This is a genomic window from Microvirga pakistanensis, assembly GCF_004458765.1.
Classification (GTDB): domain Bacteria; phylum Pseudomonadota; class Alphaproteobacteria; order Rhizobiales; family Beijerinckiaceae; genus Microvirga; species Microvirga pakistanensis.
Genome location: NZ_SPJX01000167.1, coordinates 56038 through 111853 on the forward strand (window position 1 = coordinate 56038; position 55816 = coordinate 111853).

The following is a 55816-nucleotide window of genomic DNA, read 5'->3' on the forward strand; positions in this document are numbered from 1 at the left end:
GCCTCGGGGGGCGCCCTCGTAGCGGCCGTCCGGGTGCGTGACGCCAAGCACGAGAACGCCCTCCTCGGGCAGGCGAAGGTCCTGCAAGGGGCGCTTGGCCAACCAGCTTCCCTCCTGCACCTTCAAATCCATCACCGCGTACTCGCCCGCCAAGTGCAGCAGGCCCGCATAGTCGCGTGTGTCCAGGTCCGTGTACCGCTTGAGCGCCCGCGCGATCACGCGCGACATCCAGGTGCCGATCCAGCGGCTGCGGGCAATGAACCATACCGCTGCCAGGCCGCCTATCAGCACCAGAAGCCGCAACGCGCCCTCTCCGCGCTCCTCGACGCTGACGAACGACAGCATCAACGAGGAGGCGGCCGTCACGAGGCCGGCGCTGCGTAGGAACATCAGGTTGCTGATGATCTGCCGCCGCACGGGATGGTTCACCACCTGCTCGGCCTCCGCCGTGGTGAACCCCGTGCCGGTCCAGGCCGAACGGGCCTGGAAACGCGCGGCCTGGCGCGACATGCCGGTGAGGATCAGGGCCTCGGCGGCGATCCTCACCACGATCAGCGACAGCAGCAGGACCAGGATGAGCGATCCGATGGCAATCACGCGGGACCCGTGCCTCCCAAGAACGATCGGACGGGAAAGGCAGTCGGCTGCGGTTCGGTTCCCTCCCGAGGCAAGCCGATCCAGGCCGATGACCATTACCGCAGGCCGCTCCACTGACAGAGCCGTGATGGACCCCGCCTGCGCGACCGGGGTTGTCAGGTCATGGAGCGCATCCGGAACATCATTGTCCTCCTGCGCGGGCAGCTCTGGATCCTCCCCTTGGTCCTGAGCGTCTTGGCGCTGGGGCTGGCCTACTGGGTTCTCGCATTCGGTCCCTCCCTCTTTGAGGATTGGGACGACGGCGAGTTCTGGTGGCTCTACGGCGGCGACGCCAGCAGCGCCCGCGGCCTGCTATCCAGCCTACTCTCGGGCCTGATGACCATGTTCTCGCTCGTGGTTTCCGTCACTTTCGTCATCCTGACGCTGGCAGCCAATCAGCTCGGGCCGCGCCTGATCCCCACCTTCATGGGCGACCGGCAGATCCAGACCGTGCTCGGGCTGTTCCTCGGCACCATCCTCTACGTGCTGGTGGTGCTGCGCAGCCTCGATGAGACCCTCGGCGCCGAGGGCGTGCCCCATGCCGCTGTGACCATTGGCAGTGTCCTGACCATCCTGTGCCTGTTCGCCCTTCTGTTCTACGTGCACAAGGTTGCCCGTGCCATTGTGGCCGACAGCATCGTGGCGCGGGTGGCGGACGACCTGCACAACAATGTCCATGACATGCTCCCGGACGCGGGCAAGAGCGACGACGCCGTGCCGGAAGACATCCCGCCAACAGCCGGCGCCGTGTCGTTGGGCCGAAGTGGTTACATCCAGGTGATCGACTACGACAGGCTCGTGTCGGTGGCCTGCCGGGAGAACGCCCTCCTCCAGGTGAAGGTGCGGGCCGGGCACTTCGTCCTGAAAGGCGGGGAGCATGTGACCGTCCACCGCACAGCTCCGCTCGTGGATGATGCAGCGGAGGCCATCAGGGATGCTTTCGTGGTCGGCGAGGAACGCAGCCCGGCGCAGGACCTGGAATACGGGTTGCGTCAGCTCGTGGAAATCGCCCTGCGGGCGCTGTCGCCCGGAATCAACGACCCGTACACGGCCATTGCCGTGGTGGACCGCCTTGGCGCGGCACTGGAGGAGATCTTCCAGCGCTCCCTCCTGCCAATCACCTTACGCGACAAGGACGGGGTGGTGCGGGTGATCGCCGAGCGCTCGGATGTGCAGGGGCTGGCCGATGCCGCTTTCGATCCGGTCCGGCAGGCGGGACAGGAGATCCCGGCCGTCCTGATCCGGATGGCGGACGTCCTGGGGCAGCTTGCGTCCGTTCTCCGCCCCGGAGAAGCGCGGGACGCGGTGGCCCGGCATCTCGGCAGACTGGCCGAGACCGCCGAGGAGGCGCGGCTTGCCGCTTGTGACCGCCAGGCGGTGCTGGTCCGGATCGAACGGGCGAGGATCGCCACCGCGGCTCGTCCAAAGGAGGGTAACATTTATGTTCTTTGACTCGTGGGCCGGTCTGGGGCGGGTTCTGGTCGTCGGGACTTTGGCCTATGTCGCTCTCGTGACAATCCTGCGCATCTCCGGCAAGCGCACGCTCACCAAGCTGAACGCCTTCGATCTCGTGGTCACGGTGGCGCTCGGCTCCACCCTGGCCACCGTGCTGCTGAGCAAGTCGGTGGCTCTCGCCGAAGGGATCCTTGCCATGGCCCTTCTGGTGTTCCTCCAGTTCGTGATCACTTGGCTCTCCGTGCGCTCACCTGGCTTCCAGAACATGGTGAAAAGCGAGCCCACCCTGATCATGCATCAGGGTCGGTTCCTCGACGGTGCGATGCGGTCGCAGCGGATCACGCGCGAGGAAGTCATGGCGGCGCTGCGCTCCAACGGGGTCTCGGACGCGGCCCAGGTCGCGGCTGTGATCCTGGAAACGGACGGCACGATTGCCCTAATCAAGGGAACGGATGACGAGGCGGACAAGCCTACCTTGGAGAACGTTCGTAAGCCGTAGGCCCAACCAGGCAAGTGTCGGCTGGGGATCACGACCCGGTCGCAGGCAATGCCGGAACGGGTGCGGCCCAGGCACGTTCCGCCTGAACCGTGAAAAACCAGCCGGAGCGAGATCGTGGAAACGGACGCCAGCATCACCTTGGAGCGGATCGAGGGTTTCATCACGGGCTTCTGGTGGATCCTGCCCAACCTCGGCATTGCCCTTGTGGTCTTCCTGATCTTCCTGGCCGTGGCCTGGGGCGTGCGTGCGGGTGTGTCCCGGTTCTTCCATCATCGGGGCCGTCCCGATCTCGCAGCCCTTCTGGCTGGCTTTGCACGGTGGTCGATCATTGCGCTCGGCCTGCTTGTTGTCGCCACCATCGTGTTTCCCTCGGTCAAGCCTGCCGATGTGCTGGCAACCCTGGGCATTGGCTCGATTGCCATTGGCTTCGCCTTCAAGGACATCTTGCAGAATTGGCTGGCGGGACTTCTGATCCTCCTGCGCCAGCCGTTCCGCCAAGGCGACCAGATCGTGGTCGGCAAGCACGAGGGAACGGTCGAGCGGATCGAGGCGCGCGCCACGCTGATCCGAACCTATGACGGCAAGCGGGTGATCATCCCCAACAGCAGCGTCTACACCGAGTCCGTGACCGTCAACACCGCGTTCGAGCGGCGCCGGAGCGAGTACGATGTGGGGATCGGATACGGAGACGATGTCAGGAAAGCCTGCGAGGTGATCCGCAACGTGCTCAAGGACGTGCCGGGCGTGGCGCCTGACCCAGCCCCTGAAGCCATCCCATGGGAACTTGCTGGCTCGAGCATCAACATCCGGGTGCGCTGGTGGACCGAGCCGCACCAAGCCGACGTCGTGCATGCCCGTGGGGAAGTGATCTATGCGGTCAGGGAGGCCCTGAGCAAGGCTGGGATCGACCTGCCGTTCCCCACGAATGTGGTGCTTCTGCATGACCAGACCGAGGAGGCCGACGGGGACCGCACGCGCCAGCGCGAGGGCTGGCCTGCCGGCGACAACGCTCCAGCCCCGCGCCACCTGAATGAGGTGGTCATCGATGGCGGAGGCGAGCTTAAGGACGCCGGCAACGCTCCTCGATCTAGCCGCCGCCGCCATTGAGGCGCGCATTCGCGGATCGATCCTTGTCTAACACCGGAACCGGGATCAGGGCGGCACATTGGTACGTTCATCGGCTGAGCCAGTTACCGGTCCGGCCGGGTTCGTGCGGGCACGGGCCCCTGGCCCCGGCTCCAACCGGCCCATGCCATCGGAACTCCGGCTCAACCGATGCGGACTTCCTTGATCATCTACAATCGCTCCACCTGCTACAAAGCCAGTCCCTGTGGTGAATACAAGCTTTGCTCTCCGCAACGGTGTCGGGTGCCCACGTGACAAGCGCGAACACGCTGACAACTTACATCGGCTAAGAATTTCGCTCGTGCGTTCGATCCCCGGCGTCCACCTGACGCTCGACCATTGCGCTTAGGCGCTGATATGCGCCAAGGCCGATGACCAGCAGCGTTGCGGCAATCAGCAGGAAGGTTGGATAGAGCAGTTCCGTGACGCGCGTTGCGCTGACCCGAAAGACTGTCACCAGCGCTTCGAGGAAAATCGCGATGGCGATTGTGGAGATGAACTTGGTGAGGCTCCTGCGGGCCTCCGAGGCTATTCGACGCTCACGACCATTCAACACCTCTTCCTCGATGAGGAACTTGGCGACATCGAAGACCGCAATTGAGATGATAACATACCCGACTGCCCCAAGAAGCGGCTCCGCAAGATGCTCTCCGGAGAGGGTGAAGGCTGCCACAAGCCGCCAGCATCCGAAGATGATCAGTCCGAGAGCAAGTAGCATCAGAACGGAACCTGCAAGGCCGAACATCAGGCGCGATAGAAGTTGCATGCTCTCACCTCTCGTCGAAGTACTTGCGTACGCATTGAATCCGATTGGCGAGAAGAGGTGGGATCACAGGCTCATCGCGCCAGTACTCCTACAATGCCGCTCGATGACGGTGTCGGGCAATAATCCAGACGGCATGCACAATTCCCGGAATATAGCCTAGGATCGTCAGCAGGATGTTGAGCCAGAACTGACCTCCGAGGCCGACCGTGAAAAATACGCCGACGGGCGGAAGAAGGATGGCAAGGATAACGCGCAGAACATTGCCCATAACTTGCTCCAATCTGCGGAACAAAGCTCGTGAGAGCGGGAATAATCAGTCCGAGACGCTCTCGACTGCGTAACCAGCGCTGTCGATCGCAAATACGACGATCTGCGGATCGGCGGATTCCGAAACCCGCACCTCGCCCTTGCCTGCATCGGCCTCAACGGAAGCATCCTCGCCAAGCCGCTGCCTGATTGCACGAGAGACGGCCGCCTCGCAGCCGCCGCAGGTCATTCCGGTCACCTTATAGGTCCTCATGTCCTTGTCTCCTGTTCAGTCTGTTACGTTCGAGGAGATCCCGAGACCGCAAGCCGCGCGAGTTCCGTAGCGGTATTGCGGATATCGCCATCAGCGTAATCCCCAGCATTCGTTTGGGCCGGCGACACGGTTGGCTCAGAAAGCTTGCCACCATCCGTTACCGCAAAGGTGTAGGTCTGCCCTGTGGGTGTAAAGACGACAGCCAAGCCATCGTCTCTTCGCTCCAGCCGAAAGTCGTCCGTCTTCGGGGTGTTCATGGGCTGCCTCCAGTTCATCTGCGAAAACTGCTTGGCAGGGAACTCATCATGGACAGCGGTGTTCCATTGGCCCCAGCGTACAGGCGGGCTGCGCACGTTGCAGCCTTCCTTTATGGCAGAACCCTCTTTGCATCCGCAGTTCGGGCGAATTCCGGGGGCGAGTGCGTCGGCTCCAGGAAACGGGCGGCGAGAGCAAGGCATGCCAGGAGATAGACCATGCCCATCGGAACGCCCATGAGCAGGCCGGCGAGTTGCTGATCCTCCAGAGCCCCCATTCCCCACGTCGCCGTCCGATTAAGGTACCACTCATAAAGAGGATCGGGCGCGAAGGTAATCAGCGCACTGAGGAAGCCGCTATGAATCAGCGTCAGGAATCCGGCCGCGATACCGAACGCAACACCTGCGGTGCTTCGGGACGAGAGGGCCAGACTCTGCCAGAAGAGTAGACCTGTGCCGAAGAACGAGATGTGCTCAAGTGTATGGAGCAATGAGCTCTCGAGCGCTGCATCGAACAGCACCGGGGCATGCCAGACCCACAGAGCGACGCCGTGCATGATAGCGGCAGGCAAGGGCCGCAGAGACCAGGATAACGCTCTCGCGACCCACCTCGCGCCGCGGGTTTGCACTGCCGTCGTGAGAAAGCCTCGTGGAAGCGCCCAGGGATAAGCAGCGCCCGGCAACCCGGCGAGAAGAAGCGGCGGCGCGACCGCAACAAGGAGCGTGTGCTGTGCCATGTGCGCCGAGAACAGGGTCTCGCCAAGAGAATCCAGGGGCGAAATAAGGGAGAACACGAGGATGAGCTCACCACCTATGAAAGCGCCGACACGAGGCATCGAGATGCCTCTGCCCCAACCGGCCTTGTTCCATAGGCGCAGTACACCACGTCCATAAAGCCAATGCACGATGATGAGCGGCACCCATATCCAGGGGTCGAAGGTCCAGTGGTGCCATAGATCATCGGGTCCGATGGGCATGCCATCACCGTGGGCGGCCGCAGGACCGGCGGCAATGACAATCAGCAGGGGAAGAGCCAGGCAGCTCAACCGCATGGCGGCACCAGCAGGGCCGGGATGCCATTCCAGACGATGGCAACAAACGAAAGCCCGGCAATGGTCATGGTGGTATAGCGCATGAAGTCGTTGACGGGCTTGTCATCCCGCGAGTCATAGGCTGGACCTCTTCGCCGCAGCGCGAGAAAGAACACCAAGGCTGTCGCGAGAAGTGCGGCCAGCGTTATGCCTGTCACGACGAACGGGACGATGCCGATTCCCATGAGCTCCATCCCGGCGAACCGGCGGGCGCAGGCCAAGGAATTGAACACATAAACCAGCGTGAACTGGACCGCCCACACGAGAAGCCCGCCCGTCATGAACAGCGATTTGCGGATGAAATCGTTGTCGCCCATCGCGCCTACCCCAGCAGTCGAGGAAAGGCATGGACGACAATCAGGCCGATGAGGCCCTGGACTGTCGCGTACTGCCACAGAAGTTGGGTGTTGTCGTAGGTGGCCCGTCGCACACCATTCAGTCGGCCGGACAGAGAGCGCGCGATGGTATAGAGCACCATGATGACGAGCACGGCAGCAAAGAAGCCCTGCCAGGCCGATATGGTGTAAACCACCGCGCCATAGCCACTCTCTGACGGTCGAAGGCCCGTGGAGAGCTGTCCGAAGATCTCGAGGGTCACGGCTCCCACGAAGGTCGGGATTGCCAGGAGGGCGAGCAGGCGCATCGGCCATGCGCTCCGCTCGGGCACACGGGCAAGGGAGCGCCCGCCGATGAACATCGCGGCGCTTCCGACAATGTAGAGCACGGCTGACGCGGCAGGCCAGCCGAGCGACGGCAGCCCGCCTGCCTGCGGCCACATCTCGGGGTTTACAGTCCAGAGAAAGAAGTAGGAGAACAGGAGACAGGCGAAGGTGGTCCCGGCCACCAGCTCGAGCACGATCATCGCCCAATAGGAATGGCTCATCGGGCCCGTAACATAGGTCGGCAAATGAAGGCCGCCGCCGATATCGACGGACGGAGAGCTTGGTCCCGGATCCGTGTCCCACATCCACCAGATCACCATGACAACGGCGAAAACGCCGCAGGTGAAGGCTGGAATATAGAGCTTGACTGTCACGCCCAGGAAGAATGCCGCCGTGAACACCGCCGCCAGGACGGTCGGCCAGCTCGGACCCGGCATCTGCAGCACATATTGCGGCCGGGCATCAATGGGGCTCGTAATGATAGTCTCACGGCCACCCGTCGGAGCATTCGGCAGATAGTAGCGGCCCGCCTCCACGTCCCGCGCCAGGTTGGGCTGATCCCAAAGAGGCTCGCGGCTGGTAACAATGGGGATCGAGCGGGTCTGATAGTTGCCGCTCGGGAGCCACTCTAAGGTTCCGGCATTCCACACGTTGCCAGCATCGCCCTGGAAGGGCCGGAAGTTCTTGGCGAGATCGATCAGGAAGATCAGTACGCCGATCGCGATCATGTAGGCGCCGATGGTCGCGATCAGGTTGATGGGCCCCCACCCCATCTCGGCAAGGTACGTATAGTTGCGCCGGGGCATGCCCATCAGGCCTACGATATGCAAGGGGAAGAAGGTCACATTCACGCCAATGAACATGAACCAGAACGACCACTTGCCGAGCCGCTCGGACAAAGGCCGCGTCGAGGCAGTGGGAGCCCAATAATAGAAGGCAGCGAAGATCGGAAACACCATGCCGCCGATGAGCACGTAATGCAGATGGGCGACGATGAAGTGCGTATCATGCGCCTGCCAATCAAAGGGCACCATGGCGACCATGACGCCCGTGAGCCCGCCGAGCGTAAAGATGAACAGGAAGCCAAGGAGAAAGTAAGTCGGCGTTCGCATCTGCAGCTTGCCGGACGCGATGGTGGAGATCCACGCAAAGACCTGGATGCCGCTTGGAATGGCGACCGCCATGCTGGCTGCCGAGAAGAAACCGAGCGAGACTTGCGGAAGCCCTGTGGTGAACATGTGGTGCACCCACAGGCCGAAGCTCAAGAAGCCCGTTCCGATGATCGCCAGCACCACGAGCCTGTACCCGGCAAGCGGCGTCTGCGCCATTGTCGGCACCATCATTGACACCATGCCGGCTGCGGGCAGGAAGATGACGTAGACCTCCGGATGGCCAAAAAACCAGAACAGGTGCTGCCACAGGAGCGGATCCCCGCCTCTTTCCGCGATGAAGAAGGGCCAGTGGAAGGCCCGCTCCAGCTCGAGCAGAAGGGTTGCGAGGATAACCGCCGGAAACGCGAAAACGATCATCAGGGCGAAGATAAGCATGGCCCAGGAATAGACCGGCAGCTTGTCGAGGCTCTGCCCCGGTGCGCGCGTCTTCAGGACACCCACGATGATCTCGATGGCGCCGGCAATGGCCGAAATCTCGATAAAGCCGATGCCGAGAAGCCAGAAATCGGCGTTGATGCCGGGTGAAAACTCATAACTCGTGAGCGGCGGATACATGAACCAGCCGCCATTTGGTGCAAGGCCGAAGAACAGGCTGGTGAAAAACGCTGTTCCGCCGATGAAATAGGCCCAAAACGCATAAGCTGATAGGCGTGGGAAAGGCAGATCCCGCGCGGCCTGCATATTGGGCAGGAGAAAGACCCCGAAGGCCTCCACCATGGGCACGGCGAAGAGGAACATCATGATGGTGCCGTGCATGGTGAAGAGCTGGTTGTACAGCTCGTGCCCGACCAGCCGCATCTCCGGCTGTGCCAGCTGGGTGCGCATGATGGTGGCAAGAATCCCGGCCAGCACGAAGAACATCAGGGCAGCACCAACGTACCAAAGACCCACATAGGTGTTGTTGACCGCCGACAGGATGTGGATTCCCCTTGGGGCCCGCCAGATCCGCTTGAGCTCGTCGAGCTCACCTTCGGGCCGCGGCACCGGGCTGGGAAACTGAACCGGAGCAGCCTCCTTCTGCTCGCGGGTATCCGCCATTCCGCCTTGCCAAGTCGTATCGCTCACTTGAGGCTCTCCAGATAGGCCGCGATGGCGCGAAGCTCCTCGCCCTGCAGGTTGCCGAACGAGGGCATGAGGTTGCCGGGCTTCAGGTGCTGCGATGACGAGATCCAGCCGGCGAGAGTGCCTACATTGGTTGGATACGTTCCTGCGGCGATGGACAGGCGGCTGCCGACATGGGTCAGATCAGGGCCCAATATTCCGTTCGCACGCGTGCCGCGCACCACATGACAGGCCCCGCAGCCGTTTTGCAGAAACAGTTCCTTGCCCTGGATGAGCTGCGTAACCACCGGCTCGGCGGCAGGCTGGGCCTGAGCAGCGTACCATGCCTCAAAGTCGTTCGGCTCCATGGCCACGACGTAGAAGGCCATGAGCGCATGCTGGTCGCCGCAGTATTCGGCACATTGCCCACGGTAGATGCCAGGGCGATCTGCCGCGAAGCGATAGACGTTCGTGCGCCCAGGGATCATATCGAGCTTGCCCGCCAAGCTCGGCACCCAGAAGCTGTGGATCACATCCTCGGCTTTCAGCACGAACTCGATCGGCCTGCCGGTTGGGATCCTGATTTCGTTGGCGCTCACCAAGCGCTGCGTGCCTTGTGCGTCCAAGTAATGAACCCGCCACCACCACATCTCGCCGACCACCTCGATGCGGAGCGCAGGCGATCCAGGCGTTACGAGATGCCGGGCAACCGTGAAGCCATAAACGAGAAGTGCTGTGAGAGTGACGACCGGAAAGACGATCCCGAGCCAGATGATGAAGCGCCTGTTCGTCATCCATTGTCGCCGTTCGGGCGCAACAAACATCGCGATGGCCGTCAGCACAATCACCAGGAGGAAGATGAGCCCTCCTCCGATGAACATGACCCAGCTCAGCGTTTCGACCCTATCGGCGTGGGGACCACCGGGATGAAAAGCTGATTGCTGCGTGTTGCATCCACTCAGCATCACGAACGCGATAAGTCCGAGGACTGCCCGATGCACCATCACGCGTTCAGCGTAATGTATAGAGATAAGCCGCCACATGGCGTGCCTCATCTTCGGTGAGCGGCAGGGAGGGCATGCCGGTATTGGGCGCTATCTCGGGTGCATCCTTGACCCAGCGCGTGAGAATGGCGGGATGGTTTGGCGCGACCCCGCCGACAAGCTGGCGGTGACCGAACTTCTCGAGAGACGGGCCAACGATTCCGTGGGCTCCAGCAACGCCCGGAATGATGTGGCAGACCCCGCATTCGACGGTGTCTATGATGGTCCTGCCCCTCTCTGGATCGCCTCCGACCACACGCTGCTCGGCCGGAACTTCGCTTTCATTACACGCACCGACAGCAAACAAGAATAGTGCGGCAGCGCACTTCCGAATGCCCATTCCGCCGATGCTCAGTGAGAGGTGCTGCATCTCCATACTTCGCTGCAGTCCCTATCGTAAGCGGTTGATCTGGTCATCGGTAGAGGCGTTCCCCATACCTGGACCGGCTTGTCCCTCCGGCAAGTATGGCGGTTTGACATTTTGCAGCCCTGGGGTCGGCGAAGTTGCCTTCGGAGGCGGAGGAGTGGGCTGTCCCTGCCAAACCTGCGGATTCTGGCTGGGACCGGCAGGCCGCTGCTCTCCTTGCGGGTTAAATCCAGGCTCGATTGAGGCGAAGTAGAGCGACACGGCGCGGATCTGCTCGTCCGTCATCGCCTTGGAAATCAATTCCATGACGTTCATGGGATCGCCATCACGTCGCCCCTCCTTCCAGAGACGAAGCTGGAGCTCGGTATAGGGCGCATATTGGCCTGCAAGCGATGGATAGATCATCTGTCCGCCGCGCCCGTTCGCGCCATGGCATCCGGCGCATGGCGGGACGCCCTGCTCGGGGATGCCGACTGCCGAGATCGCCCCGCCGGTCTGCAAGGTTCGCACATCCACCTCCGCTTGAGGTAGGGCGGGCGCATTCCTGATGGAGGCGTAATAGGCGGCCACAGCCTGCATGTTCTGGTCCGACAGGCTCCTGGCAATAGGGCTCATAATCTCGTTAGGGCGCAGACCTGAGGCATAATCTTGGAGTGTCTTGTAGAGATACCAGCCGCTCTGCGGGGCCAGACGCGGAAAGACGCCGCTCGAATTGCCGACGCCCTCCAGTCCATGACATTGGATGCACGGGACGTTCTGCCGGTCGCGCACGCCACCTATTGCGATTTCTCGACCGCGGATGATGTCGGGCGCTCCCGCAGGTCCTGCCGGAGGATTCTGGCTCTGTGAAAGGACCGGCGCGACGGCAAGGGCCGCAATGCCGAGCGCGAGAGGAATTGCCCGGGTCATGCCTGCACCAGTGGTCTTGGGTTGTTCAGGTACTGCTTGATCATGGCGTCGGCCGCCCAGTACGTGAGCGCTGCGACCGTAGCTGTCGGATTGTAGCCCGCGTTCTGCGGGAACACGCTTGCGCCCATGACCCATAGATTGTGGGCGTCCCATGTCTGGAGATAGCGGTTCACGACGCTGGTTTTCGGGTCACCCCCCATGATGGTGCCGCCCGAGTTGTGGGTGGTCTGGTAGGGCACGATGGAATAGTGGTCATCGAGCCATCCGACGGAGATCTGCTTTCCGCCCATCGCTTTTGCGATCTCGACCACCTTTCCGGTGATGTGCCGGGCCATCAGACGGTCGTTGTGCGGGAAGTCGAAAGTGAGCATGCCGAGCGGCTGCCCGAAGGCGTCTGTGTAGGTGCGGTCGAGGCCGATGTAGTTGTTCGGGTGCGGAACCGAGGAGCCGTGAAAGCTGATGCTGACGGTGCTGTTGTAGTGCCGGGCCACGGCCCGCTTCCATTCGAGTCCCCAGCGGGGTGTGCCCTCGGGAAGGGGATGATGGTAGATCGGCCGCCCTGAGGTTTGATAGGCCGCTACATAGCCGCCGCCGATAAAGCCGAGCCCCGAATGATCGAAGCTGCCGTTGTTGAACTCATCGATGGCCGTACCCAAGGCGCCCGCACCCATGAATGGGTTGATGCGTTTCCCGCCGTCATAGAACACGTTAATGCCGGTCATCGTTTGGTAGGTGTAGTTGCGACCGACCACCCCTGTTTGGGTCTCTGGGTTGTAGGGCTCGCCAATCCCTGATTGCAGCATGAGGACTGCATTGTGGTGCGCGAAAGCACAGAGCACGACCATGTTCGCGGGCTGGAAGACCTCGCGCCCCTGTGCATCGATATAGGTGACCCCCGTCGCCACCTTCGCCTGCCGGTCGTATTCGATGCGGGTGACATAAGACCGCGTGCGCATCTCGAAGTTCTTGTTCGCGAGTGCTGAGGGCAGGATGCAAACCTGCGGGCTTGCCTTGGCGAAGTGCTCGCAGCCGAACCTTTCGCAGAAGCCGCAATACATGCACGGCTTCAACTCCGCCCCATACGGGTTTGTGTAGGGCCGGGTCACGTTGGCCGACGGAACTGGGAACGGCTTGTAGCCGAGTGAGGCCGCTGCCTGCCCGAAAAGATGGCCCGAATGGCTCTTCTTCATGGGCGGATTCGGATAGGGTTCGCTGCGCGGTCCCTCGAAGGGATTGCCGCCCTCCTGGATCTGCCCCTTGAGATTTCCCGCAGCTCCGCCGATGCCGAGAACCTTGTCGGCGAAGGTGTAGAAGGGCTCGAGTTCGTCGTAGGTAACGCCCCAATCCTGAATGGTAACCTCGGGCCCGAGGTGATTTTGCCCGTACTTCTCATTCACCCAGCTTCTCAGCCGGAACCATTCCGGCTGGAAGCGCCAATACTGACCGTTCCAGTGGACGGCCCCGCCACCGACCCCTTCGCCCGGCAGGAATGAGCCGAGCTGGCGCATCGGCAGCGCCTGCTGGCCCACGAAGTTGCGGAACGTGAGGGTCTGCACGCTCGGGTCTTGCATGAGCGCGTAGCGGACATCGTACTTCAGCTCATCGTGCATGGTGGGCGACTGGAAGTCCGGCACGGTATCGCGCATCTGCCCGCGTTCGAGGGCAACGGCCGTATATCCGGCTTCAGCAAGCTCCCTGCCGAGGATTGCGGCGGTCAGGCCTCCTCCGACGAGGGCGACATCGACCGGGTTCATGCGCACCGCCATCGACACTTCCCCTTATTTGTTGTGATCGTGATCGTGGCCCGCGATGTGAGCCTGACGCGCAGCCGAGTTCGCAAAGCTGATCGGTGGGCGGGTGTAGGGCAGATCGTAGAACTCCACGAGATCGACGTACTGTGCGTAAGCACCCGGGAAGCCGATCATGCGCCAGCTCACCATGTCCCGGTTGCCGCCATAGGCGGGATCCGCCAGGAAGCCCTCGACTGTGTTGGCGAGGAGTGTCTCAAAGAACACTGGTGCTGGCAGCGAGGGAAGCTGGATCTGGCCGTTCTCAAGACTTCTGAGCACCTCATCCATGACAGTCTCGCCGAGATCCCAGAACTCGCGGCCATTATAGGCCTGCCGGCAATGCTGGCGGGTCTCTTCGATGCCGATGCGGTAGAGTTCGGCAGGCGTGTGCCTAAGCTGATAACCCTGCTGTGGAGGTGCATCGGGCACCCAGGGACCCTTCAGGTACATCTTGGCCCCAGAGCCATAGGCACCTGCAAGCTGACGGTCGATAAAGTACAGCACGCCCGCCCACGCTGCGCCGGGCCATTCCGGGTCTGCAGGGATCAGCCGTTCGACCGCAGCCTCGACGAACCGTGCCTCTTGATCATTGAAGAAGAATAGTGCCTCCGTCTGCGGCTGGGCGGAAACGGGCGGAGCCGTTTCCTGCACCGGCTGGGCCGGCGCAGGCGCGGGCGCCTGAGCGATATGCTGAGGTGCAGCAACAGTCGCGCTCGGGACGGCGGCAGCTGCCCCGGCAGCGCCGACCACCTTCAGGAGATTACGGCGGGATATAGCATCGTTCATTGGGGTTTCTGCTCTTGCCGGAGGACAACCTGGAGGCAGCCCTGGTGAGCCGGGGTGTCCTTGTAGGAATCGCATAAGGACGCATTGGGCAGTGGGGGCACCGTGATCTCGCCGGGCGGGCCTGACGATTGTTGTGTTGGTCCACTATGACCGGTGGTAGAGGTTTCCGTCGTGCCTGCGCCCACGTGCGCAACCTGCCCCTTCTGCCGAGCCTCTCCCTCTTGGACTTGGGATCGGCTATCCGATTGAGCGGGATTGGTGCTTGAGTCAGTGCCTTGAGCGAAGGCCATTGGAGCCATGGCCCCATTGGTCAGCAGCAGGACTAGGCTCAGGGCGCGGATAGTATGATATGCATACATCTCACTCACCTCGCGTTTGGGCGCTGGACTGCACCCGGTGGGGAGGAAACCAGAGGGCTCGCAGCCTGAAGCCGTTCGGAGGTGACCGTCTGTGGGCGGATCGAAGCGTAATAGAGCGAAACAGCACGGATATCCTCATCCGTCATGCGCTTGGCGATGTCCTCCATGGAGACAGCACTGAGGCGGTCACTTTTGCGCGCTCCGCCTTTCCAGGCATTAAGCTGCGCCTCCATGTACATCGCGTATTGGCCTGCAAGGTACGGATAGGTCGGCGGCAAACCTGCTCCCGCAGGCCCATGGCAGTTGATGCAGCCCTGGATGCCACGCTCGGAGCTCCCAATGGCCGCGAGAGCTCCGCCATGCTGCAGGAGCCTTGGGTCAGCCGCTTCCGGCGAGACGAAAGGCGCCTGCTCCTGCGCTGCGTAAAAAGCGGAGACATCTCGGATCTGTTGGTCGGAGAGACTCTGCGCGATGGGCGTCATGATCGGGTTCTGCCGAGCGCCGGAGGCATAATCCTTCATGGAATCGTAGAGGTACTTGTAGACCTGTCCGCTCAGGCGCGGGAAGGCTGCCGCAGCATCGCCTTTGCCGTCCACACCATGGCACTGGAAGCATGCGCCGCCCGGCCAAACGCCGGCTGCGGCCACCACAACTGCCCGGCCGCGCTCGACATCGGTTCCGCTCGGATGGACGACGGCAGGATCTGGCACCTGCCCATTTTGGGCATGCCCAACTGCAAGCAGAAGCATCCCTGTTGCGGGCGCAAGAGCAAAGGGAATGAGGAAGCGGGGCATGAGCATGCCGCTCCTGGATGTTAGGTTGTTTCTTGGCCTTGCAGACAAACGTTGCCACGGCCAAGTTGTTCCGTCGCTTCGCCCTTGGATAGATGCTAGCTCCTGACGTCAGATCTTACATTTAAAGAAGGTAGAGCAGAACGATGCCGCCCACGAAGATGAGGATCGCTGCCACAGCGTCGTACCCCATGCGCAGGAAGGTCTTATTCTTGCGTTCCAGAAGCCCTATCACGAAAGCGGCGGCAAGGATCAAGCCAAGGAGCGCCGCGACTGCCTCAAATCGTCCGGCGGTGTTGAGGACAGGCTCTCCTGCGTAGAACACATCTGCGAGCAGAAGCAGGCCGACCGTGAAGGTTTGTGCCAAACACATCGCCTAAGGCCACCTCGTAGCGTTTCATACGAACGGCAGCCGCGATCGAGCTAGACTTCCGGCAGGAACGTCGCGAAACCGACAAGCACGAGTCCGACGAGGCCTGCGCCGAGGCCCGTGAGTTGCGAGATGGCATCGCCAGCCTGGGCAAGGGCAAAGCCTGCTACCAGTATGACCAAGGCGGCCAGAGACGTTCGCCCTACAAGGCCGGTAAGCGTCACTTGCTTGAGCGGAGACCGAAATTTGCGAGCGCCTTGGCTGCTGTTGACCGCCGTTCCCTCGTCTCTGACGGTGTGCCAGGGAGTACGCAGCCCGTAAGCGGCAGCAAGCCAGAAAGCAAAGACACAGTAGCAAAATAAGGCGAACACCAAGCACCTACACCTGCCACAGGGACGTCCCCGGACACGATAGCCATAGCAGCGAAAGCAAGGGCAGTGATGCTGAGCACACCCTGCATGAGCGTTGGCGACTTGCCTATCGCCGATGTGATTGCGTCTCGCCCAAGAACCGCATCGGCAAGGGCAATCAGCAGGACGTTAATGGCAACGCTTCCAAGGAGATTGTTGACGGCAAGTGATGCATTTCCGGTCCAGGAGGAGGTACTTACGGCAGCCACCTCCGACAGGGAGGTGATACCTCCAAGAAGCAGCATGCCTGCGAAGGCATGTTCAATTCGTGCTCGATCTGCAATGGCATCCAAATACCCCGTCAGGCGAGTTCCGGCCCACCAAACGCAAGCTGCAGCCATGGCGAAGATCGGAACGTTAGCCCAGAGGCCGAAGGTGCCGAACTTAAGCAAGGACATCGGTCTACCTCGACCCGTTTCCACCGGTCACGATAGCCAACCCAGCAGTAGCACTCAGCGGCTTGCCACGGGCAAAGGCCGCATTATCCCATGATCAGCAGACCCACGATGGCAGCCAGCACGAGCCCAAGAGCCCCGCTGGGCCACAATCCCCAACTCCGGCTGTAGGGCCAGACCGGAACTGTGGCGACAATGAAGAGGATCACGAGAGCTATCAGGATTCCGCTCAGGGACATCGTGTCATTCGCCTGTCATGGTGCCGATGTGGAACGCCAATATAAACGTGACCGTTGCAAGAAGGCTCGCTCTGTCCAGGGCAATTGCCGCTTCAGAGCTTCGATCCAGTCACTGTGATCGGCTCGGATCTAATACTCCAATCACTGTTCTCTGCAGCCACGACGACTGCCACCTGCCTCATGTCTGCTGCCCAATCGGGAACACGCACGTTCATGCGCAGGGTACCGTCAGACGCTGTACGCGCCCGTTCAATGATCTCATAGGCTGCTTGGCGTCGACCCGCACCGATGACGACTGGCACATTGGGCGGCAGGCCCTGTGCCGTCATTGTTAGCGTCTCACCCGAGGCAATCTCCGTCGGAGTGACCGACACTGAGCCTTTGACCGAACCAGTCCCGGAGCTCTGGATCTGGCGCTCAACGCTCTCCATGCGCTGGCGAAGATCCGGGTTTCTGTCGAGAAGATCCTGGGCTGAGGAGCCGAGATTGCGGGCAAAGTCCGATAAAGTACCGACGGCCTGTCCCGCAAGGGAACCAAGGCGCCCGAGCCCCTCGCCGACATCTCCTCGTACATCGAGCTGCATACCCACTCGGAGATCACGGGATCCTTCTATGCGCGGGTTAAGCCGCATCAAGCTCCGCTCTGTGACGTCGCAGCGCTCTGCGATGCTGCTGAGGGTATCGCCTCTTTGCACCGTAACCGCATCACCACACCCCGAGGTCTGTGGCTGCGACAAGGCCACGCTCGGCAACAGGGCGCAAGCAAGGAGCGAGAACATCAAGCTGAGCTGCTTTGTCATGCTACGGCCCTCCAGTGAGCAGGTCACTGTTCAGAACAACAGGAACAGAAGGATAATGATCGGAATCGGAATACCGATCAGCCAGAGCAGAAGACCTTTGAACATTGCAATCTCCCCTCGTGGCGAGACAAAAATCTGACGAGGCAACTCAGCGCGGCGCTGATGGTTCACTCCATGAGAGCAGAGAGAATGCCATCACGGCAGGTGAGTTTCCAGATCAGCATATTGCCGGAAAAACTAGCATCGGCTCCGCCGATCCCGATGCTCTGGATGGAGAAGGATCCGCCAGCCCTTCTATCCGAAGTTATCAGAACAAGAGAGCGAGGAGAATGATGATGTGGATCGTAGCGGAATGCTGGGCGGCCTCATCACTCTGGCGCCTGAGCCGCTCTACAACTGGTATGCTGACCGAACCGAGGTCTGGAACTTCACCTTGATGGAAGATCAGCAGTCTGCAGGGTTGGTGATGTGGGTGCTGGCGAGTTTCGACTATCTACCTGCAGGCTTGGCCGTCATAGGTTTTTGGCTCAATCGCCTGAGATCCAATCCGCAGAGCGGTCTGCATTTGACGCTTCCGAACGGAGCGAAATATTAATTCAATTTCTGAACACAGGTGTTTCGGCCAGCAAAGCGAAGCAGCTTGTATCAACCGGACCTGCCTAAGCATTGGCGAACAGCGTCGTACCTGATGCATTGGACAATATTTGGCAATGCGTTGTTACCATGATCGTTGACGTGACGCATTCAGTTATACCTGGCACTTTGCCAGTGTGCTGAAGGCAGATTACCGAACTGTGAAAGGTAATTGGTATGCCCCATTCTGGGATTATCAAACATTGTTTTATGGTGATGTTGATCATCATTCTAACCCCTGGCACGTCATTCAGCGCCGACACGGGCAACCTGGAGCAACTCCGGCAGCGAGCCCTCGTACTCGTCAACAAAGAACGACGTGAACGCGGGGTGGAGACCCCTTCTGAAGGAAACATGCTCAACACAGCGGCACAGACCCATGCCGCTGACATGCTGAAGCGAAGTTACTATTCCCACGTGTCGCCGGAAGGCAACACAGTCATGGACCGTTACATCGAGGCAGGAGGGGATCGATGGCAACTCACGGCAGAGAATATTGCGCAGTGTCGTGGATGCCCAATCCCACCTACAGTCGAGAGGGTCGAAAGCCTTCATCAGGGGCGGATGAATAGGCCTCCTCATCGTGAAAACATTCTGTGGCAAGGGCTAGACCGCTTTGGGTTCGGGATCATAGCCGGCTCTGATCAGACCCTATATGCAGTCCAGACATTTGCCGGTCCCGGCAGGCCGAGAAACTTGCAACCTGACGAGCAGGCTCATGCAATCGAAGCGGAACAGCAGACCACAGTGGCTCTGCAAAGAGTCAACAAGGAGCGGCAGACCAATAATCGAGAACCGCTCAAGGCATACCCTGCTCTGATCCAAGCCGCATCAAATCTAGTTCAGGGAAGTGGTACAGATGGGAGTGCTCTCAATATTCGAGGTAATTTGTCGGACGCATTGCCAGATGATGCAAGCCGCAACTGGCAAACTCTCGCCGGCATAACAGGGCGGTGCGGCGGGTGTGGAGAGCAGCCGACAGCCGCTGATGTCAGGTTTTTCGTTCAGCAGCAAGAACAAAACCCGACTTGTGCCCCCTGGATGCCGATCCCATGAGGAATTCACCAATGCTACCGTTCGGGCTAAGTGCCCGGTCAGGCCTGCTGTTCCAGCAGATAGGAGCAATCAAAGAGTTGAGGCTCATAGTGAACTCATCGACGCTGGCCTAAGTTTCTTCTCATCGGCTTCAAGCGAAACATCCTTGAGATGACGTCATCTTTCCCCCTGATCAGGGCAAGGCTCTAAGGTGAAGGTATGGCAGAACCAACGGGCAAGCGTTCCATGTCACAATCCCGGCAGGTCTCCTGGCGAGACCGGCTTGGCAGCCCTGGCCTGGAGCGGGATTGGGATTATCTCAAGCGGCTCCTGCTCACGCTGGTGGTGCTCGGGTTGGCCTACTTCCTTTGGCGCATCTCAGGCATTCTGCTACTCCTGTTTGCCGCGGTTCTGCTGGCCGTTCTCTTCCGGGCGTTCGCGGACCTGATCTCGCGGCACACCCCGGTTCCGCAGCGTTGGGCCCTCACCGCTGCCATCATCACAGTCACTGCGCTTGTGGTGGCCTTTCTGGTCCTGTTCGGATCCCAGATCGGGGGTCAAATCTCCCAGGTGTTCGAGAGGCTGCCGGACGCCATTGATGCCGTGGGCAATCGGATCGGAATCAACAATGCCAGAGACGAGCTTGAGAACGCCATCTCGTCAAACTCTGGTCCAAATGTCCTGTCCCGGGCTGCCGGGCTCGGCTACACCGTCCTTGGAGCATTGGCGGATCTGGCGCTGGTGGTCATCGCATCGATCTACCTTGCCGCCGATCCGCGCCTATACCGACGTGGGGTCGCCAAGCTCCTGCCTCCGAGCCAGCACGCACGCGTCTTTGACGCCATGGACGTGACCGGCAATGCACTGCGGTTCTGGTTTGCCGGTCAACTCGTTACGATGCTGCTGGTTGGTGTGGCCTCGGGGCTGGCGTACTGGTGGATCGGCCTGCCGTCTCCCCTTGCGCTCGCCATCATTGCGGCCGCGACAAACTTTGTTCCTTTTCTCGGCCCGATCCTGGGCGCCATTCCGGCGCTCGTCTTCGCATTCACCATGGACCTGCAAACCGTGCTGTGGACCCTCGGGGTTGTTGTGGCCATCCAGCAGATCGAAGGGAACGTCATCACGCCATTCATCCAGAAGCGAGCCGTGGCGATGCCACCTGTCGTGGTGTTGTTCGCCATAGGCGTGTTTGGGTTGCTCTTCGGGCTGCCCGGCATCTTTCTCGCGGTGCCGCTGGCAGTCACCATCACCGTTCTTGTCAAGAAGCTTTGGGTGCGGCAGACACTGGGGGAGGACACCACCGTCCCCGGTGAAGAGGCATCAAGTGATGACACCGTGCCAAAAGAGAAATGAGCCTGCGCGAGCGACAGATGTGAGCCAAGAGCATAGCAATCGGCAGCAGGCCGCCGCTTGAAAGCGGTTAGGACCCGTCGCCGGGTGTCAGGCGCACGAGCCTTCCGCTATCGGCATCTGTCAAGGCATAGACTGCACCGTCAGGTCCTTGGCGCACATCCCGCACCCGAGCATTCAGATTGATGCGGTCCTCGCCCGTGACCTTCTCGCCATCAAGAGCGACACGCACGATGCTTGAGGCGCTCAACCCCCCGATCAGCAGCGATCCGCGCCAGTCTGGGAAGACCTCACCGGTGTAGACCGTCATGCCGGAGGGTGAGATCACTGGCGTCCACTGATGCACCGAGCCCGCGAAGTTCGGTCGGGATGGCGGATCCGGGATGTCGCGTCCGTCGTAATGCCGGCCCCAACTCACCTCGGGCCAGCCGTAGTTCTTGCCAGCCTCCGGCCGGTTGAGTTCATCCCCGCCTCTTGGACCCATCTCGGCGACCCACAGCGCACCTGTTTGCGGGTGCAGGGTTGCAGCCTGGATGTTGCGGTGCCCGTAGGACCAGATCTCGGGCCGGGCGCCCTGCCGGCCGACGAAGGGATTCTCGTTCGGCACCGTCCCATCGAGATTGATCCGCACGATAGAGCCAAGATGGCCGGAAAGATCCTGGGCCGGATCGAACTTGAAGCGCTCGGCCAGCGTGACGAAGAGCTTGCCGTCAGGCGTAAAGACGAGCCGCGAGCCGAAGTGGTTGGGGCCTTCCACCTTCGGCTGCTGCCGGAAGATCACCTGAAGGTTGTCGAGCCCTGTGGCGGCATCGTTGAGCCGACCCCGTGCTACTGCGGTTCCAGCGGTGCCACCCTCGCCCGGCTCGGCATAGGTGAGATAAACAAGGCGGCTGGACGCAAAGTCAGGGGCGAGCGCCACATCGAGTAAGCCCCCCTGCCCTCGCGCGAAGACCCTGGGTACGCCAGACAAAGGCTCGGAGATCTGGCCATCCTTCGTCACAACCCGAAGTCGCCCAGGGCGCTCGGTCACCAGCATGCGTCCGTCCGGGAGGAAAGCCAGCCCCCAGGGATGCTCCAGCCCGCGTGCGATGGTCTCAATCCGAACCTTGCCGGTCTGGGATGTCACTGTCTGAACCCGGTTCTCCTGCGCATGTGCCACGCCAAGGGCGGCAGTAAAGGCAGAAGCAAGAGCAATGGACCTGCGCATGGCTGGCCTCCCAGACATCATGAGTTGCCCGCCAACGCCCCACAGCCTGTTCCGATCCTCACCGGACGGTCACGAAGGTGCGACCGCAATCATCTGGATAGTCGCTCAGTTCAGTGGTGGGATGGACGGCAAAGGCTCTCGCGAGCCCTGATCGGCCTGCAGATGGTCACTTTAGCCCCCGCTCCCTGAGCTGCGCTGGTCAAGCACGTACAGCACCACAAGCCCTGCGATGTACAGCACGATTGTCGCCAGCGAGTCATAGCCCATGCGGGCAACCGTCCTGTCCTTGCGCTCAAGAAGGCCGATGACGAAGACGCCGGTCAGGACAAGGCCAACAAGGGCCGCAACCGCCTCGAACGCCCCTGCCTGTGCCAGAACCGGGCCACCAGGATAGGCGAGGTCCGCGATGAAGATCAGCGCGATGTTGAACAGGTTCGTGCCGAAGATATCACCGACCGCCATCTCGTACCGGCGGATCCGCACCGCCGCGACAATGGAGCTGAGCTCCGGCAGCGAGGTCGCAAAGCCCACCAGCACAAGACCCACAAGACTGGCGCCCAGCCCAGTCTGCTTTGCAATGGCGTCGCCCGTCTGGGAGAGCAGGAAACCGGCACCGAGGATCAGAATGCCGACGATGGCTGTCTTGATGATGAGCGTGCGCAAGGGCTGCTTTTCGGCCTCATCCTCCCCCTGGTCATCTTCGCCCGGCATATCGCCTGTGTCCGGCTCGTCGTCGATAGTGGTCCACACATGTCGGCGCTCGTACCCGGATGACAGCCAGAGCGAGGAGACACATAGAACGATCAGGGCCGTCGAGCCCAGACCCACACCGGCGATGGGGAGGTCGCGTGCCAGGATGACCACTGCCACGGCAGCGAGCAGCAGCATGCCGAGGGTTCCCTGCAGAAGCGTTGCCGGCTTGCCGATGACTGATGTGAGGGCGCTGCGGCCCAGCACGGCATCCGCAATGGCAAGAAGCAGGATGTTGATCGCGGCGCTGCCGAGCAGGTTATTGACAGCGAGAGGCGCGTTGCCGGTCCAGGAGGCCGTCGTGACGGTTGCGATCTCCGGCAGCGAGGTGATCCCACCCAGCAGCAGCATGCCCGTAAAAGCCTGCCCGATGCCGGTCTGGCTGGCGATACCGCCTACGTAAGAGGCAAGGCGGCTGCCCGCCATCCAGACAATGATGGCGCTTACCGCGAAGATGCCACCGTTGAGCCAGATCGAGAGATTATCGAACCCCAAGTTTCCTTCCTTTCCGGCGCGATGCTCCGCCTGCGATCGGGTTCTGACTGCGGAGTGCAGGTGCCAACGACCGATTTTTGGAGAACTCTGCCTATTGGCAATTAGAGGCGACCGTCGACGGAAAGACCACAGCTGGAGGTCACCAGCGCAAGCAGTGATCAGGTCTTGCAGGACGATCAACGACGTCGCTACTCTCGACCTGTCTTTACGGGAACATCCCTAAATTCAACCTCGACGGGATCCGCGTATCGGCGCCCGTTGATCCGGTCGTGCCGCATAAAGGTGGGCGGAGCAATATGGACTCGCAGCGTATAGCGGCCATCCCCTGGTACTGTGATGTTGCGACCATAATGGTACAGACCAGGGTGCCACAGGAAAGGCACGTCGAAGGGGCCGATCTGCGTGCCGTCTTGGCTGATCAGCGACGCCTGAATTGCCAGATAAGGGATGAAGCGACCATCCCCCGCATCACTCACGGAGATCTCCAAGTGACAGTTCTCGTCCTTGGGCTCAGACCATTCAAGCTTGCCCTCTGAGGAGAGCATGTACATACCCTCAGCCCGCTCCTGAGCGTAAGCTATGGTATAGTCGCCTACCTGCTGCTCACCGCCACTGTCGGCCACGTGCTGGGCCATATACCGGAGTGAGCGGTAGTAGGCTTCGCCCTCAGCCTTGGCCATCTCAAGCTGCTTCTTGTCAGCTTCATCACTGGGCTTCTCCGGCGGACCTGATGTCATCGCGCTATCTCTCTTTAAGTTCAGCTGCGAATAGCGGGAGCATCGAGCAGCTTCTCGATCCGGATCGGCAGTTCGCGGATCCGCACTCCCGTAGCGTGGAAGACAGCGTTTGCCACGGCCGCGTTCAGGCCGACATTACCGAGTTCGCCGAGCCCCTTGATTCCTAGATCATTCACCAGCTTATCCTCTTCCGGCACGAAGATCGTCTGGACCTCCTCAATGTCGGCGTTCACGGGGATGAGGTACTCGGCAAGATCGTCGTTGTAGTAACGGGCTGCCCGCCGGTCGATTTCTGTGGCCTCGTGCAATGCAGCGCTGATGCCCCAAATCTGACCGCCCATCAGTTGGCTCTTTGCCGCTTTCGGATTGACGATCCGGCCCGATGCATAGGCTCCAACCATCCGAGGGGCGCGCACCTCTCGGGTGCGGGCATCGACACGCACCTCGACGAACTGCGCCCCAAATGCGAACTGGATCCTGTCCTTCAGCTTGGCTCCTCCAGCAAGCGAACTCGTGCCCCGGTAGAGCCGCTTCATCCCATCCGGCGGCGCACCGTGCGGGATGTTCTCGGCATAGACCTCCATGGCACCGCCTGCCGCTCGCCCGAAGGCCTTGTCCAGCGGCTCGGACCTGCCGTCAGCAGACTGCAGCGTTTCGTCAGTCAATGTGAGACTGGCCGGATCCAGCCCGAAGTGAACGCTGTCCTGCGCGGTGACCGCCGCCCGCGCTATGCGGGATCTGATCTCCTCACAGGCCTTGGCGACCACATTGCAGACGCTGGCGGTCGAATTCGAACCACCGGCCACGGGAGCCGGCGGAAGCTCGGAATCGCCCAGTTCAACGGTGATCTTGTCGAGCGGTATCCCAAGCCGGTCGGCTGCGGTGAGCGCCACAACCGTATAGATCCCGGTGCCGATCTCATGAGAGGCGCTCTGGATGCGCGCAGACCCTTGAGGTGTCAGCGTGACCCGTGCGGCGGCCGGCGCCACCTGGGTGGGGTACATCGTGGTGGCACAGCCCCACCCGATCAGCCAGTCGCCGTCACGCATCGAACCTGGCTCAGGCGTGCGCCTGGACCAGCCGAACGCCTGCGAGGCGGCGTCAAAGCACTGCATCAGGGAACGGGAGGTATAGGGCAGCCCTTTGATTGGCTCCTTCTGGGTGTCATTGATGCGGCGCAGCTCGACCGGGTCCATCTTCAGGGCAACGGCCAGCTCATCCATGGCCGACTCGAGGGCAAACAGGTACGGGATCTCCGGTGGCGAGCGCATAAAGCCCGGCGTATTGCGGTCAGCATGAACGATGAAGACCTCGGAGCTCACGTTCGGACAGGCGTAAAGACGCGTAGAGGCATCCGTGCCTGCTACCTTGTAATTGTCCGGCCGCGAGCTGACCTCCCACCCTTCATGAGTGAGCGCCTGCAGGCGTCCATCCGGCGTAGCGCCAAGGCGGATGCGATGGCGCGTCTCGGCCCGGTAGGTGGCAATCGTGAAGCCCTGTTGACGGGTGGCTTCAAGCTTCACCGGGCGGTTCAGCCGGCGCGATGCATAGGCGATGAGTGCCGTGCGCTGCGTGAGTGAACCGCGCGCCCCGAATGCTCCTCCGATGTAAGGAGAGATAATCCGCACGTCAGATGGTTCGATCCCGAGCTGCTCGGCAAGACCATTCTGGTAACCATAGACATTCTGGCTCGATTCCCAGACCGTCAGCTTGCCGTTTGACCATGAGCAGGTCGTGGTGAACAGCTCAATCGGATTGTGATGCTGGGTTGGCGTGTCATAAAAGGCATCGATCTTGACCGGTGCAGCCGCAAAGGCCTGAGCCGCATTGCCGACCTGGGGCTTTTCTTCACCAGGCTCCTCACCCTCGCGCGATGCGGAATCAGCCGAGACGATCTCAAGGCCAGGGCTGTCAAAGGTGGCCGAGGGTGCCTCCTCGGCATAAGTCACCTTCAATCGATGAGCCCCTTCCCGGGCAGCCTCGAAAGTATCGGCGATTACGACCGCTACGATTTGTCCATCGTGCCAGACGCGATCGGACGCCAGGGGCGCGATGGTCGTACCCATATAGCCCTTGTCGTCGAACGTCTTTCCCGGCTTAATCCGGTCGCCCACGTTTCTGTAGGTCAGGATGTCGAGCACGCCCGGGACAGTTCGAGTGTCGCTTTCATCCAGCATGGTGATGCGGCCGCGCGCGATGGCACTGGTGACCAGGAATGCGTAGGCCGGATTGTGCCCGCCGCTGAAGTCGGAGCCATAGCGGGCTTCACCGGTCACCTTGGCCCGGCCATCGATCCGTGAGGTCGAGGCACCGATGCCAGGACGGGCATCGTCTGGTGGCGCACCTTGCAGCATGACCTGAGGCCGAGGGGAGTCCACCATGATCAAATCTCCAGCTTTGCGGCCTGCAGAAGCGCCCGCACCAGCGTGCGGCGCCCGAGATCAAGCTTGTATTCGTTCTCGCCATGGGCGCGGGCACCAGCGAAGGCAGCCTCGGCAGCCGCGTGGGCGATGGCCTCGTCAAAGGGTTTGCCGCGCAGAACCGCCTCGGCGTCGTGAGCCCGCCATGGCTTGTACGCTACGCCGCCCAGCCCGATACGGGCTTCATTGACCACACCATCGCTCAGGTCGAGCGCCACCGCAGCGGTCGCGAGGCCAAAGGCATAGGATTGCCGGTCGCGAACCTTGAGATAGACCGAGCGCCTTGTCCATGGGCCGGCCGGCACGACGAAGCCGGTGATGAGTTCCCCAGGCGCCAGGACGGTCTCGACGTTGGGAACTTCGGGACCATTATGAAGCCGCTCGAATGGAATGGAGCGTGCTCCGCCTGGTCCTGCCGTCTCCACACTGGCTCCCAAAGCGGCAAGGGTCGGGCCGAAGTCGCCCGGATATTCGGCGATACAGTGCTCATTGATACCGAGCACCGCATGCTTGCGGTTCACGCCCTCAAGGGCCGAACATCCGGTGCCCGGCGCGCGCTTGTTGCAGGCCGGCCAGCTCGGATCACGGAAATACTGACACCGAGTCCGTTGCAGGACGTTGCCGCCTAGGCTTGCCATATTACGGAGCTGGGCGCTGGCCGCCTGCTGGAGCGACTGCGCGATCAGCGGATAGTCCCGCAGAATATCCGGATGCTCGGCCGCCTGGCTCATGCGCACGAGGGCGCCAAGGCGCAATTCCTGAGCCGTTGCTGCAATCTGCCCATGCGTGCGCTCAAGACCATTGATATCCACGAGCACCTGCGGGCGCATGGTGTCAAGCTTCATCAGATCCAGAAGCAATGTGCCCCCGGCGATGAACTGAGCCGAGGCTTCGGTCGGAGGAATGGAGGTTTGGCTTGTAGGTGCCGCGGCACGCAGTGCGCTCTGCACGTCATCCGCGCGTTCGTACAGGAAGGGACGCATGGCCGGTCATGCTTTCATTTGGGTCTTGGCCTGCTTGATGGCCTCGACAATGTGCGGATAGGCAGCACAGCGGCAAAGATTTCCGCTCATGTACTCGCGGATCTGACCATCGGTTTCGGCATGCCCTTCCGTGATGCAGGCAACCGCCGACAGGATCTGGCCAGGGGTACAGTAGCCACACTGGAACGCATCCTGATCGATGAAGGCCTGCTGCATCGGGTGCAGGGTGCCATCTGGGCTGGCCAAGCCTTCAATTGTGGTAACGGGCTCACGCACCATCACGGCGAGCGTCAGGCAGGATAGGGTGCGCTTCCCATTCACCAGAACGGTGCAAGCCCCGCACTGGCCGTGATCACATCCCTTTTTCGATCCCGTGAGACCGATATGCTCGCGTAGAGCATCGAGGACGGTGGTCCGGCTGTCGAGCATCAGCCGGTGCTCTTGATCGTTGATCCGAAGTGTCACGCCAACAGGCTGGCGCGGGTCTGGCGGGGCACTTGGCTGAGCTTCTGCTGGCGTCGGAGCGAGGGACTTCGCTATCAGGGGAGCCGCCGCTGCCGTGGCAGTCCCGGTCAGGAACTGACGCCGGCTGGCGTCGGGCAGGTCGTCAGACAGTCGTTTCGGCATTGATGGCTCCGTCACAGGCGTGAGGCCACGGGAACAAGAGACTTGGGAACTCGGATGCACATCGTGGCTGCCGCCTATGATGCGCTTAGGCTCACCGGCGCCGCTGTTGTCATTCTCGTCCTAACGTCGACGGAACTGATTGGTTCATGTTTGCCGCAACACGGTATTTGGATCTGCCACCCCATACAAAACTGAGCCAATGTTCCAACATGAGTGCCAGCATGCCGCCGTCGATCTATGCGCCCCGGCGACACATCCACGTCGGGCCAGGTTCCAGATCGGCTGAGATCAAACCAGACCTCGACAGTGGTAACGGCAGCCACGGAACCTGAGCTTTACTACCGGGTTCTCCTGAGAATGTGCGAACTCCCGTTGCGTTCAGGTCGAGATCGCGCTTGCCCTCATGCTCGAAGGGACTCCGATGCGCCTGGTAGCTGCCTTCATCCTCTCCGGAGCGTTACTCACACCTGCCCTTGCCATTGAGGGCAAGGCAGATCAGTACTCCAATGCAAGGATCGAGGGGCACGTTGTCGAGCCCCGTAAGCTTGAGGTAACTGAGGGACGCGCTAAGGACATGCTCAAGCTGCCGCAAGGCTTCAGCGTCTCCGTTTTTGCCGACAACCTCATTAACCCACGCTGGATCGCCGTGGGCGAAGACGGCACCGTCTATGCCAGCCGGCGTAACATCGGCGACATCCTGATGCTGCGGGATGAGAACGGAGACGGCAAGGCTGATGTCGTGAAGACAGTCGCCTCGCGGTCCGACATGCATGGCATCACCATCCATCAAGGCAAAGCCTATATGGTTACCGCCAAGGATGTCTATGTCGCCGACGTGAAGGCGGATGGAACCCTCAGTGACCTGCGGCGGATTATCAATGACCTGCCTGAGGCCGGCCAGCACAAGAACCGGACCCTCGCCGTCGGTCCTGATGGGATGCTCTACATTCAGGTCGCCTCAACCTGTAATGCCTGTGACGAGTCCAACCCTGAGAACGCCACGATCCTGCAGGCGTCGCTCGACGGCAAGACCCGCAGGATCTTCGCCTCGGGGCTGCGCAACACCATCGGCTTTGCCTGGCACCCTGTGACGGGTGCGCTCTACGGCATGGATCACGGCATCGACTGGCTCGGCGACCAGGAGCATGTCGAGGAGTTGAACCTGATCCAGGAAGGCAAGCAGTACGGCTGGCCCTACATTTATGGCGAGGGCAAGTTCAACCCCGAGGACGAGCCGCCGGAAGGCATAACCCTCGCTCAATGGCGCGACTGGAGCGAGGCGCCCCTGCTCGGCTACACGCCGCATGCCGCACCTTTGCAGATGGTCTTCTATTCCGGCCAACAGTTCCCTCGCGAGTACCAAGGCGACGCGCTGGTTGCGATGCGCGGCTCCTGGAATCGGCGCGAGCCGAGCGGCTACGAGGTGGTGCGGGTGCGGTTCGAGGATGGCAAGCCAGTCCGCTTCGAGCCTTTCATGACAGGCTTCCTGCAGAAGGACGAGCAAGGTTACGGCTATCTTGGCCGGCCTGTCGGATTGGCTGTCATGAGGGACGGCTCACTACTGGTGGGCGACGACTCGAATGGTGTCATCTACCGCGTAACCTACACGGGACCGAAGGAACCCGAGGCGACGGCAGCATCTGCCCAGGGCGGCACTGCACCAGCGCCAGCCACTCCCGTCGGCAAGGTGTCGCCCCCAGCTTCGGATCTTGCAATCAGACTTGTCGAACCGAAGGTGCAAACGGCGGCCCTTCAGGTGACTTCGCCCAAGTTCCAGGCCAACGATGCTATCCCTCTCACCTACTCGGCCTATGGCGATAACGCCTCACCGCCGATTACTTGGTCGGGGGCGCCCGAAGGCACGAAATCGTTTGTCGTGATCGTGGACGATCCTGATACTGAGACGGCAAAGCCGTACACCTATTGGGTTGCTTACAATATCCCGGCAACCACCACGTCACTTCGGGAGGGGCTGCAGACGTCGCCCATGTTGCAGGATCCGAAGGGTCTGATGCAGGGGCGAAACACGCGCGGCTCGGTGGGCTACACAGGCCTGAAGCCGCCTGTCGGCGATCCCGCCCATCGCTACCACATCCAGGTGTTCGCCTTGGATCGCAACCTGGACCTCAGGGCCGGTGCGATGCGGGCCGAGGTGATCGAGGCGATGAAGGATCATGTGCTGGCGGAAGGCGAACTGGTTGGAAGCTTTGAGCGCAAGCAGCCCTGAAGCCGAAAAGGAGAGCTCCATGACTGACACAACCGTAACGAAGGTGAGTAGCGCCCACTCGCCCACAGGCGAGCAAGGCGAAGTCTACCTCGCATCCGGCAAGCGCGTCTCCATGCGAATGTGGCGTGACGAGGAGCCAATAAGCGATAAGCCTTCGCATAGGCACGAGTATGAGGTCGTGGGGTACGTGATCGCAGGACGGGCCGAGCTGGAGATCGAAGGGCAGACCGTTCGATTGGAGCCAGGCGACTCCTGGGTGGTTCCGGCGGGCGCCGAGCACACCTACCGCATCCTGGAGACGTTCACGGCTGTCGAAGCCACAGCCCCGCCGGCGCAGGCGCATGGTCGCGAGCAGGCTTGACCGCTAATGAGCGGTTGCAAGGCAGAGAGTTCACAAAAGTGTCAAGCTGTCTGCTCCGGAGGACTCGATGATGTCACTTCGAGGACGCAATGAGTCTTGCTGGGTTGCAACCGGGTCAAAAACAAGCTTTCCTAGCCTGAACGGCCCGTTGGACTGCGATGTCGTGATCGTCGGCGCCGGGATCGTTGGGCTGACAGCGGCTCTTTCCCTCTGTGAGGCCAGCAAATCCGTCGTGGTCCTAGAAGCCCGTCGTGTCGGCACGCAGGTGACTGGGCGTTCCACGGCCAAGATCACAACCCAGCACAGCCTCATCTACCGGCACCTGATTGATACAGTTGGTCAGGATACCGCGATGCTCTACGCCGAGGCCAATCGCGTCGCCGTCGAACGGATCCGCACCTGGATCGAGACGCTTGGCATCGCCTGTGATTATGAGCGCAAGCCGGCCTATGCCTATACTTGCAATCCGCAACGGGTGGATTCCATTCGTGAGGAGGCCGAGGCTGCCCGGATCCTGGGCTTTAATGCTGACGTTCTCGACCAAGCGCCCCTGCCCTTCGCCGCTGCCGGCGCTCTGTGCTTTCCTGACCAAGCCCAATTTAATCCGGCCAGCTATCTGGTGGCACTCGCAAAAGCGGTCGAGGCCCGTGGCGGCCGGATCTTTGAGCAGAGCCGGGTCACGTCCTTCGACCAGGAGGACGGATGGCGTGTTGGGACCGCACATGGGACGGTCAGGGCCGCCCAAGTGGTCATCGCCACCAACATGACCGTGAAGAGTCCCGTTGGTTATGCCAATCGCACGCAGCCCCGCAGTCACGTGGCTATGGCGTTCCGGCTTGAGGACCCCGCCGCCTTTGAAGGCATGTTCATCAGCATCGACGACCCGACTCACTCAATCAGGACTGGTCGGGATCAGGATGGGCCTTTGCTGATCACCTTAGGGCCCCGCTTCAACACCGGCCAGGATGGCGATGTCGCCCGGCGCTTTCGCGACTTGGAGCACTGGACCCGGACGAATCTTCCCGTCCGCGAGGTGGTCTGGCGCTGGTGCAACGAGGACTATGACACGGCCGACCGCATGCCGTATGTCGGCCCGCCTGACCCGAAGAAGGCCTCTGGCTTCTATGTGGCGACAGGGTTCAACGGGTGGGGCATCAGCAACGGGACGGCCGCCGGTCTGCTCATCACCTCCGAGATTGCTACGGGGGCACGTCCGTGGGGCAGCCTGTATGATCCGACACGGCCTGCACCTGAGGACTTTCACCAGAGCGGAGACACCCAATCCCTCGTCGACGACATTGCTCAGATCGCTCCGGGCGAAGGCGGAGTGATAGTCCGCGGGGATGAGAGAATCGCCGTATGGCGGGACGACAACGGAAATCTTCACGCTCTTTCGGCGAGCTGCACGCACAAGGGCTGCACCGTGACTTGGAACAACGCGGATCGAACCTGGGATTGTCCCTGCCATGGGTCGATGTTCGAGGCCGACGGAACCGTAATCCACGGCCCCGCCCGTGAGCCGCTGCCCCCACGGCTAATCTAACAGCGGAATGGGGCAGACAATGCTGGCATCGGAACCATTGACCCTGCGACCGATTGAGCAATGACAAATGGCGCAGGCTGTGCCTGAGCGCTCTCGTATTACCGACACAACCAATCGGGAGAAGGCGATGAGGACACCGTTGTTGGGCATTGTCTGTCTTTTGGCGCTGACAGGGCCAGGTCTTGCCCAATCCACGCAAACGGCTCGGGCCACCTTTGTCGATGCGAAGGGCCAGCAGGTGGGCAGCGCTACTCTGACCCAGACGCGCAATGGCGTCTTGATCAACGTCGATGTCGCAGGGCTTCCGGCCGGTGAGCACGGTTTCCACATTCATGAGACCGGCAAATGCGAGCCGAACACCCGCTTCGAGTCCGCGGGTGACCACTACAGCCTGCAGGGGCAAAAACACGGCCATCAGTCCGAGGGTGGCCCGCATGCCGGCGACATGCCAAACCAGTTCATTGGCCAGGACGGCAAGCTGCGCGCCCACGTGATCAATCCCAACGTGACGCTGGGCACCGGTGAGGGCAGTCTGTTCGATCAGGACGGATCAGCCATTCTCATCCACGCCAAAGCGGACGACTATCGCTCACAGCCCTCTGGCGAAGCCGGTGACCGTCTCGCCTGTGCGGTGGTGGCAAAGTAGCCCAGAAGCATTGAGCACTGATGTACGCGACTGAAATGCATGTTTGTAGCCGGGAGGAGCGTTCTCGGCAGGCATGGCTAAGTGTCCCCTCACGGTGTTTGTCACAGGTCCTTGCGAAAACAGTGGAGCATTACCTGGATGCCGATTCCTTTGCCGAACCAGCCCTATCCTGAACCGACCCCGGCCGACCCCAATCCGGCTCCGGTCAGCCCGCCCACTCCTCCTGAGACACCGCAGCCTGAGCCCATCGGAGTGCCGCCAACCACACCTGGAAACATTCCACCTCCAGGCGAGCCGGTCGGTGTCCCGCCGACAACGCCGCAGGAAATCCCTGTGACGCCGACGACGCCGCAGCCCACAGCGGGATAAAGATTTCTGGTGAGCGAATGTGATACTCAAGGCTTGTACAGCCTCAGGTACTGATCCGGTTTAGCGAGCATGGTGATCGGACCCCTATCCGACCTGATCGAACGAGGCAACAGGATCATATTGGCAGCGCCACCAACTCTACTCACAGAGATGGTGGGGAGGACTGAGCTCCTCCCCACTCGATCGCACGATCCTTACTGACGAGGAGCGGTGCCGGTGGCGCCACCGGCACCGGCATTTCGATTGTTGTCCTGGAACCGCGGAGCGTTCTGAAGCTGCTCTCTGGTCATCATGACGATGATCGCATCCGGCTCGGGTGCATTGGCAGTGGCGCCCGTGCCCGTCTGGGTTGCGCCAGTCTGTGCTGCGTTCTGGCCGGCCGTTCCCATCGTTGAGCTGGTGCCGGCGGTGTTAGTTCCCGCCGTACCTGTCGTGGGAGCACGGGTCGTGCCAGTCACAGACCCTGTCGCATTGGCGTTCTGCTGACCTGAGCGGACCTGAACCTGCTGCATCGGGATCGCGACATGGGTCTCGCCGATCCCGAGGAAGCCACCAACGTCAATCACGACGGCACGGACTTGGCCGTTGCGATCAATGAGAACATCACCAACCTCGCCGATGTCCTCATTGTTACCACCGCGCACATCGGTGCCGATCAGCTCAGAAGCACGGTACATGCCGGGCTCACGCTGGGTAACAAAGGTGGAGGTGCTCATGTTACCACCCTGGTTCGCTCCCGTGGTTGAACCGGCTGTTCCGGGCTGGGCTGCGCCAACCTGAGCAGGCGGAAGCGCAGACTGGATCTGCTCGACGGTCTGCAAGTGCTCTCGCAGAGACGGAAGGGTCTGCTGGGCGAATTGCTTTAGCTGCTGGTTGTCGCCATTCTGCGAATATTGGTCAAAGAGATTGACGGCTTCGCGGTGGGCGGTCACTTGCATCTGAATGTAGTTGCGGTCGAACCCTGCCCCTGAGGCGCTCTGCAATGTCTGCACCATCTGCTGGTGAGGCTGGTCGAGGCTGGTTGGGACCGTGACGCCTTGGACACCCTGCGCGGTGGACTTCAGCTTGTCCCCGGCCGCCGTGTGCTCTTGTATCATGCGTTGGGCGAACTGACGCACCCGGTCATTCTGCGACTTCTGCTGCGCGAGTTGGCTGGACTGGACCTCGAACATGTTGCTGATTGCGGCCCGGTTCACGAAATCAGCGGCTGCAGGTGCCTGGGCTCCGGGTTGAGCCGGACGAGCTTGCGTGCTCTGCGGCGGCTGTGAGGGGCTCGTTTGGGCGAGTGAGATGGCAGGTACAAGTGCGGTCGAAGCTACAATAGCTAACAGGCGAAGCTTCATCTTCATTCTCCATTTGCAATAGGGTTTACCAACTCGAGAGGCGTTCTTGCCGGTCTCAAGATCATTCGCGCGTGCAGGAGGCCTTCAGGCCTGCGGTTGTTCGCGAGTGAACTCGTCGCGACTCCCGATGTTCCGAGGAGTCTCGGCCGAACAATCAGGTGGCGCAGCCAAGCCGCGCCACCTTTTGGGTCTACTCAGGTGGTTGCTCCAGACTTGCGCCGACCTGTCCCAGGCGTGCCTGCCTCACTGGTGCCACCCTGAGCACCGCTTAGGCCTGTGCCGGCTGCCCCTGTGGTGCTGCCGATGCCCATGCTGCCTGCGGTCCCGGCAGCTGTGCCCTGGCCCATGCCTTGTTGCTGGACCCGCAGGTTGTTCTGCACGTGCGTGACGCCCGAGACCCGCTCGGCACAGTCTTCAGCCCGCCGCTTGGCCTCGCGGCTGTCGACGGTTCCGGTGAGTGTTACCTCGCAGTTCGAGACACTCACCTCGACCTCTGACGCATCCACATAGGGATCGTCCGTGAGACGGTCGTTCACGTCCTCACGAATGCGGTCGTCGGATCGGGTGTAGCCCTTCGGACCACGTCCACGGTGATGCTGGGCACCTTGGTCGCCCTGGCGGGCGTCCTGCTCGCGCCGACGAGCCGCATCATCGTTGCCAAACCAGGAGGCCATCTCGTCCGTGGCTCGGTCCCAGCCGCTGCGTTCGCCGCGGTAGCCCCAGGTGTCCTGGTGAGGGCCGCGCTCTTCGCCCCGATAGCCCTGGTGGGCACCATAGAAGCCACGATTGTAGTCATTGCCGCCATAGCCGCGCTCATTGTTGCCGCGTCCATAGTCCTGATACGAGCTGCCGTGGCCCTCAGTGCCGTATCCGCCACCATAGTCGCGGCCGCCGCGCGAACCGGCCCTGTCGTCTCCACGATCCCGATCACGGTCATAGCCGGCGCTCCGGTTGCCGAAGCCGCGCTGGGCGATGAAGCCCTCATCCGAACCTTGGTCACGGCCATAGCCACCGCCACGATACTCGCCACCACGGCCGCCGCGCCGATTACCCTCGCTCCGCCAGCGATCACGATCGTCATCACGATAGCCGTAGCGTCCTTGGTCATTCCTCCATCGATCATTGTCTGCCATGAGTTGGCTCCTTCTTGATCAACACGAGAAGGCTGCCGTCGTGGACAGCCTAACCGAAGAACGGAAGCCATACTGATCTGTTCCGAGCGGGTTCGGATGGCTGCATCTTCAGCCATGAGGAACTTGGCCATTCGCCGCCGCGATTCAGCTGGAGGCATCCAGAATGGGTCGGAACAACGATAAATCGCCTGAGTTCACCTCTTCAACAGCCCCAGGCGCTGGAGATGAACCATGAGTGCGAATGCTCTCGATTCTCTAAACAATGCTCCAGCCCATCATCGCGCTGCCCCTGCGGCGGCGATCACCGTAATCGGAGAAGGTCTTGTTCTCGCAGGCGCAGTCATGCTGTTGCGCTTCAACCAGACCCTCGCGGACTGAGCTTTTCAGTTGCCCGAAGGCCTACCGTACCTCAATCCAAGGCGGAGATGAGACATGCGTGTATCGGAAGCTATGACGCGGGATGTGCGGGTCGCCCGTCCCGACCAGACGATCCAGGATGCGGCCAAGATGATGTCGGATGTAGATGCGGGCGTGCTGCCGGTGGGCGAGAACGATCAGCTCGTCGGCATGATCACAGATCGCGATATCGCCATCCGTGGCATCGCCCAAGGCAAGGGGCCTGACACACCCGTGCGGGAGGTCATGACTGCCGACGTGAAGTACTGCTTTGAGGACGAAGACACGGACCAGGTGGCCCGCAACATGGCCGACCAGCAGGTCCGGCGCCTGCCCGTGGTGAACCGGGACAAGCGTCTTGTCGGCATTCTGTCGCTGGGCGATCTCGCCGTCATGCAGGGTGGCCGACCGGCCGGCGAGGCCCTGGCGGGCATCTCGGAGCCTGGTGGCGAGCACTCGCAGACGGGTGGCTCACGATCGTGAGGCTGGCTCCCGATCTTCGTGCCGCACGCGAGCGCATGATCAAGGAGCAACTCGCCGCACGCGACATCAGCGATCCTCGCGTACTGGAGGCGATGAGCGGGGTGCCTCGGGAGGTGTTCGTGCCGGAAGACCTTCACGAGGTCGCCTATGGTGATGGGTCTCTTCCTATCGGGGAAGGGCAGACGATCTCTCAGCCCTACATCGTCGCTCTCATGCTTCAGGTGGCTGAGATCAGCCTGTCTGACCGCGTGCTTGATGTAGGGACAGGGTCAGGCTATGCCGCGGCGGTTGCAAGTCGACTGGCAGCCCACGTGTATTCAATCGAGCGGCACGCATCCCTGATTGAGAGCGCGCAACAGCGGTTTGTGGAGCTTGGGTACCGTAACATCACCGTCCGCCACGGCGATGGCACCCTCGGTTGGCCGGAAGAAGCGCCTTTTGATGCAATCCTCGTTGCCGCCGGCGGACCTGAGATCCCCCAGGTCTACTGCAGACAACTGAGCAGGGGTGGCTGCCTGGTGATGCCGGTCGGACCAGAAAGCCATCAGAAGCTCGTGCGGGTGCAGCGCAGGGCTGACAACGGTTTCGTCGAGGATGACTTCGGCTATGTATCATTCGTGCCTCTGATCGGTGAGCACGGGTGGTCTTCTACACGAGCCCGCAACCATAACCGCTGATGAGAGGACATCACCATGAATGTCGATGATTTCCGCCAGATGTATGTAACCGAGCTGCAGGAGTTGCGCTCCGTCGAGGAACAACTCGCCCAGGCTCTGCCGAAGATGGCTGACGTGGCCGAGCATCCTGATCTCAAGGAGGCGATTGCCACCCATACGAATGAGACTCGCTCCCAGCGCGACCGCCTGGATCAGCTCCTCAGCAGCCATGGAGCCAACCCGCGCGAGCATCGCGATTCATCAATGCAGGCCCTCATTGGCGAGGCGGATCGATGGGCCGGGATGGTCCAAGACCGGGACTTGCGCGATGCGGGCCTGATCGCCTCAGCCCAGCGGATCGAGCACTATGAGATTGCAGTCTATGGCACGCTCGCCGCCTGGGCCAAGCAACTCGGCCTCAACGAGGACCTTCGTGTTCTGCTGGAAATCCTGGATGAGGAGAAGCGCACGGACGAGTTGCTGACGGATCTGGCCAAGCAGGTCATCAATCCCGAGGCTGCATCAGCCTGAGTTGTGAGCGCTGTTTTTCTGGTGCGGATAGAGCCGTGTTGTCTGGCTGGTGTGCTGATAGGAACGGGGTGACTTATCCGCCGCCGCCGTGGCAATTGCAGGGTGAGCTCTATGCCTCTCTGTGGCGGGTGCCAGCGAGGAGCTTTCCCGGATCCGCACCATCAGGATTGCGCCCGGTCACCCTGTATGGGCAAACCTTAGTGGGCACAGCCTGGGCGCACTACGAGCCCGGTGGCGTCCTCGCCTACAACGAGGTCCTGGCGGCGTGTCGTGTTCGAGGGCCTGGCGGGACAGCAACCCACGTCCCGCTGATCTGGGTTGACCATCCCTCCTCTGCGGCTGGAGCCCGTGCCTTATGGGGCATACCGAAGCGCTTGGCGACGTTTTCGGTCACCAGCACGAGGGCTGCACTCGAGGCTGCCGCAGATGTGAATGGGCAAGCGATTGCGTCCACTCGGTTCCACCCGCACCTGCGGCTCCCGGGCCGGTGGCCATTGCAGACACGCCTCGCGCACTGTTCGCCTGATGGCATGAAGCTCACCCGAGCCCGCTTATCAGCTCGGGTCACGTTCGGCAGCACCGAGTGGCGGTTTGCGTCTGAAGGCCCTCTCGCCTTTCTGGCTTGCCGCACTCCGCTTCTGAGTGTCAGGTTTTCTGAGATGACACTCGTCTTCGGCCCTCCCGAATGATTTAGTGAGTCGATCTCATCCGGTGACACGACGAACCGTCTCTAGACTATCGGGCGGCGTAATAAGAAACCTGTTTCCAGTCGACAAAGCGCTTATCTCAACAACTGGATTGGGAAGGATCATTAGGAGAACAAACCGCGGATTCGCCTAATGCTTAGGTTCAAGTCAGTGATTGGCGCTCGTATGAACCATAGTGCCATTAAGATGATCCATATGATGCAGAAGTGACAGGCAGAGTATGCCTGCAGTCCAAAGCCTTCTTTGGCAGAGCAGCTTGGTTTACTCGCTGCCTGGACATATGGCTTCGTCCCAGCCGTCTAAGCGTCCAAGCTCCAAATTCGTGATGCATCTCGTTGACGGCTTTCAATCACGCGCGGATCGATACTGCATCCGACGACCACTAACAGCCGATGTTCCGCAGGCCGTACTTTTAGGACCCGACATTGAGGGCAATCGGTATTTGGAACCGTAGTGCGGTCAGTCCGTTCGCCCATCATGGACATGCTTGAAAGTTCTGCCGTTAGAGCCGTATGGCGCTCAATCTTCCTCGCGGTATGCCTGCTTATAGTCGGAGCCATGCCAATGAATTCAGCCGTCCAGGCGCGCACGCCGGATCGGTGCAGTTCTTCGATCACGATCTCGCCGGGTGATACCCTGTCATCCATAGCTCGGCACTGTGGTACAACCCTGTCAGCTCTCATTGACGCCAATCCGCACCTTCACGATCCCAACATTCTGCCGGTTGGGATGGCGCTGGTCCTTCCGCAGGGCCCCCAAGGAGACGAGGCCTCCCCGATTGAAGCTGTGGCCGAAGCTCACATTATCTCGGTGGAGCCGTCGGTACTGACACCCGGAGGGCGGGTAGTTGTTGCGGCGTCGAACCTGCCGCCGGAGGCACGTGTCTGGATCAAGGGCGGTACCAGCCGATCGCCGAAGCACCACCTCATCCTGCGAGGGGCGCGCGTGGATGCCCAAGGCAAGCTGCACGCCGGTCTTCGCCTTCCGCATTCGCTAAGGGCAGGAGATGAGGGCTTCACCCTCTCTATAGAGGTGCCGCGCGCGAGCATGACATTCAGTTCTGATCCGCTCGATGTGAATGAACGCTACGCGGCAGGAGAGGTACGCTGACGCAGCCAACCGGCATTCTCCGACGAATTATTCCCCCGAGCATTAGCTGTCCGCGCTGTGGCTGAGAGCTTCGAGGAACACTCGCACAATCCCTCAGTTTGCCTTGAGAGCGGCTTGTCCCTAAGGCGAGGAAATAGGGCCTAAGATCAAGGCTATCCTGAGCTGAGAACGTGAACCACAAAATCGGCGGTTCCTGCGACTTACGAGGTGCTGATCGGATATCTAATCCTGCACCCGAAGGAGACAATCCTGCGTGGCCTCCTCATCTATGGCATCACCACAGGCCTGTACTTCGTCATCAACGATCCGGATTTACGGGACCATCATGAGACGATCGATGACCAAGAAGGCCGCTCGATCCTTGCGGGAACCCGCTGCTCTGCTGGCGTATCGGGCCTATGGCGGAGCTCCTACCGCTGTCTGTCGCCCCCCTGTTTGCTTTTCTCGCCGGAGGGGCCGTGTTCAATGCGTTCAGGTAAGAGGATACGGGGGAGCGGGAGAGGCGGTCCTCAGCACGTGCCTTAGAACCTCCGCGTATGCCGCCCGGCTCCTTGCAACCCGATGAACTGCCGCGGGCTTGGGAAACCTCCCTGCCCGTCGGCTGTTGAACCGTCGAGACCGGCTACTGCGAGGACTTCATGATCAACATCGGGAAGGGTATCATAGCAGGGCTTGTTGCCTCCGCTGCGGTGTCGGGCACCACATTATTGGTGTCGTTCGCTGGCATGATCCAAGTTGCCGACCCTGTCCACACCGTAAGTGGGATCATGCTGACACCGACTGAGCTGAGCTGGGTTGTGCATTTTGCCGTCGGCACGTTCTTGTGGGGTCCTTTACTTGCGGTGCTGAGTCCATTCCTGCCCTCTCCCTTCTGGTTCAAGGGCCTGGTGTTCGGTGCGCTGGCGTGGCTTCTCATGGTCCTCGCTACTTGGGTTGACGATCCGGCCTCTGTCCCGCAGCCCGGCGTCTTGCCCGTCCTGCTGCATCTCCTCTTCGGTGCCGTCTTAGGATGGATCTACGGGGTCCTGCTCGACAGGACAGAGCGTGAGGCTTCCGCCCGCCGTGCTGCCCTCACAGGTTGGTGAGTTCGTCTTGAATTTCCTGGATCTGCCCGCCCCCCTCGATCTACACCGCCACTTTGCGCTTGGCTTGACCCTCACCTCCTGCCCGCTGATGACCGAGCTATGCGAGTTCAGACGTGGATCCAGAAAGCACCAGAGTGTCACCAACCAGAAAGCAATCTTGCTCTGAAAGAGCGGTCGCAGCAGGGATCTTAACAAGCACGTCGCTCACGTGCTCCTCGGGGAAAGTTGGATCGAAAAGATCCTTTAGGGTCAAGCTACGGCACTTGCCTTGCTGAATGTTTTTGAGCACAACCGCTGCCGCAACTAGCATGAGGCGCCGCATTGACACCGCAACCAATTTCCACTGCTCCGCAGCGGGATGATCATCCCCTACTGCTATTTTGCCCGGAGCAAGGCGGATGGCATACCGGCGTCTGGTTCCTGGGGAAATGGTTGGCTTATATCGACACAAGCGTCGTGCTGTTGCCAACACATTGGCTTCCTGTCCCTGCGGCTCCCTCGGACATGGAATGAGCGGTGCATTCATTAGTGAGCATGTTACGTACTCCTTACCGAGGTCAGGTAAAACGCGGCGAGGCCTACATCAGATAAACTCCAGAGTCTGCGGCCCTCATCTACAAGCCCGTGACCAATCCCTGTATTTATGCTTGTGATACGCCTGAGCGACCACGTTGTGTGCTTGACCGGACTTGGTATCGCTGTGCAAGGCCTCAACCTGTTCAGGACCATGGCAGTCGTTAAGGAATTAGTAGACACCTAAGCGCGATCTGCGCTCGCCCTTCATCAGTCTTCGCCCTTCTCCCAGCTCAGTTCATCCTAAAGAGATCTTGCGTTGAAAGGATATATGAGGACATTGCCGCGCATCTGGATTGTAACTGAACATGGGCCACGGGCGCGACATAGGAAGGGAAGCAATCAAAGCACATTCTTGAAACCTGAGACGACGGATGGGTTGTCGATCCAGGCAATGCTATGAAGTAAATAAGTCAGATGGTGGCCGCTACCCTCACGTGGTTTGGCCTACTATAGGGGGCATTAGCGACGTGAAAATTGCGGATTTCATTGCGGCGGACCGGGTCATTCCGCGCCTTTTCGGAACGAATAAGCGCTCCATTCTCAAGGAACTGGCGGATATAGGGGCAGCCTCGGTCAACCTTGATCCTACCACGGTATTCGATGCCCTTCTCGAGCGGCAGGACAGCACGACAATCGGCCTTGGCCGGGGAACTGCGATCCCACATGCGACAATTGTGGGAATTGCTGCTCCCGTAGGCGTTTTCGCGCGACTTCAGCCCCCGGTGGATTTTGGCGCAGTGGATGGCATACCCGCTGACCTCGTCGTGATGATCCTCGCTCCTCAGGATGATAATAGGACGCTCCTGCGGGCGCTGTCGTGTACAGCGCGACGCCTTCGGGAGGGCGATGTCGCCGCACGTCTTAGGTCCGCGAGCGATGTCGAGACGCTCTACGCCGTACTCGTCAGCGATGTCTGGAGCGGTGCAGACCCTGCCGAAATGATCGGGAGAGCTTCTGGAAACTAGCCACATGCCCATCCTATGTTTGAGCCGGTGCACCATAACACGCGGTCACGGATCCCAAGTGAATCTCGGAATCGGGTCCATTCGAATGGGGCCGGCCAGCCCCGCTGTGGTCTCCAGATCACATCAAGCGTCCGCCACTTGAACAGCCAGAAAGCTTCCGCTTGGCTTCACGCGCTGCGACAATAGTAAGATTAACGAAGGGACCGGCCGGTCTGTCTTTCAATCCTGATTCGGCCGTTAGGATAAAACGCATCTCGTCCTTCATCCCCATACCCGGCGGAGCCATCTGCCCATCGCTGGCGAGCACGGGATCTGTGGAAGCAAAGAAGCCGCCGAGCAGGATGGCCGGATCACCGGCTTGGGATTCTTGCTTCGGCTCAGTGTGAAAATAACTTCGCCTTGCTTGACCAATGTTGAGTTCCTTGGACGAGAGCATTCAGGATGCTGATATTGTCTCCCGAACAGTGCCGTGCAGCCCGTGGTCTTCTGGGCTGGACTCAGGAAGAACTTGCCGAAAGGGCGGGGGTCTCGCGAAGCACCATCCGTGACTATGAGAACGGCCGTCATTGTCTGCATCCCTCGACGGCAACTCAGGTGGTGTCTGCTTTGGAGGGAGGCGGAGTGCTGCTGATCCCATCCGACGAGGCCGGTCCCGGAGTGCGCCTTCAACGGCCAACGTTAGGGTGACAAACCTCTAGCTCCAAGGCTCCTATCCTCACTGGACCTGCGGCGGAGAGAGATCCATCCGCTACAGAGGACTGCCGTCTTTACTTCACTTGGCCGCTGGCGAGCACAAGAGTAAGGCGGCGCGACTAATATGATCAAACCTGTGGCTCCATCATCTCGAGCAGGAAGGCGAGCAGGCTGCCAGCCTTGGCAAAGCTGAGGGGATCATTGGCAGCCAGGTGTCGGCCGTCGCGGGCACCACGGCAACACATGCTGGAAAGCTCCTGCCGGAAGGTGGGGTGATATGCCGGCGGTCCATCCCATTGTGGAAGTTGATGGCGGACCCATCGCACCCGCTCCGGACTGAACACCCGCAAGCACACCTCGGTGGCTGCACCCCTGAGGAGTTTACGGGTATTCCCCCGTTCAGCCGCACTCTCGATCGCAGGAAGGGTGCGGGCATAGCCCTCGAGGGCACCCAGGATGTAGGCTCCAATCAACAGATCCGTCATGCTGCTGCAAGGCGGGAGCGGCGCCCCGCGCCGTCCCGTGATGGCGAACACCTGCTCCTCTACATGGCGACTCACGCGATCGACCATCTCCGGTATCCATAAGGATTGTACGGCCTTGCTGTTTCCAGGGGCACGGAGCCAGCTCAGCATCGTCCTTCTCCTCATCTAACCCTTCAAAGGGATGCCATGGCACTCTTGGGTTTTAAGATCCTAACGCGCCATTCACGCAAGCAGCAGAGTTGCTCCTGGTTTGTTGAACAGCTCAAGGCTTGAGCGTGATGATGAATGGCCTGATCCTCGGTGCGGCATGCGCTGGAACGCCAAGCCAAGCGACACGGTTGGTTCGGCATCGGGCCGGCCAATCCAGAAGAGCCGCGCCCACGGATGAGGAACGGACGCCATGACTCACAGATTCGGAGTTGGCCAGCTTGTGCGGCCAAGGGAACGGCTTCTCGAGAACACCGGGATCTACGAGATCCTGCGCCTTCTGCCCTCCGGACCGGACGACGAGCCCCTCTACCGTATCAAGGCCGCGACAGGGCCGATCCAGCGCGTGGTGCGCGAAGCCGACATCGTGCCGGCGTCGGCCTCCTCGCAAGGGACGGGCTGAACGGGGATCGCCCTCAGCGCATCAGATGAACCAGGATTGATCCGGCCTGTTGTCCTTGTGACCCCTGTCAGGAGCGCCGGAGGTTTCATGTCACTGTACCGGACTGTCTCGGCTCTCGTGGTCACCGCCCTCTTCTGCTTGGGCTCGGCCAGAGCCCAAGAGCGCACCATGGGGGTCGGCGTGCCGGCCGGAGCTCTGGTCCAACTCGTGCAGGTTTTGGCTCCTGCGTTTCACGCCGAGACCGGCATTGCCGTCACTGCCACCGAGCTGAACCCAAATGCAACGCTGTCAGACGCCGGTGCCGATGCGGCTCTCCTTCCAAGACGCCTTGCTGAAAGGCTCCAGTCAACCAGCCAAGTGCCCTCCTGGGTCGTCTTCTCGGGTGATGTCATTCTGGTAGGTTCACGGGCGGAAATGGCCCGCGTGCGGGGCTTGAAGGACATCAGGAAAGCCCTGCGCTGGATTGCCTCGGCTCGCGGGGCCTACATGTCCAGCAGTGCCGCGCTCGGCACACGGGAGCTGGAGCTGTCCCTCTGGCAGAGCATCGGCGTCAATGTTCAGACCCGCTCGACCTGGTACCTCGAGGGCCGCGGCGATGAAGCCGGCGCTCTCAGGCAAGCCGGAAGCATGGGCGCCTACCTTCTGGTCGAGCGCATGACGTGGGCGGCAGAACCGGCGCGGCCTTGAGGTGCTGGTGGAAGGGGATCCGGCCCTGCGCACCAACTATGTCAGTTGCCTGGTCCGGGAGACCTCGCACGACGCTCGAGCGTGGCTTGATTGGCTGTCATCGGAGCCGGCCTGGAACGTCATCGCGAGCTTTAGCTTGAATGGCATGAAGGTATTTGCACCTGCCATCGGCAGTGATGCCGAAGGCCCTTCCTTGAGGACGTAACACGGCCCATACCCGACGTGGCGATCCGTGCTTGAATGTGCGGAAGCGCGGCGATCCTCACCTGACGCTATCGCATCGCTGCCGGTCAACTCTCATAGGACAGACGAAGACCCATGGCATGTCATGGACCTTGCCCTGGCTGCTGCCTGCCGGACTGCCGTACGCGCATGACCCTGAGGTCGAATCCAGCAGAGTTGCTCCTGGTTTGTTGAACCGAGCAGGGCTTGAGCGTTCCCGCATTTTCCCGGACGGTCATCAGAGCCCCATCAGGGAGGCCAAGGAGACAATGGTGAGCGTGACGCTTGGACTTGCGATGCTGGGTATCGCGGCAGCGCTGCTCCTGCTGGGACGCCCCGCAAGGGCGAGGACGTGCGCTCGTTCATGAAGTCCTCGCTGATCTTCGCTCTCTATCCGGCGATGATCCTGGTGTTCATCGCCATGGGCACCCTGTCCATCGTGATGAGCATCTAGGGCATAGCTGAGTGGGGCGGTCGTTCGGCCCCTCCCCGTCACCGGGACTTGGTGGGTCTCGCCTCTGGCTTTGTTACGCTCAGCAAGGCGGCCCCGATGGCGGCCGACAAAGCCGATCCGAGCAGCACGCCGAGCTTGGTGGCATCCTGCAACTCCGGTGAGGTCGGGAAGGCGAGCAGGCCGATGAACAGGCTCATGGTGAAGCCAATGCCGCACAGGAGCGCGACGCCGTAAAACTGCGCCCAGGTGGCATTCGCCGGCAGGTCCGCCCACGCCATGCGGATCGCCATCCATGAGAAGGCGAACACCCCCACCTGCTTGCCCACGAATAGCCCGAGCGCCACTCCGAGCGGCACCGGGTTGAGGAGGGTCTCCAATGACATCCCGCTGAACGAGACCCCGGCATTGGCGAAGCCGAAGACCGGGACGATCAGGAACGCTACCCAGGGCTGGAGGGTGTGCTCGAGCTGATGCAGCGGCGAGGCCTCGTCCTCCGGCTTGCCGGGGGAGACCCGCAGCGGGATGGTGAGCGCCAGGGCTACACCGGCCAGCGTCGCGTGAATGCCGGACATCAGCACCAGGGCCCAGAGCACCGCACCGAGCAGGAGATAGGGCTTCAGGTCGCTGAAGCCGGCTCGGTTCAGGCCGCTGAGGAGAACCAGCACGAAGGCTGCACCTGCCAGGGCGTAAAGATTGAGATCACCAGTGTAGAACACTGCGATGATGAGAACCGCCCCAAGGTCATCGAGGATGGCCAGTGCGGTCAGAAACACCTTGAGCGAGATCGGCACCCGCGGCCCGAGCAGCGACAGCACGCCAAGCGCGAAGGCGATGTCAGTGGCCGAGGGGATGGCCCAGCCGCGAGGGTGGTCGTCCGGTCCGGAGTTGAAGGCGAGGTAGATCACCGCCGGCACGACCATGCCGCCGAGAGCCGCGATGCCTGGCAGGATCCGGCGCGGCCAGGTGGAGAGCTGGCCGTCCAGCATCTCGCGCTTGATCTCCAGCCCCACCAGCAGGAAGAACACCGCCATCAGCGCATCATTGACCCAGTGCAGCACCGACAGGCCAAGCACGTAGCTGTGCAATACCTCGAAATACGCGCCGCTCACGGGCGAGTTGGCGACGACGAGGGCCAGGGCGGCCGCTCCCATGAGGACGACACCACCCGAGGCCTCGCTGCTGAGAAAGGCGCGCAGGGCTGAGCGGGGACGAGGGGCGGCTGCGTGCATGTCATCTCCTGAGCTATGATGATCGGAGGCTTGGTTTCATGGATTGTGAGTACGTTCAAGATCAACAGGCTCCGCCGAGTGGAGCGGACAGGAAACTTAAGGTCAAGCTTTCGTGACCTTATGAGGGCACAGAGCCGGTAAGCCCATCGTTCTCAGGAGACACTTCCCGGCACCAGTTTCATTATCTTCTGCCCACATTCTGGTATTTATCCCTATATGGATGAGCGGGGATACTGGTTCAGTTGCTGAGCAGCGTGGAGGCGGATCTACGGTCACTACTGGGAGGTAGCCAGGCCCGCATTTCATAAGGCTCCATCCACCCAACACGTCCCCGCTCCGTCGAAACAGCTTGACCGCAGCCGGTCTAAGGCGGGTGTGGAAAAGGAACTCTTCTCCCTCCGACGTTTTCTATCCCAGGTCAGGAACGTGGGAGTTCCGGAAGGCGACGCTCCCCGCTCACATAGAGGCCGCGGCTGGCGACGGAGCATCCAAGGGAGCCGCATGTTCAAGCGCTTCATCATCAACCCACCAGTCTTCTTCGGTGCCATCGCGGCGATCGGCATCTTCCTCGCCATTGGGGTTGTTCTCCCGGATCGCGCGAGCGAGGTCTTCAAAGCCTTGCAGGCTGCCATTCTCAACAGCTTCGGCTGGCTTTATCTCCTCGCCGTTGGTGTCTTCCTTGCAACCGTGCTGCTCCTCTGCCTGGGCGAATACGGCCGGCTGAAGCTCGGGCCGGACGAGTCCACCCCCGACTTCAGGTTCACATCCTGGATCGCCATGCTGTTTGCCGCCGGCATGGGCATCGGCCTCATGTTCTATGCCGTGGGCGAGCCGATGACCCATTTCATGGCGCCACCGACGGCCCAGCCTCGCTCCGTCGCGGCGATGCGGGAGGCGATGTCGGTCACCTTCTTTCACTGGGGTATTCATGCCTGGGCCATCTATGCCGTGGTCGGCCTGTCGCTGGCGTATTTCGGCTACCGCTACAACCTGCCGCTCACGATCCGCTCCGGCCTCTATCCGCTCCTAAAGGAGCGCATCAACGGCCCCATTGGTCATGCTGTCGACATCTTCGCCATCGTCGGCACCATGTTCGGTATCGCCACCTCGCTCGGCGTGGGGGTCTCCCAGATCAACGCCGGGCTCAACTACCTTCTGGGCATCCCCATCGGCATCGAAGTCCAGCTTCCCCTGATTGCCGGCATTACGGCTCTGGCCACAGTTTCGGTCGTCACCGGCCTTGATAAGGGCGTTCGCATCCTCTCCGAAACCAATCTGATCGTGGCGATCCTGCTGATGATCTTCGTTCTGGTGGTTGGACCGACGGCGTTGCTCTTCCGCGATTTCGTGCAGAATCTGGGTCTTTATCTCGACACGCTGCTTCTGCGCACCTTCAACATCTATGCTTACGAACCGACGCCTTGGATTGATGCCTGGACGCTTTTCTACTGGGCATGGTGGATTTCCTGGTCGCCGTTCGTCGGCATGTTCATCGCCCGCATCTCGCGCGGCCGCACGGTGCGCGAGTTCGTCACCGCCGTGCTGTTTATCCCGGCCGGCTTCACCTTCTTCTGGATGACCGTGTTCGGCAACACGGCAATTGTCGTGGATACCGGCGCAGCAGCCGGTGCATTGGGTGCTGCTATTGCCGACGACGTGTCGGTCGGCCTTTTCAAGTTCTTTGAGTATCTGCCGTTTTCGGGCCTCACCTCCACCTTGGCCGTGCTTCTGGTCGGGATCTTCTTCATTACGTCCGCAGATTCTGGTGCGCTGGTCGTGGACTCCATTGCCGCGGGCGGCGAAACTCAGACCACGACCGGCCAGCGCGTCTTCTGGTGCGTCCTCGAGGGAGCTGTGGCGGCCAGTCTGCTTCTCGCAGGCGGTCTTGGCGCTCTGCAATCGGCGACCGTGGCCAGCGCCCTGCCCTTCACCTTTGTCATGCTGGCGCTCGTCTGGTCGCTCATGATCGGCATGCGTGCAGATCTTGCCCAACAACAGGCCCATGCTGCAAGACCACACATTCCTCCAGCGCAGCCGGCCGCCGGCCTCACTTGGCAACGCCGTCTCGCATCCATTCTGCATGCTCCGACCGAAGTCGAAGTGGATGAGTTCATTGCGACCCAGGTGCGTCCGGCACTCGACCAAGTTGCGAGAGAGCTGACATCGCGTGGCCGCACCACTCATGTCGTCGAGGAAGATGGTGGTGCCGTCGCCCTACGCTCACCAGCCGAAGGTGTTCGCGACTTCGTCTATGGTGTCAGCCGCAGCACCCAGCCCCTGGCAAACTTCTTTCCTCTTGCCGCAGGCAAGCCTGAATACCGCTATGAGGCCCGCACCTACTTTTCCAGTGGCGGCCGCGGCTACGATATCATGGGGATGAACCGCGACCAGATCATCGCTGACATCCTCGTCCAGTTCGAGCGTTATCTCCTGCTCGTCCACACGCCGGCGACGCAACTCGTCCACGGCGCCCCGGAACACGAGCTTGATCCGCCCCCATAGTGAAAAGTTCCCTTTTTTGGCGGAGCTTCGAAGGGAGCGGGACGGTGATGATGACGTAGACGAGAGTTCATCTCGGAATGCACTGCGCCGAACTGCGGCCGGGAAGGCTCGCGGCAGACATCCGGACAAGCTAACTGCAAGCGGACGATTATGTGGAACTGGATTGCGAGCAACCATCAAGTCATCAGCGCCCTAGCGAACATCGCGATGCTGTTTGTCTGGATCGCCTACTTGCAGGTATTCGTCAGCAGCTATCGCCGGCAGAAGAGATCGAACATCCAGATCAACCGCGGCGCCGGGTTCGGGCTCGAGGCCCGGTGCCTGATCAGCAACATGAGCGCCGAGGCAATCTACATCGAGAGCATCATCGCGACCGTCGAGACGAACGAGGGACGCTGGAGTTGCCCAGTGACCGAATTGCTGGAAGGCCGCTCGGATCTGGATCTGAAGACCCGGCAAGGCCCGTTGCAGGCGGGACGGTTCGTAGACATCGGATCGTTTCATAGTCTTATCGAGCCTGCGCTTCAAAGGTCTACAGGGTCGCGAGGCGGCATCGCTTCGGATGACCTCAAGAACCTCGTCTTCTTTAAGATCAAGGTGATTGCGGTGCACGGCTCCGAGGACCTTCTTGCCGGAGCGACACGCCGGTTTGACCTAATCAGGCAGCAGGACCAGCTGCTGGTGAGGGGGCAGACGGTCGGGACCCACCAGATCCGGTCACGCCGAGAGCGGCAGAAACTCCGTAACGATGTCGAAGCGGACCTGTAATACCGTACTTTTGGCGGCGACCGGCGGGGCGGGCCATCGTCGGGGAGTTGGCTCACCAGGGCCGGCACGTGCGGGCGGTCAGCCGCAGCGCCGTCGGCTCATGACCGAAAGGTGTCGAGGGTTTTCAGGCTGACAATCTTCGCTCCCAGAACATCCGGAAGGCCGGCCGGGATGCGGCAGTCATCTACCATTTGGTGAATGTGCCCTACTCCCAATGGCAGCGGATCCGGCCGGCCATAGCCGAAAGCGCGATCGCCGGCGCCGCAGCCACCGACGCGGTTCTGATCGTGACGCCCTCCTACATGTATGGGCCGCCGAGCGGCCTCACGACCGAGGAGACCGCGCGCCGGGCCAGCGGTCCCAAGGAGCGGTTGCGGGCCGAGCTGGAGGAGAAGTTTCTGAGGGCTCACACAAGCGGCCGGCTAGGGTTCCGACTTCTACGGACCGCATGCCAACTCCGCCAACGGGGTGCCCTGCCGCACCGTTCTTGATCGGGAAAGCAACCAGCGCATTCCGGTTCAGTGTGCCACTTCGGCCGGCATGGATCCCACTACGACCGGCAGCGTTCTTGTGAGCCCTGCACCCGGCGCTCCCGTTTCCGGCACGCCCGGCTCAGCCTTCCCGAATGCCGCTCCGCATGAAATCCGGACAATCAATGGCGTTACGTGCCGGACTGTTCTTATTCAGGGCACTGATCAGCGCGTTCCCATCGAGTGCGCCCGATAATTGCCTTCCCAGCCTCATTCACAGGGCGCAGGTATTTTGATCTGCGCCCTGTCATGTGAAAGGAGGACCTTGTCGCACTCGTCACTTCGCTATCGGCTCCTACGTCGTTCTGTCCGATAGAAACGGATCTGCAATTGAGAAAGCCAGAGCGCCTCCGCTAACAAGAACTCCGGCGTTGAATCATCATCCATGCCTAACGTTCAGCAGGAACGTGAATATGCCGCTGGCAGTTAATGGGCGACAGTCTTGAACGGCGATATTGGAACCTAGCAATGACCAACTACGCCCGCTTTGGCGCGATGATCCTGATGTCCACTGTGGTGATGTTTGGGCTGATGTACCTGAACGTCTACAGCCTCGACCATGTCTACTGGAGCGAAACGCGAGTGTATATGGCCTTGGTGATGGGTGCCACCATGGCTATCATCATGCTGGGGTTCATGCTTGGCATGTACTCAAGTAACATAGTAAACATGGCCATCTTTCTCGGAGCCATGGTCGTGTTCGGCTTGGCCCTCTACCTCGTCCGCAGCCAGGACACCGTCGAAGACGTGGCCTGGATGAAGGCCATGATCCCGCACCACTCTATCGCGATCCTGACAAGCGAGCGGGCTAACATCACCGACCCGCGTGTGAGAAGGCTCGCCGACGATATCATCAGCGCCCAACGCCGTGAGATCGATGAGATGAAAACGCTTATTCAGGAACTGGAAGCCCGCAAGTGACAATTTGTTAGGCACCACGAAGTAAAAGTGCATGAACGATGAGGTTGTCTCATTGTCATCGAACAAGAGTTCAAGTTCGTGTTGTTGCGACGGTTTTGGCGAAGCGGATCTACATGTGGCTGGCCCAGCTCACTCACCTGCTGTTGTATCCACCGATTGTAAATCAGCATCGAATACATACCCTTGAGCCGACTGCCGTTACGCACATGCCATTGTTACCGAACTGGTAACATCGGCGGGGTCATTACCAGCACCGATCGTGACCCCACCTAATTTTCATTTTGTGTTGCTAAACTCAGTCGTTGCGGTTCCCTTAGGAGGGATCAAGGCTTCGGTGCCGATTCACACCTGGTCGGCTAGGATGCGGCTGCCCCCCTCCGCGAGCATGATGACCGAGACAAGGAGCTCGGCACCATCCCAGGTGGTCACAAGGGTGTCGACGGCGACGGCCGGCTGCTTTGCCGCGGTACCCATGAACAGGTTGCTGATCCGGATCGTGCCCGGAACAAGCCCTTTTCGATAGTTATTGTCGGGGACGATTGGCAGGGGGGCTGCCAGGTGCGAGCAGGGTGTTGACCAGTTACTTCTCATCATCGGCGACAACGACCCAAGTGCCCGGGAGACGGATGGCAGCGCGCGCTCGCGCGTCTAAGGCCGCGTAGTCCTTCTCGAGGAGCTGCGGGGACGTTGACAGAGCCCAGAGCAGCGCCTCGGCCGGCCCGAACTGACGGTTCACGACCAGTGACAGCGCCCGGGTGGTTTCCTGGAGGTGCTTCTCGATCTCATGCCGATCATGGCGGTATCCCGCATAGACGGCGATCCCGGCTGCCGTGAGCGCCGGGATCAGCAGGACGAGGGTGAGAAGGACCAAGCGCGAGCGCAGGGATGGGAGCCACGAGCGTGCAAGCATCCTGAGTCCACGCTCGCTCGAGGCCGACAGGGACTTGCCCACGATGTGATCGCTCCCGCTGGGGACGTTATGACTTTGGGTAGATGGCGCAGGTCAGAGCAACTGCCATGTCCTGCCCCGAGACGTCACCCCAGCTCCTCTGAAGCCCAACTCATATGAGGGTGCAGACAAAGTGTGAGGATGACGGACGGGGATCGGTACCTAGGACAATTCGGCTAAACAGCTAAGGCGGCATCGGACCCAAAAGAATGGCCGTGACAGTGGGGTCATCCACTCCGGTCGTGGTCTGACTTCCGCTGTCCGGCAAACGGAGCGTCATCCCCGAGTTGGCCCAGCAGTGGCCTGAATCCAGTGAAGGCTACTTATAGGCACAATTGGATTTAGGTCCGCTTACCCCAGCAACGCCGAAATAAGGCTAAGGTCAACCTCGTGCCAATAGAAGACATTCCGCCTTACAGCCATCCCGCATGCCAAAGTTTCGACAGTTTAGTCGATGTTCCGGACGAGCTTTGGACCAGCGGATACCGGCTTGTCCTTGAGCATTTGCTCGGCACGGCAGCGTATCTGTCATACGAAACACTTCCGCAGCCGCTTGGAACTTCCCGCGTAAGCAAGTCTCCTGGGCGAATGTCGACACCAATCGCGGCCTGAGATTTCGCAACAATAGCATTTCAGCCTTAGGTGCATCCTCACAGCCAGGAGGCGATCTTCTCCAGCGGCTTTTTGATCCCGCCGTGGACCGGCACCGTGCAGCCCTCCGCCGGGTAGCCGACAACAAGTAGGATGTACGGCTTCTCCGTCTCGGGACGGCCGCAGATCTCGTTGAGGAAGCCCATCGGGCTGGGGGTATGGGTGAGCGTGACCAGGCCCGCCGCATGCAGGGAGGCGATCAGGAAGCCGGTGGCGATTCCCACGGATTCCGGCACGTAGTAGTTCTTCACCTTCCGCCCGTCCGGCCCCTCGCTTGAGCGCTGCCCGAAGATGGCGATCAGCACGGGAGCCGTCTCGAGAAACCCCTTGTGCTCATCCGTGCCGAGCGGCGCCAGGGCGTCGAGCCATTCCTGCGGGGCACGGCCATTGTAGAAATCGCGCTCCTCAGCCTCCGCTTCCTCGCGGATGCGCCGTTTCGTGTCCGGATCGGTGATCACGGTGAAGTGCCAGGGCTGCAGGTTGGCGCCAGACGGCGCCGTGCCCGCGGCCAGGAGGGCATATTCGATCACCTCCCGCGGCACCGGCTTGTCGGAGAAATCCCGCACCGTCCGCCGCCGCCTGATGTCCTCGTAGAAGGCCTGCGCCCGGGCGATCATCTCCTCCGACGGGTACGAGCGGTACGTGCTCAGAGGCTCAAGGACCAGGCGTGTCATGCAACTCTCCAGGGGCGGGCGTCATGTGACCCGTTCGACCACGGCCCGAAGGCTAAGTCCCTGGACGATGATTGTGAATACGACGACAGCATAGGTTGCTGCGAGCAGCGCCGGCTTTTCAGCGACGTCCGGCAGGGACAGCGCCAGCGCGATGGAGATCCCGCCGCGCAGGCCGCCCCAGGTCAGAACCGGGATCGTCCCGGACGCAAACTTCTGCCGCAGGCGCAGCACCCCGACCGGGATGGCCACCGCCAGCAAGCGGGCCAGAAGCACAAGCGGAATGCTCGCGAGGCTGAGCCAGGCAAAGGCAGGGTCAAAGCCGAGAACCAGAACCTCGAGCCCAATCAGCAGGAAGAGCACGGAATTCAGGATCTCGTCCACGAGCTGCCAGAACCCGAAGACATAGCGCTGGGTCAGATCGCTCATGGCGTCCTGCGGGCCGCGGTTGCCGATCAGAATGCCGGCCACCACCACGGCGATGGGACCGCTCATGTGGAACTTGGCCGCCACCGCATAGGTGCCCGCCGCAACAGCAAGGGAGATCAGGGTTTCCAGGGGATAGTTGTCGATCACGCGCATCGCGCGGTAAGCAACATAACCGGTTCCGAACCCGAGGATTGCACCGCCAAGGGCCTCAACAAAGAACAGTTGGGCAATATGACCGGGGCTGGCTCCTCCCTCCCCGGCTCCCGTGGCGATGGCGAGCAGGACCGTGAACACCACCACGCCAACCCCGTCGTTGAAGAGGGACTCTCCCGACATGTCGGCCTCAAGCGTCTCGGGCACCTGCACGGCTTTGAGGGTGCTGAGGACGGCTACCGGATCGGTCGGGCTGATCAGGGCGCCGAACACCAGCGCCCATGCAAGCGGGAGCGGCATTTCTAACATGCCGGCGATCCACCACAGGCCGACGCCGATGATGGCGGTCGAGATCGCGACCCCGGCTGTCGCCATGATGCCGATGGGCCAGGCCCGGCGCCGCAGCAGCGAGAGATCGACATGCAGGGCACCGGCGAACAGCAGAAAGGCCAGGAGCCCGTTGAGCACGGTGGCCCTGAAATCGACCTGGCGCAGCAGGACGGTCAGGTCCTCGTAGAGGTGGACCTCCGGACGGGCAAACTCGATGGCGATCAGGACCAGCGAGGCGACAAGCCCCATCACCAAAAGGCCGATGGTGTGTGGCAGCCGGACGACAACATGATTGAACCAGCCGAAGACGGCTGTCAGGACCAGAAGGACGGCGACGAGATCAAAGACGGAGAGCACGAGACTGCGCGCCTAGGTTGCAGATCGGCTGAAGCTGGTGCAGCTCGGATCGCTGTTCGGAGTCCGATGGTACAACCTCCTGCCGCAGAGTCTAGGTCATGCTGCTGAGGGCTGCTTGGCACGCCTGCTCGCACCGGCGGCAGGACTCGGCACAGATGCGGCAGTGCTCGTGCATGCTGGCGTGACGCTCACATTCTTCAGCGCATAGACGGCAGGCTGTGGCACACGCCTCCAACATGCGGCGGATGACCTCCTCGTTCGAGCCGGTCCGGCGGGTGGACACAGAGCCGGTGGCGATGCACACATCGGCACAGTCGAGGTTCAGCCGGATGCACTGAGTGAGCTGCTGCACCATGTCCTCGCCCAAGCAGGCATCGGCACAGGACGTGCAGATCTGGGCGCAGGAGTAGCATTCCTCGATGCACTGGATGAGAGCATTATTGGTATTCCCCTTTACGTGCGGATGGGTACTGATCATCTCGTGAGCGTGCATAGGCATTCTCCAGTGGGGAAATCCCCTCTCGAATACTGGTAATATGAAGAAGACGACAGATGCCGCTTCACGCCTCAGTCTGGCGGGTTAAAGCGGATCGGCTCGGAACCCCTACCTCGCGGACCGATGGTCCAACCTGCCAGACTAGGTCATTGTTCCGCGGACACGTTTGCCCAATGTGGCCCTGTTTGCTGTGGATGTGGCTCAAGTGTCATCATTGAACATCATCTGGGCTCCGAGCGGGATTGTCCTTGGCGACCCTCGCAACCCAATCGGTAACAAAGGGCTGTGCCGCCGGAATTATGTTTCCACGAGCATCGCTCTATCCCGTCCAGGCTTCATCGTCCAAGGAATGGGAGCCTGTCCAGCACGCCGTAGTTGGCGAACTGTTCCTGTTTGCTTGGATGTGCATCGGCATGCCTCTTGACCCCAATTCGGCTTAGATGGCTGACGCTTTCTAGGTGATCAAGCTGCGTGCATTCACGTCTTTTCAGATCTTGCCCTGGGAATATGCCTGCACGCCTATGGAGGTTTAGGTGCTGTGCTGGTTCAAACATATCGCTGGGCTGTGGAAGCATACAGAATGATATCCACGGATGCACCCGTTAGGGCCACTGTGGGCATCAAGATCGGGATTCCACCACAGAGGGAGCCTACCCTATGACCCTCTGTTGATGATCTGAGCGCCTGTTGGAGATCATCAATGGCCAAGAAGTCGAAAGCTAAACTCCCTAAGACCATTGCTGGCGTGACGTTGCCCAAGGCCGTGCGTACATCAGGTCTGCTGGACGAACTGCTGAACTCCCAACTCGGCCGCGAGATCCTGGCGGAGGC

General features: G+C 61.1%; 59 protein-coding genes (2 of these 59 running past the window's edge). 25 read left to right on the forward strand and 34 right to left on the reverse strand.

Features of this window, described 5'->3' with window-relative positions; genetic code table 11:
* Positions 1–693, reverse strand: the 5' portion of a protein-coding gene (locus tag E4K09_RS06230; RefSeq protein WP_204985695.1) for a TrkA C-terminal domain-containing protein. Its footprint begins 180 nt before the window's first position; the window shows 693 of its 873 coding nt (coding positions 1–693); its start codon is at positions 691–693; its stop codon lies beyond the left edge, outside the window.
* Positions 694–759: 66 nt separating this feature from the next.
* On the opposite strand from E4K09_RS06230, the gene E4K09_RS06235 reads away from it, so the two are divergent.
* The 3 genes from E4K09_RS06235 to E4K09_RS06245 all read left to right on the forward strand — a co-directional run bounded on the left by E4K09_RS06235 (position 760) and on the right by E4K09_RS06245 (position 3697).
* Positions 760–2088, forward strand: coding sequence for a DUF2254 domain-containing protein (locus tag E4K09_RS06235; protein ID WP_134495896.1), 1329 nt, complete (start codon positions 760–762; stop codon positions 2086–2088).
* Positions 2078–2590, forward strand: coding sequence for a DUF421 domain-containing protein (locus E4K09_RS06240; protein WP_134495897.1), 513 nt, complete (start codon positions 2078–2080; stop codon positions 2588–2590). Before E4K09_RS06235 ends, E4K09_RS06240 begins: the two co-directional genes overlap by 11 nt.
* 114 nt (positions 2591–2704) lie before the next feature.
* Positions 2705–3697, forward strand: coding sequence for a mechanosensitive ion channel family protein (locus tag E4K09_RS06245; RefSeq protein WP_204985696.1), 993 nt, complete (start codon positions 2705–2707; stop codon positions 3695–3697).
* Positions 3698–4001: 304 nt separating this feature from the next.
* On the opposite strand, the gene E4K09_RS06250 is transcribed toward E4K09_RS06245, so the two are convergent.
* From E4K09_RS06250 to E4K09_RS06325, 17 genes are all read right to left on the reverse strand, one after another.
* Positions 4002–4481, reverse strand: a complete 480-nt coding sequence (locus tag E4K09_RS06250) for a GNAT family acetyltransferase (RefSeq protein WP_134495899.1) — start codon at positions 4479–4481, stop codon at positions 4002–4004.
* A gap of 88 nt (positions 4482–4569) precedes the next feature.
* Complete coding sequence (locus E4K09_RS06255; protein WP_134495900.1) at positions 4570–4749, reverse strand: YqaE/Pmp3 family membrane protein; 180 nt, start codon at positions 4747–4749, stop codon at positions 4570–4572.
* Between the two features lie 45 nt (positions 4750–4794).
* A complete protein-coding gene (locus E4K09_RS06260) occupies positions 4795–5001 on the reverse strand; it encodes a heavy-metal-associated domain-containing protein (protein WP_134495901.1) in 207 nt (68 codons plus the stop codon).
* A gap of 23 nt (positions 5002–5024) precedes the next feature.
* Positions 5025–5258 carry a hypothetical protein gene (locus tag E4K09_RS06265; protein WP_134495902.1) on the reverse strand — a complete coding sequence of 78 codons (234 nt, stop codon included), beginning with the start codon at positions 5256–5258 and terminating at the stop codon, positions 5025–5027.
* A 110-nt stretch (positions 5259–5368) separates the two neighbouring features.
* Positions 5369–6307 (reverse strand): cytochrome c oxidase assembly protein, encoded by a 939-nt coding sequence (locus tag E4K09_RS06270; protein ID WP_134495903.1) that lies wholly within the window; start codon positions 6305–6307, stop codon positions 5369–5371.
* Entirely contained in the window at positions 6298–6663 is a 366-nt protein-coding gene (locus E4K09_RS06275; RefSeq protein WP_134495904.1) for a hypothetical protein, read from the reverse strand. The genes E4K09_RS06270 and E4K09_RS06275 overlap by 10 nt, the downstream gene beginning before the upstream one ends.
* Positions 6664–6668: 5 nt before the next feature.
* Positions 6669–9218, reverse strand: a complete 2550-nt coding sequence (locus E4K09_RS06280) for a cbb3-type cytochrome c oxidase subunit I (RefSeq protein WP_134496137.1) — start codon at positions 9216–9218, stop codon at positions 6669–6671.
* A gap of 23 nt (positions 9219–9241) precedes the next feature.
* Positions 9242–10225: a cytochrome c oxidase subunit II gene (gene coxB / locus E4K09_RS06285; RefSeq protein ID WP_134495905.1), complete on the reverse strand. Its 984-nt coding sequence runs from the start codon at positions 10223–10225 to the stop codon at positions 9242–9244.
* A 7-nt stretch (positions 10226–10232) separates the two neighbouring features.
* Complete coding sequence (locus E4K09_RS06290) at positions 10233–10640, reverse strand: c-type cytochrome (protein WP_204985697.1); 408 nt, start codon at positions 10638–10640, stop codon at positions 10233–10235.
* 15 nt (positions 10641–10655) lie between these two features.
* Complete coding sequence (locus tag E4K09_RS06295; protein ID WP_134495906.1) at positions 10656–11540, reverse strand: c-type cytochrome; 885 nt, start codon at positions 11538–11540, stop codon at positions 10656–10658.
* Entirely contained in the window at positions 11537–13306 is a 1770-nt protein-coding gene (locus E4K09_RS06300) for a GMC family oxidoreductase (protein WP_134495907.1), read from the reverse strand. Before E4K09_RS06300 ends, E4K09_RS06295 begins: the two co-directional genes overlap by 4 nt.
* Positions 13307–13318: 12 nt before the next feature.
* Positions 13319–14116, reverse strand: a complete 798-nt coding sequence (locus tag E4K09_RS06305) for a gluconate 2-dehydrogenase subunit 3 family protein (protein ID WP_166802209.1) — start codon at positions 14114–14116, stop codon at positions 13319–13321.
* 364 nt (positions 14117–14480) lie between these two features.
* Positions 14481–15269: a c-type cytochrome gene (locus E4K09_RS06310; RefSeq protein WP_166802191.1), complete on the reverse strand. Its 789-nt coding sequence runs from the start codon at positions 15267–15269 to the stop codon at positions 14481–14483.
* Between the two features lie 121 nt (positions 15270–15390).
* Complete coding sequence (locus E4K09_RS29740) at positions 15391–15633, reverse strand: hypothetical protein (protein ID WP_204985698.1); 243 nt, start codon at positions 15631–15633, stop codon at positions 15391–15393.
* A gap of 223 nt (positions 15634–15856) precedes the next feature.
* The gene (locus E4K09_RS29745) at positions 15857–16444 is read right to left on the reverse strand and encodes a hypothetical protein (RefSeq protein WP_204985699.1); all 588 of its coding nucleotides are present in this window, start codon (positions 16442–16444) and stop codon (positions 15857–15859) included.
* Between the two features lie 83 nt (positions 16445–16527).
* Positions 16528–16680, reverse strand: a complete 153-nt coding sequence (locus E4K09_RS06320) for a DUF3309 family protein (RefSeq protein ID WP_134495910.1) — start codon at positions 16678–16680, stop codon at positions 16528–16530.
* Between the two features lie 92 nt (positions 16681–16772).
* A complete protein-coding gene (locus E4K09_RS06325; protein WP_134495911.1) occupies positions 16773–17480 on the reverse strand; it encodes a LysM peptidoglycan-binding domain-containing protein in 708 nt (235 codons plus the stop codon).
* A 352-nt stretch (positions 17481–17832) separates the two neighbouring features.
* Here E4K09_RS06325 and E4K09_RS06330 point away from each other — a divergent pair, with 352 nt between their 5' ends.
* The 3 genes from E4K09_RS06330 (at position 17833) to E4K09_RS06340 (ending at position 20501) form a co-directional block, all read left to right on the forward strand.
* Complete coding sequence (locus tag E4K09_RS06330; protein ID WP_134495912.1) at positions 17833–18075, forward strand: cytochrome c oxidase assembly protein; 243 nt, start codon at positions 17833–17835, stop codon at positions 18073–18075.
* A 215-nt stretch (positions 18076–18290) separates the two neighbouring features.
* Positions 18291–19169 carry a CAP domain-containing protein gene (locus tag E4K09_RS06335; RefSeq protein WP_134495913.1) on the forward strand — a complete coding sequence of 293 codons (879 nt, stop codon included), beginning with the start codon at positions 18291–18293 and terminating at the stop codon, positions 19167–19169.
* Between the two features lie 225 nt (positions 19170–19394).
* Entirely contained in the window at positions 19395–20501 is a 1107-nt protein-coding gene (locus tag E4K09_RS06340; RefSeq protein WP_166802192.1) for an AI-2E family transporter, read from the forward strand.
* Between the two features lie 67 nt (positions 20502–20568).
* Here E4K09_RS06340 and E4K09_RS06345 read toward each other — a convergent pair whose 3' ends face one another.
* From E4K09_RS06345 to E4K09_RS06370, 6 genes are all read right to left on the reverse strand, one after another.
* Positions 20569–21705, reverse strand: a complete 1137-nt coding sequence (locus E4K09_RS06345) for a PQQ-dependent sugar dehydrogenase (RefSeq protein WP_134495915.1) — start codon at positions 21703–21705, stop codon at positions 20569–20571.
* A gap of 171 nt (positions 21706–21876) precedes the next feature.
* Complete coding sequence (locus tag E4K09_RS06350) at positions 21877–22950, reverse strand: sodium:calcium antiporter (RefSeq protein ID WP_244610387.1); 1074 nt, start codon at positions 22948–22950, stop codon at positions 21877–21879.
* Positions 22951–23138: 188 nt separating this feature from the next.
* Positions 23139–23687: an iron transporter gene (locus E4K09_RS06355; protein ID WP_134495916.1), complete on the reverse strand. Its 549-nt coding sequence runs from the start codon at positions 23685–23687 to the stop codon at positions 23139–23141.
* Positions 23688–23707: 20 nt separating this feature from the next.
* Positions 23708–26041, reverse strand: a complete 2334-nt coding sequence (locus tag E4K09_RS06360; RefSeq protein ID WP_134496140.1) for a xanthine dehydrogenase family protein molybdopterin-binding subunit — start codon at positions 26039–26041, stop codon at positions 23708–23710.
* 29 nt (positions 26042–26070) lie between these two features.
* On the reverse strand, positions 26071–27090 hold the full coding sequence (locus E4K09_RS06365) for an FAD binding domain-containing protein (RefSeq protein ID WP_134495917.1): 1020 nt from the start codon (positions 27088–27090) through the stop codon (positions 26071–26073).
* Positions 27091–27096: 6 nt separating this feature from the next.
* On the reverse strand, positions 27097–27717 hold the full coding sequence (locus tag E4K09_RS06370) for a (2Fe-2S)-binding protein (RefSeq protein WP_134496141.1): 621 nt from the start codon (positions 27715–27717) through the stop codon (positions 27097–27099).
* 421 nt (positions 27718–28138) lie between these two features.
* Here E4K09_RS06370 and E4K09_RS06375 point away from each other — a divergent pair, with 421 nt between their 5' ends.
* The 4 genes from E4K09_RS06375 to E4K09_RS06390 all read left to right on the forward strand — a co-directional run bounded on the left by E4K09_RS06375 (position 28139) and on the right by E4K09_RS06390 (position 32494).
* The gene (locus E4K09_RS06375) at positions 28139–29944 is read left to right on the forward strand and encodes a YbhB/YbcL family Raf kinase inhibitor-like protein (protein ID WP_244610389.1); all 1806 of its coding nucleotides are present in this window, start codon (positions 28139–28141) and stop codon (positions 29942–29944) included.
* Positions 29945–29963: 19 nt separating this feature from the next.
* The gene (locus E4K09_RS06380) at positions 29964–30305 is read left to right on the forward strand and encodes a cupin domain-containing protein (protein ID WP_134495918.1); all 342 of its coding nucleotides are present in this window, start codon (positions 29964–29966) and stop codon (positions 30303–30305) included.
* A 67-nt stretch (positions 30306–30372) separates the two neighbouring features.
* The gene (locus E4K09_RS06385; protein ID WP_134495919.1) at positions 30373–31848 is read left to right on the forward strand and encodes an FAD-dependent oxidoreductase; all 1476 of its coding nucleotides are present in this window, start codon (positions 30373–30375) and stop codon (positions 31846–31848) included.
* Positions 31849–31915: 67 nt separating this feature from the next.
* On the forward strand, positions 31916–32494 hold the full coding sequence (locus tag E4K09_RS06390) for a superoxide dismutase family protein (RefSeq protein ID WP_134495920.1): 579 nt from the start codon (positions 31916–31918) through the stop codon (positions 32492–32494).
* 563 nt (positions 32495–33057) lie between these two features.
* On the opposite strand, the gene E4K09_RS06400 is transcribed toward E4K09_RS06390, so the two are convergent.
* On the reverse strand, positions 33058–34212 hold the full coding sequence (locus tag E4K09_RS06400) for a DUF4142 domain-containing protein (RefSeq protein WP_134495922.1): 1155 nt from the start codon (positions 34210–34212) through the stop codon (positions 33058–33060).
* 188 nt (positions 34213–34400) lie between these two features.
* Positions 34401–35339 (reverse strand): BON domain-containing protein, encoded by a 939-nt coding sequence (locus E4K09_RS06405; RefSeq protein ID WP_134495923.1) that lies wholly within the window; start codon positions 35337–35339, stop codon positions 34401–34403.
* Positions 35340–35570: 231 nt separating this feature from the next.
* On the opposite strand from E4K09_RS06405, the gene E4K09_RS28905 reads away from it, so the two are divergent.
* The 8 genes from E4K09_RS28905 (at position 35571) to E4K09_RS06440 (ending at position 41848) form a co-directional block, all read left to right on the forward strand.
* A complete protein-coding gene (locus E4K09_RS28905) occupies positions 35571–35717 on the forward strand; it encodes a hypothetical protein (RefSeq protein WP_166802194.1) in 147 nt (48 codons plus the stop codon).
* A 54-nt stretch (positions 35718–35771) separates the two neighbouring features.
* Positions 35772–36218 (forward strand): CBS domain-containing protein, encoded by a 447-nt coding sequence (locus E4K09_RS06410; protein ID WP_134495924.1) that lies wholly within the window; start codon positions 35772–35774, stop codon positions 36216–36218.
* A gap of 35 nt (positions 36219–36253) precedes the next feature.
* Positions 36254–36895, forward strand: a complete 642-nt coding sequence (locus tag E4K09_RS06415; RefSeq protein WP_134495925.1) for a protein-L-isoaspartate(D-aspartate) O-methyltransferase — start codon at positions 36254–36256, stop codon at positions 36893–36895.
* Between the two features lie 15 nt (positions 36896–36910).
* Positions 36911–37405, forward strand: coding sequence for a YciE/YciF ferroxidase family protein (locus E4K09_RS06420; RefSeq protein ID WP_134495926.1), 495 nt, complete (start codon positions 36911–36913; stop codon positions 37403–37405).
* Between the two features lie 68 nt (positions 37406–37473).
* Positions 37474–38094 (forward strand): acetoacetate decarboxylase family protein, encoded by a 621-nt coding sequence (locus E4K09_RS30995; protein WP_166802195.1) that lies wholly within the window; start codon positions 37474–37476, stop codon positions 38092–38094.
* 582 nt (positions 38095–38676) lie between these two features.
* Complete coding sequence (locus E4K09_RS06430) at positions 38677–39222, forward strand: LysM peptidoglycan-binding domain-containing protein (RefSeq protein WP_134495927.1); 546 nt, start codon at positions 38677–38679, stop codon at positions 39220–39222.
* Positions 39223–39860: 638 nt separating this feature from the next.
* Complete coding sequence (locus tag E4K09_RS06435; protein WP_134495928.1) at positions 39861–40307, forward strand: DUF6789 family protein; 447 nt, start codon at positions 39861–39863, stop codon at positions 40305–40307.
* Positions 40308–41350: 1043 nt separating this feature from the next.
* On the forward strand, positions 41351–41848 hold the full coding sequence (locus tag E4K09_RS06440) for a PTS sugar transporter subunit IIA (RefSeq protein ID WP_166802196.1): 498 nt from the start codon (positions 41351–41353) through the stop codon (positions 41846–41848).
* Positions 41849–41966: 118 nt separating this feature from the next.
* Here the strand turns inward: E4K09_RS06440 and E4K09_RS06445 are convergent, their stop codons facing one another.
* Complete coding sequence (locus tag E4K09_RS06445) at positions 41967–42284, reverse strand: hypothetical protein (RefSeq protein ID WP_134495930.1); 318 nt, start codon at positions 42282–42284, stop codon at positions 41967–41969.
* A gap of 5 nt (positions 42285–42289) precedes the next feature.
* Here E4K09_RS06445 and E4K09_RS06450 point away from each other — a divergent pair, with 5 nt between their 5' ends.
* A complete protein-coding gene (locus tag E4K09_RS06450; protein ID WP_134495931.1) occupies positions 42290–42535 on the forward strand; it encodes a helix-turn-helix transcriptional regulator in 246 nt (81 codons plus the stop codon).
* Positions 42536–42669: 134 nt separating this feature from the next.
* Here the strand turns inward: E4K09_RS06450 and E4K09_RS06455 are convergent, their stop codons facing one another.
* On the reverse strand, positions 42670–43176 hold the full coding sequence (locus E4K09_RS06455; RefSeq protein ID WP_204985700.1) for a hypothetical protein: 507 nt from the start codon (positions 43174–43176) through the stop codon (positions 42670–42672).
* A gap of 250 nt (positions 43177–43426) precedes the next feature.
* On the opposite strand from E4K09_RS06455, the gene E4K09_RS06460 reads away from it, so the two are divergent.
* Together E4K09_RS06460 and E4K09_RS06465 are read left to right on the forward strand one after the other, a co-directional pair.
* Positions 43427–43636 (forward strand): hypothetical protein, encoded by a 210-nt coding sequence (locus E4K09_RS06460; protein WP_134495933.1) that lies wholly within the window; start codon positions 43427–43429, stop codon positions 43634–43636.
* An 87-nt stretch (positions 43637–43723) separates the two neighbouring features.
* Positions 43724–44323 (forward strand): substrate-binding domain-containing protein, encoded by a 600-nt coding sequence (locus tag E4K09_RS06465; RefSeq protein ID WP_134495934.1) that lies wholly within the window; start codon positions 43724–43726, stop codon positions 44321–44323.
* Positions 44324–45037: 714 nt separating this feature from the next.
* On the opposite strand, the gene nhaA is transcribed toward E4K09_RS06465, so the two are convergent.
* Positions 45038–46228 (reverse strand): Na+/H+ antiporter NhaA, encoded by a 1191-nt coding sequence (gene nhaA / locus E4K09_RS06470; protein WP_134495935.1) that lies wholly within the window; start codon positions 46226–46228, stop codon positions 45038–45040.
* A 501-nt stretch (positions 46229–46729) separates the two neighbouring features.
* Here nhaA and E4K09_RS06475 point away from each other — a divergent pair.
* The 3 genes from E4K09_RS06475 (at position 46730) to E4K09_RS06490 (ending at position 50949) form a co-directional block, all read left to right on the forward strand.
* Complete coding sequence (locus E4K09_RS06475) at positions 46730–48730, forward strand: BCCT family transporter (protein ID WP_134495936.1); 2001 nt, start codon at positions 46730–46732, stop codon at positions 48728–48730.
* Positions 48731–48937: 207 nt separating this feature from the next.
* Positions 48938–49498: a hypothetical protein gene (locus E4K09_RS06480; protein WP_134495937.1), complete on the forward strand. Its 561-nt coding sequence runs from the start codon at positions 48938–48940 to the stop codon at positions 49496–49498.
* Between the two features lie 998 nt (positions 49499–50496).
* On the forward strand, positions 50497–50949 hold the full coding sequence (locus E4K09_RS06490; protein ID WP_134495938.1) for a DUF305 domain-containing protein: 453 nt from the start codon (positions 50497–50499) through the stop codon (positions 50947–50949).
* 342 nt (positions 50950–51291) lie between these two features.
* On the opposite strand, the gene E4K09_RS30635 is transcribed toward E4K09_RS06490, so the two are convergent.
* The 5 genes from E4K09_RS30635 to E4K09_RS30125 all read right to left on the reverse strand — a co-directional run bounded on the left by E4K09_RS30635 (position 51292) and on the right by E4K09_RS30125 (position 54982).
* Positions 51292–51423 (reverse strand): hypothetical protein, encoded by a 132-nt coding sequence (locus E4K09_RS30635; protein WP_280177449.1) that lies wholly within the window; start codon positions 51421–51423, stop codon positions 51292–51294.
* Positions 51424–51529: 106 nt separating this feature from the next.
* A complete protein-coding gene (locus E4K09_RS06495; protein ID WP_134495939.1) occupies positions 51530–51901 on the reverse strand; it encodes a hypothetical protein in 372 nt (123 codons plus the stop codon).
* Positions 51902–52548: 647 nt separating this feature from the next.
* The gene (locus E4K09_RS06500; RefSeq protein ID WP_134495940.1) at positions 52549–53223 is read right to left on the reverse strand and encodes a nitroreductase family protein; all 675 of its coding nucleotides are present in this window, start codon (positions 53221–53223) and stop codon (positions 52549–52551) included.
* A 21-nt stretch (positions 53224–53244) separates the two neighbouring features.
* The gene (locus E4K09_RS06505; RefSeq protein WP_134495941.1) at positions 53245–54489 is read right to left on the reverse strand and encodes a cation:proton antiporter; all 1245 of its coding nucleotides are present in this window, start codon (positions 54487–54489) and stop codon (positions 53245–53247) included.
* Between the two features lie 91 nt (positions 54490–54580).
* Complete coding sequence (locus E4K09_RS30125; RefSeq protein ID WP_134495942.1) at positions 54581–54982, reverse strand: four-helix bundle copper-binding protein; 402 nt, start codon at positions 54980–54982, stop codon at positions 54581–54583.
* Between the two features lie 703 nt (positions 54983–55685).
* Between E4K09_RS30125 and E4K09_RS06515 the strand changes: the two genes are divergently transcribed.
* A protein-coding gene (locus E4K09_RS06515) for a hypothetical protein (protein ID WP_134495943.1) crosses the window boundary here: on the forward strand, positions 55686–55816 show its beginning. The gene runs 184 nt beyond the window's last position; only the first 131 of its 315 coding nucleotides appear in the window; the start codon lies at positions 55686–55688; its stop codon lies off the right edge, out of view.

Excerpts from the sequence above, each read along its gene's own strand:
- E4K09_RS06320 (WP_134495910.1), bottom strand. The coding sequence starts at position 16,680 with ATGTCCCTGAGCGGAATCCTGATAGCTCTCGTGATCCTCTTCATTGTC.
- E4K09_RS06490 (WP_134495938.1), top strand. The coding sequence starts at position 50,497 with ATGACCAACTACGCCCGCTTTGGCGCGATGATCCTGATGTCCACTGTG.
- E4K09_RS06375 (WP_244610389.1), top strand. The coding sequence starts at position 28,139 with ATGCGCCTGGTAGCTGCCTTCATCCTCTCCGGAGCGTTACTCACACCT.
- E4K09_RS06420 (WP_134495926.1), top strand. The coding sequence starts at position 36,911 with ATGAATGTCGATGATTTCCGCCAGATGTATGTAACCGAGCTGCAGGAG.
- E4K09_RS06390 (WP_134495920.1), top strand. The coding sequence starts at position 31,916 with ATGGCGCAGGCTGTGCCTGAGCGCTCTCGTATTACCGACACAACCAAT.
- E4K09_RS06475 (WP_134495936.1), top strand. The coding sequence starts at position 46,730 with ATGTTCAAGCGCTTCATCATCAACCCACCAGTCTTCTTCGGTGCCATC.
- E4K09_RS06480 (WP_134495937.1), top strand. The coding sequence starts at position 48,938 with ATGCTGTTTGTCTGGATCGCCTACTTGCAGGTATTCGTCAGCAGCTAT.
- E4K09_RS06370 (WP_134496141.1), bottom strand. The coding sequence starts at position 27,717 with ATGCCGAAACGACTGTCTGACGACCTGCCCGACGCCAGCCGGCGTCAG.
- E4K09_RS06355 (WP_134495916.1), bottom strand. The coding sequence starts at position 23,687 with ATGACATCAGGTCCGCCGGAGAAGCCCAGTGATGAAGCTGACAAGAAG.
- E4K09_RS06345 (WP_134495915.1), bottom strand. The coding sequence starts at position 21,705 with ATGCGCAGGTCCATTGCTCTTGCTTCTGCCTTTACTGCCGCCCTTGGC.
- E4K09_RS06305 (WP_166802209.1), bottom strand. The coding sequence starts at position 14,116 with ATGAACGATGCTATATCCCGCCGTAATCTCCTGAAGGTGGTCGGCGCT.
- E4K09_RS06500 (WP_134495940.1), bottom strand. The coding sequence starts at position 53,223 with ATGACACGCCTGGTCCTTGAGCCTCTGAGCACGTACCGCTCGTACCCG.
- E4K09_RS29745 (WP_204985699.1), bottom strand. The coding sequence starts at position 16,444 with ATGTCCTTGCTTAAGTTCGGCACCTTCGGCCTCTGGGCTAACGTTCCG.
- E4K09_RS06300 (WP_134495907.1), bottom strand. The coding sequence starts at position 13,306 with ATGGCGGTGCGCATGAACCCGGTCGATGTCGCCCTCGTCGGAGGAGGC.
- E4K09_RS06310 (WP_166802191.1), bottom strand. The coding sequence starts at position 15,269 with ATGCCCCGCTTCCTCATTCCCTTTGCTCTTGCGCCCGCAACAGGGATG.
- E4K09_RS06450 (WP_134495931.1), top strand. The coding sequence starts at position 42,290 with ATGCTGATATTGTCTCCCGAACAGTGCCGTGCAGCCCGTGGTCTTCTG.
- E4K09_RS06385 (WP_134495919.1), top strand. The coding sequence starts at position 30,373 with ATGATGTCACTTCGAGGACGCAATGAGTCTTGCTGGGTTGCAACCGGG.
- E4K09_RS06410 (WP_134495924.1), top strand. The coding sequence starts at position 35,772 with ATGCGTGTATCGGAAGCTATGACGCGGGATGTGCGGGTCGCCCGTCCC.
- E4K09_RS06275 (WP_134495904.1), bottom strand. The coding sequence starts at position 6,663 with ATGGGCGACAACGATTTCATCCGCAAATCGCTGTTCATGACGGGCGGG.
- E4K09_RS06460 (WP_134495933.1), top strand. The coding sequence starts at position 43,427 with ATGACTCACAGATTCGGAGTTGGCCAGCTTGTGCGGCCAAGGGAACGG.
- E4K09_RS06360 (WP_134496140.1), bottom strand. The coding sequence starts at position 26,041 with ATGCTGCAAGGTGCGCCACCAGACGATGCCCGTCCTGGCATCGGTGCC.
- E4K09_RS06240 (WP_134495897.1), top strand. The coding sequence starts at position 2,078 with ATGTTCTTTGACTCGTGGGCCGGTCTGGGGCGGGTTCTGGTCGTCGGG.
- E4K09_RS06280 (WP_134496137.1), bottom strand. The coding sequence starts at position 9,218 with ATGGCGGATACCCGCGAGCAGAAGGAGGCTGCTCCGGTTCAGTTTCCC.
- E4K09_RS06445 (WP_134495930.1), bottom strand. The coding sequence starts at position 42,284 with ATGCTCTCGTCCAAGGAACTCAACATTGGTCAAGCAAGGCGAAGTTAT.
- E4K09_RS06405 (WP_134495923.1), bottom strand. The coding sequence starts at position 35,339 with ATGGCAGACAATGATCGATGGAGGAATGACCAAGGACGCTACGGCTAT.
- E4K09_RS06295 (WP_134495906.1), bottom strand. The coding sequence starts at position 11,540 with ATGACCCGGGCAATTCCTCTCGCGCTCGGCATTGCGGCCCTTGCCGTC.
- E4K09_RS06325 (WP_134495911.1), bottom strand. The coding sequence starts at position 17,480 with ATGACAAAGCAGCTCAGCTTGATGTTCTCGCTCCTTGCTTGCGCCCTG.
- E4K09_RS06455 (WP_204985700.1), bottom strand. The coding sequence starts at position 43,176 with ATGCTGAGCTGGCTCCGTGCCCCTGGAAACAGCAAGGCCGTACAATCC.
- E4K09_RS06235 (WP_134495896.1), top strand. The coding sequence starts at position 760 with ATGGAGCGCATCCGGAACATCATTGTCCTCCTGCGCGGGCAGCTCTGG.
- E4K09_RS06430 (WP_134495927.1), top strand. The coding sequence starts at position 38,677 with ATGAATTCAGCCGTCCAGGCGCGCACGCCGGATCGGTGCAGTTCTTCG.
- E4K09_RS06335 (WP_134495913.1), top strand. The coding sequence starts at position 18,291 with ATGCCCCATTCTGGGATTATCAAACATTGTTTTATGGTGATGTTGATC.
- E4K09_RS06270 (WP_134495903.1), bottom strand. The coding sequence starts at position 6,307 with ATGCGGTTGAGCTGCCTGGCTCTTCCCCTGCTGATTGTCATTGCCGCC.
- E4K09_RS06260 (WP_134495901.1), bottom strand. The coding sequence starts at position 5,001 with ATGAGGACCTATAAGGTGACCGGAATGACCTGCGGCGGCTGCGAGGCG.
- coxB (WP_134495905.1), bottom strand. The coding sequence starts at position 10,225 with ATGGTGCATCGGGCAGTCCTCGGACTTATCGCGTTCGTGATGCTGAGT.
- E4K09_RS06265 (WP_134495902.1), bottom strand. The coding sequence starts at position 5,258 with ATGAACACCCCGAAGACGGACGACTTTCGGCTGGAGCGAAGAGACGAT.
- E4K09_RS06250 (WP_134495899.1), bottom strand. The coding sequence starts at position 4,481 with ATGCAACTTCTATCGCGCCTGATGTTCGGCCTTGCAGGTTCCGTTCTG.
- E4K09_RS28905 (WP_166802194.1), top strand. The coding sequence starts at position 35,571 with ATGAGTGCGAATGCTCTCGATTCTCTAAACAATGCTCCAGCCCATCAT.
- E4K09_RS06255 (WP_134495900.1), bottom strand. The coding sequence starts at position 4,749 with ATGGGCAATGTTCTGCGCGTTATCCTTGCCATCCTTCTTCCGCCCGTC.
- E4K09_RS06380 (WP_134495918.1), top strand. The coding sequence starts at position 29,964 with ATGACTGACACAACCGTAACGAAGGTGAGTAGCGCCCACTCGCCCACA.
- E4K09_RS06365 (WP_134495917.1), bottom strand. The coding sequence starts at position 27,090 with ATGCGTCCCTTCCTGTACGAACGCGCGGATGACGTGCAGAGCGCACTG.
- E4K09_RS30635 (WP_280177449.1), bottom strand. The coding sequence starts at position 51,423 with ATGGGTACCGCGGCAAAGCAGCCGGCCGTCGCCGTCGACACCCTTGTG.
- E4K09_RS06340 (WP_166802192.1), top strand. The coding sequence starts at position 19,395 with ATGTCACAATCCCGGCAGGTCTCCTGGCGAGACCGGCTTGGCAGCCCT.
- E4K09_RS06400 (WP_134495922.1), bottom strand. The coding sequence starts at position 34,212 with ATGAAGATGAAGCTTCGCCTGTTAGCTATTGTAGCTTCGACCGCACTT.
- E4K09_RS30125 (WP_134495942.1), bottom strand. The coding sequence starts at position 54,982 with ATGCACGCTCACGAGATGATCAGTACCCATCCGCACGTAAAGGGGAAT.
- E4K09_RS06415 (WP_134495925.1), top strand. The coding sequence starts at position 36,254 with ATGATCAAGGAGCAACTCGCCGCACGCGACATCAGCGATCCTCGCGTA.
- nhaA (WP_134495935.1), bottom strand. The coding sequence starts at position 46,228 with ATGCACGCAGCCGCCCCTCGTCCCCGCTCAGCCCTGCGCGCCTTTCTC.
- E4K09_RS06290 (WP_204985697.1), bottom strand. The coding sequence starts at position 10,640 with ATGGAGATGCAGCACCTCTCACTGAGCATCGGCGGAATGGGCATTCGG.
- E4K09_RS06435 (WP_134495928.1), top strand. The coding sequence starts at position 39,861 with ATGATCAACATCGGGAAGGGTATCATAGCAGGGCTTGTTGCCTCCGCT.
- E4K09_RS06330 (WP_134495912.1), top strand. The coding sequence starts at position 17,833 with ATGCTGGGCGGCCTCATCACTCTGGCGCCTGAGCCGCTCTACAACTGG.
- E4K09_RS06465 (WP_134495934.1), top strand. The coding sequence starts at position 43,724 with ATGTCACTGTACCGGACTGTCTCGGCTCTCGTGGTCACCGCCCTCTTC.